This window comes from Streptomyces odontomachicola, from assembly GCF_039605595.1.
In the GTDB taxonomy this organism is placed as follows: domain Bacteria; phylum Actinomycetota; class Actinomycetes; order Streptomycetales; family Streptomycetaceae; genus Streptomyces.
In genome coordinates this window covers 1-57,671 of sequence record NZ_JBCFOK010000003.1, presented here as the reverse complement: position 1 = coordinate 57,671, position 57,671 = coordinate 1, and the positions used below count along the sequence as shown (strand labels likewise).

Annotated in this window: 45 protein-coding genes (1 of these 45 running past the window's edge); 16 read left to right on the top strand and 29 right to left on the bottom strand. The window is 73.0% G+C overall.

Annotation, left to right across the window (positions count from 1 at the left end):
- Positions 1-456, top strand: partial view of an acyl-CoA dehydrogenase family protein gene (locus ABEE00_RS05570; RefSeq protein WP_345744116.1) — the 3' portion only. Its footprint begins 720 nt before the window's first position; the window shows 456 of its 1,176 coding nt (coding positions 721-1,176); the start codon falls outside the window, past its left edge; it ends in the stop codon at positions 454-456.
- Between the two features lie 31 nt (positions 457-487).
- Here the strand turns inward: ABEE00_RS05570 and ABEE00_RS05565 are convergent, their stop codons facing one another.
- Positions 488-2,752, bottom strand: a complete 2,265-nt coding sequence (locus ABEE00_RS05565) for an MMPL family transporter (RefSeq protein WP_345744115.1) — start codon at positions 2,750-2,752, stop codon at positions 488-490.
- A 166-nt stretch (positions 2,753-2,918) separates the two neighbouring features.
- Entirely contained in the window at positions 2,919-3,605 is a 687-nt protein-coding gene (locus ABEE00_RS05560; RefSeq protein WP_345744114.1) for a TetR/AcrR family transcriptional regulator, read from the bottom strand.
- A 156-nt stretch (positions 3,606-3,761) separates the two neighbouring features.
- Between ABEE00_RS05560 and ABEE00_RS05555 the strand changes: the two genes are divergently transcribed.
- Both ABEE00_RS05555 and ABEE00_RS05550 read left to right on the top strand, forming a co-directional pair.
- On the top strand, positions 3,762-5,324 hold the full coding sequence (locus tag ABEE00_RS05555; RefSeq protein WP_345744113.1) for an MFS transporter: 1,563 nt from the start codon (positions 3,762-3,764) through the stop codon (positions 5,322-5,324).
- Between the two features lie 245 nt (positions 5,325-5,569).
- The gene (locus tag ABEE00_RS05550; RefSeq protein ID WP_345744112.1) at positions 5,570-6,532 is read left to right on the top strand and encodes an AfsR/SARP family transcriptional regulator; all 963 of its coding nucleotides are present in this window, start codon (positions 5,570-5,572) and stop codon (positions 6,530-6,532) included.
- A 98-nt stretch (positions 6,533-6,630) separates the two neighbouring features.
- Here ABEE00_RS05550 and ABEE00_RS05545 read toward each other — a convergent pair whose 3' ends face one another.
- On the bottom strand, positions 6,631-7,737 hold the full coding sequence (locus tag ABEE00_RS05545; protein ID WP_345744111.1) for a serine hydrolase domain-containing protein: 1,107 nt from the start codon (positions 7,735-7,737) through the stop codon (positions 6,631-6,633).
- Positions 7,738-7,958: 221 nt separating this feature from the next.
- On the opposite strand from ABEE00_RS05545, the gene ABEE00_RS05540 reads away from it, so the two are divergent.
- Together ABEE00_RS05540 and ABEE00_RS05535 are read left to right on the top strand one after the other, a co-directional pair.
- Positions 7,959-8,144, top strand: coding sequence for a tautomerase family protein (locus ABEE00_RS05540; RefSeq protein WP_345744110.1), 186 nt, complete (start codon positions 7,959-7,961; stop codon positions 8,142-8,144).
- 71 nt (positions 8,145-8,215) lie between these two features.
- The gene (locus ABEE00_RS05535; RefSeq protein ID WP_345744109.1) at positions 8,216-8,641 is read left to right on the top strand and encodes a cupin domain-containing protein; all 426 of its coding nucleotides are present in this window, start codon (positions 8,216-8,218) and stop codon (positions 8,639-8,641) included.
- Positions 8,642-8,679: 38 nt separating this feature from the next.
- Here ABEE00_RS05535 and ABEE00_RS05530 read toward each other — a convergent pair whose 3' ends face one another.
- Positions 8,680-9,465, bottom strand: coding sequence for an aldo/keto reductase (locus ABEE00_RS05530; RefSeq protein ID WP_451918513.1), 786 nt, complete (start codon positions 9,463-9,465; stop codon positions 8,680-8,682).
- Positions 9,466-9,724: 259 nt separating this feature from the next.
- Here ABEE00_RS05530 and ABEE00_RS05525 point away from each other — a divergent pair, with 259 nt between their 5' ends.
- Together ABEE00_RS05525 and ABEE00_RS05520 are read left to right on the top strand one after the other, a co-directional pair.
- Positions 9,725-10,471 (top strand): 4'-phosphopantetheinyl transferase family protein, encoded by a 747-nt coding sequence (locus ABEE00_RS05525; RefSeq protein ID WP_345744107.1) that lies wholly within the window; start codon positions 9,725-9,727, stop codon positions 10,469-10,471.
- A gap of 105 nt (positions 10,472-10,576) precedes the next feature.
- The gene (locus ABEE00_RS05520) at positions 10,577-10,795 is read left to right on the top strand and encodes a DUF5988 family protein (RefSeq protein ID WP_345744106.1); all 219 of its coding nucleotides are present in this window, start codon (positions 10,577-10,579) and stop codon (positions 10,793-10,795) included.
- Positions 10,796-10,819: 24 nt separating this feature from the next.
- Here the strand turns inward: ABEE00_RS05520 and ABEE00_RS05515 are convergent, their stop codons facing one another.
- Positions 10,820-11,827, bottom strand: coding sequence for a beta/alpha barrel domain-containing protein (locus tag ABEE00_RS05515; protein ID WP_345744105.1), 1,008 nt, complete (start codon positions 11,825-11,827; stop codon positions 10,820-10,822).
- Positions 11,828-12,076: 249 nt separating this feature from the next.
- Between ABEE00_RS05515 and ABEE00_RS05510 the strand changes: the two genes are divergently transcribed.
- Positions 12,077-12,949 (top strand): AfsR/SARP family transcriptional regulator, encoded by an 873-nt coding sequence (locus ABEE00_RS05510; protein ID WP_345744518.1) that lies wholly within the window; start codon positions 12,077-12,079, stop codon positions 12,947-12,949.
- Positions 12,950-13,029: 80 nt separating this feature from the next.
- On the opposite strand, the gene ABEE00_RS05505 is transcribed toward ABEE00_RS05510, so the two are convergent.
- From ABEE00_RS05505 to ABEE00_RS05415, 19 genes are all read right to left on the bottom strand, one after another.
- Complete coding sequence (locus tag ABEE00_RS05505; RefSeq protein ID WP_345744104.1) at positions 13,030-14,340, bottom strand: UDP-glucose dehydrogenase family protein; 1,311 nt, start codon at positions 14,338-14,340, stop codon at positions 13,030-13,032.
- Positions 14,341-14,421: 81 nt separating this feature from the next.
- The gene (locus ABEE00_RS05500; RefSeq protein WP_345744103.1) at positions 14,422-15,201 is read right to left on the bottom strand and encodes a ribulose-phosphate 3-epimerase; all 780 of its coding nucleotides are present in this window, start codon (positions 15,199-15,201) and stop codon (positions 14,422-14,424) included.
- 28 nt (positions 15,202-15,229) lie between these two features.
- Positions 15,230-16,537 (bottom strand): glycosyltransferase, encoded by a 1,308-nt coding sequence (locus ABEE00_RS05495; protein ID WP_345744102.1) that lies wholly within the window; start codon positions 16,535-16,537, stop codon positions 15,230-15,232.
- A gap of 2 nt (positions 16,538-16,539) precedes the next feature.
- Positions 16,540-17,241, bottom strand: coding sequence for a hypothetical protein (locus tag ABEE00_RS05490; RefSeq protein ID WP_345744101.1), 702 nt, complete (start codon positions 17,239-17,241; stop codon positions 16,540-16,542).
- A complete protein-coding gene (locus ABEE00_RS05485) occupies positions 17,238-19,058 on the bottom strand; it encodes a DegT/DnrJ/EryC1/StrS family aminotransferase (RefSeq protein WP_345744100.1) in 1,821 nt (606 codons plus the stop codon). The genes ABEE00_RS05490 and ABEE00_RS05485 overlap by 4 nt, the downstream gene beginning before the upstream one ends.
- The gene (locus tag ABEE00_RS05480) at positions 19,055-20,044 is read right to left on the bottom strand and encodes an NAD-dependent epimerase/dehydratase family protein (protein WP_345744099.1); all 990 of its coding nucleotides are present in this window, start codon (positions 20,042-20,044) and stop codon (positions 19,055-19,057) included. The genes ABEE00_RS05485 and ABEE00_RS05480 overlap by 4 nt, the downstream gene beginning before the upstream one ends.
- Positions 20,041-26,922 (bottom strand): SDR family NAD(P)-dependent oxidoreductase, encoded by a 6,882-nt coding sequence (locus tag ABEE00_RS05475; protein WP_345744098.1) that lies wholly within the window; start codon positions 26,920-26,922, stop codon positions 20,041-20,043. The genes ABEE00_RS05480 and ABEE00_RS05475 overlap by 4 nt, the downstream gene beginning before the upstream one ends.
- A 2-nt stretch (positions 26,923-26,924) precedes the next feature.
- On the bottom strand, positions 26,925-27,860 hold the full coding sequence (locus ABEE00_RS05470; protein WP_345744097.1) for an SDR family NAD(P)-dependent oxidoreductase: 936 nt from the start codon (positions 27,858-27,860) through the stop codon (positions 26,925-26,927).
- Positions 27,860-28,630, bottom strand: a complete 771-nt coding sequence (locus ABEE00_RS05465; RefSeq protein WP_345744096.1) for an acyl carrier protein — start codon at positions 28,628-28,630, stop codon at positions 27,860-27,862. Before ABEE00_RS05465 ends, ABEE00_RS05470 begins: the two co-directional genes overlap by 1 nt.
- A gap of 174 nt (positions 28,631-28,804) precedes the next feature.
- Positions 28,805-30,139: a UDP-glucose dehydrogenase family protein gene (locus ABEE00_RS05460; protein ID WP_345744095.1), complete on the bottom strand. Its 1,335-nt coding sequence runs from the start codon at positions 30,137-30,139 to the stop codon at positions 28,805-28,807.
- 72 nt (positions 30,140-30,211) lie between these two features.
- A complete protein-coding gene (gene rarD, locus ABEE00_RS05455) occupies positions 30,212-31,141 on the bottom strand; it encodes an EamA family transporter RarD (protein WP_345744094.1) in 930 nt (309 codons plus the stop codon).
- Positions 31,141-32,373, bottom strand: coding sequence for a pyridoxal phosphate-dependent aminotransferase (locus tag ABEE00_RS05450; protein ID WP_345744093.1), 1,233 nt, complete (start codon positions 32,371-32,373; stop codon positions 31,141-31,143). The genes rarD and ABEE00_RS05450 overlap by 1 nt, the downstream gene beginning before the upstream one ends.
- Positions 32,370-33,422, bottom strand: coding sequence for a UDP-glucuronic acid decarboxylase family protein (locus ABEE00_RS05445; protein ID WP_345744517.1), 1,053 nt, complete (start codon positions 33,420-33,422; stop codon positions 32,370-32,372). Before ABEE00_RS05445 ends, ABEE00_RS05450 begins: the two co-directional genes overlap by 4 nt.
- A 60-nt stretch (positions 33,423-33,482) precedes the next feature.
- Entirely contained in the window at positions 33,483-34,217 is a 735-nt protein-coding gene (locus ABEE00_RS05440) for an SDR family NAD(P)-dependent oxidoreductase (RefSeq protein ID WP_345744092.1), read from the bottom strand.
- A 4-nt stretch (positions 34,218-34,221) separates the two neighbouring features.
- A complete protein-coding gene (locus ABEE00_RS05435; protein ID WP_345744091.1) occupies positions 34,222-35,634 on the bottom strand; it encodes an FAD-dependent oxidoreductase in 1,413 nt (470 codons plus the stop codon).
- Positions 35,631-36,929, bottom strand: a complete 1,299-nt coding sequence (locus ABEE00_RS05430) for an aminotransferase class I/II-fold pyridoxal phosphate-dependent enzyme (RefSeq protein WP_345744090.1) — start codon at positions 36,927-36,929, stop codon at positions 35,631-35,633. Before ABEE00_RS05430 ends, ABEE00_RS05435 begins: the two co-directional genes overlap by 4 nt.
- Positions 36,930-37,523: 594 nt before the next feature.
- Positions 37,524-38,297 carry a meso-2,3-butanediol dehydrogenase gene (gene budC, locus ABEE00_RS05425; protein ID WP_345744089.1) on the bottom strand — a complete coding sequence of 258 codons (774 nt, stop codon included), beginning with the start codon at positions 38,295-38,297 and terminating at the stop codon, positions 37,524-37,526.
- Positions 38,298-38,519: 222 nt separating this feature from the next.
- Entirely contained in the window at positions 38,520-39,968 is a 1,449-nt protein-coding gene (locus ABEE00_RS05420; protein WP_345744088.1) for an amidase, read from the bottom strand.
- Positions 39,969-40,111: 143 nt separating this feature from the next.
- Positions 40,112-41,479 carry a cytochrome P450 gene (locus ABEE00_RS05415; protein WP_345744087.1) on the bottom strand — a complete coding sequence of 456 codons (1,368 nt, stop codon included), beginning with the start codon at positions 41,477-41,479 and terminating at the stop codon, positions 40,112-40,114.
- Between the two features lie 152 nt (positions 41,480-41,631).
- Between ABEE00_RS05415 and ABEE00_RS05410 the strand changes: the two genes are divergently transcribed.
- A complete protein-coding gene (locus ABEE00_RS05410; protein ID WP_345744086.1) occupies positions 41,632-42,198 on the top strand; it encodes a GNAT family N-acetyltransferase in 567 nt (188 codons plus the stop codon).
- Positions 42,199-42,375: 177 nt separating this feature from the next.
- Here the strand turns inward: ABEE00_RS05410 and ABEE00_RS05405 are convergent, their stop codons facing one another.
- Positions 42,376-43,020, bottom strand: coding sequence for a dihydrofolate reductase family protein (locus ABEE00_RS05405; RefSeq protein ID WP_345744085.1), 645 nt, complete (start codon positions 43,018-43,020; stop codon positions 42,376-42,378).
- Positions 43,021-43,165: 145 nt separating this feature from the next.
- On the opposite strand from ABEE00_RS05405, the gene ABEE00_RS05400 reads away from it, so the two are divergent.
- From ABEE00_RS05400 to ABEE00_RS05380, 5 genes are all read left to right on the top strand, one after another.
- A complete protein-coding gene (locus tag ABEE00_RS05400; protein ID WP_345744084.1) occupies positions 43,166-43,837 on the top strand; it encodes a GntR family transcriptional regulator in 672 nt (223 codons plus the stop codon).
- A 112-nt stretch (positions 43,838-43,949) separates the two neighbouring features.
- Positions 43,950-44,957, top strand: a complete 1,008-nt coding sequence (locus tag ABEE00_RS05395; protein WP_345744083.1) for a 1-aminocyclopropane-1-carboxylate deaminase — start codon at positions 43,950-43,952, stop codon at positions 44,955-44,957.
- Positions 44,958-44,997: 40 nt separating this feature from the next.
- Complete coding sequence (locus ABEE00_RS05390) at positions 44,998-45,849, top strand: hypothetical protein (protein WP_345744082.1); 852 nt, start codon at positions 44,998-45,000, stop codon at positions 45,847-45,849.
- A 10-nt stretch (positions 45,850-45,859) separates the two neighbouring features.
- The gene (locus ABEE00_RS05385) at positions 45,860-46,138 is read left to right on the top strand and encodes an SGNH/GDSL hydrolase family protein (protein ID WP_345744081.1); all 279 of its coding nucleotides are present in this window, start codon (positions 45,860-45,862) and stop codon (positions 46,136-46,138) included.
- Positions 46,139-46,438: 300 nt separating this feature from the next.
- The gene (locus tag ABEE00_RS05380; protein WP_345744080.1) at positions 46,439-47,257 is read left to right on the top strand and encodes a lipase family protein; all 819 of its coding nucleotides are present in this window, start codon (positions 46,439-46,441) and stop codon (positions 47,255-47,257) included.
- An 80-nt stretch (positions 47,258-47,337) separates the two neighbouring features.
- Here ABEE00_RS05380 and ABEE00_RS05375 read toward each other — a convergent pair whose 3' ends face one another.
- Positions 47,338-48,978: a sensor histidine kinase gene (locus tag ABEE00_RS05375; RefSeq protein ID WP_345744516.1), complete on the bottom strand. Its 1,641-nt coding sequence runs from the start codon at positions 48,976-48,978 to the stop codon at positions 47,338-47,340.
- 508 nt (positions 48,979-49,486) lie between these two features.
- Between ABEE00_RS05375 and ABEE00_RS05370 the strand changes: the two genes are divergently transcribed.
- On the top strand, positions 49,487-50,533 hold the full coding sequence (locus ABEE00_RS05370; RefSeq protein ID WP_345744079.1) for an Acg family FMN-binding oxidoreductase: 1,047 nt from the start codon (positions 49,487-49,489) through the stop codon (positions 50,531-50,533).
- A gap of 37 nt (positions 50,534-50,570) precedes the next feature.
- Here the strand turns inward: ABEE00_RS05370 and ABEE00_RS05365 are convergent, their stop codons facing one another.
- Genes ABEE00_RS05365 through ABEE00_RS05355 form a run of 3 tightly spaced genes read right to left on the bottom strand, consistent with a single transcriptional unit; the run spans position 50,571 to position 56,372 of the window.
- Positions 50,571-53,129, bottom strand: a complete 2,559-nt coding sequence (locus tag ABEE00_RS05365) for a glycoside hydrolase family 65 protein (protein WP_345744078.1) — start codon at positions 53,127-53,129, stop codon at positions 50,571-50,573.
- An 8-nt stretch (positions 53,130-53,137) separates the two neighbouring features.
- The gene (locus ABEE00_RS05360; RefSeq protein WP_451918499.1) at positions 53,138-53,950 is read right to left on the bottom strand and encodes an HAD family hydrolase; all 813 of its coding nucleotides are present in this window, start codon (positions 53,948-53,950) and stop codon (positions 53,138-53,140) included.
- 7 nt (positions 53,951-53,957) lie between these two features.
- Positions 53,958-56,372 carry a phosphoketolase family protein gene (locus ABEE00_RS05355; protein ID WP_345744076.1) on the bottom strand — a complete coding sequence of 805 codons (2,415 nt, stop codon included), beginning with the start codon at positions 56,370-56,372 and terminating at the stop codon, positions 53,958-53,960.
- A gap of 358 nt (positions 56,373-56,730) precedes the next feature.
- Here ABEE00_RS05355 and ABEE00_RS05350 point away from each other — a divergent pair.
- Positions 56,731-57,671: GNAT family N-acetyltransferase (locus ABEE00_RS05350; RefSeq protein WP_345744075.1), on the top strand; the 941-nt coding region annotated here is incomplete at its 3' end.

Below are 57,671 nucleotides of genomic sequence, written 5' to 3'. Positions count from 1 at the left end.
GCGGCCACGGCGCTCGGCATCGCGCGGCGCGTCCGGGACATCGTGCTGGAATACGCCGCGACGAAGTCACTCGGCGATTCGACGCTGCTGCGGCATCCGGTGTTCGCGCAGAAGGTCGGGCACATGGAGATGTGCATCGACGTGATGCGCAATCAATGCCTCGCGGCGGCGCGGGAATTCGACGCGGTGATGCGGGGCGAGGACGCCCCGGCCGCCTTTCTGCGGCGGGGCGCCCTCCGGTCCTCGCTGACCGCCAAGCTGTTCTGCGGGCAGACCGGATGGAGCGTCGCGAGCGCGGGCTCCGAGATGCTGGGCGGCCTCGGGTACACCCAGGAGGCCGAGCTCGGGAAGCTGCTGCGGGACATGCGGCACGCGGCCATCATCGAGGGCGGCGACGACGTACTCCGCGACCTCGTCTTCCGCCGCTATGCGACGCCCGCATTCAAGCGCCTGTGACGGCGGCGCCGGTGACCGGGGCCCCTGCCCTTCAGGCGCCTCTGACAGAGGAGCCCGTGACGGAGGAACGCGCCTGGTCGGAGGCCCTGTCGCCGGACTCGTCCGAGGCAGCGGACGAACCGCCCGGACCCCGCGCACCCGGCAGCCTCGCGCCCTCGATGTCCGTACGCGGCAGCACCCGGTCCAGCCACCCCGGCAGCCACCACGCGCGGCGGCCCAGCAGGGCGAGGACCGCGGGCACCAGTGTCATCCGCACCACGAAGGCGTCGGCGAACACTCCGGCCGCCATCGCCAGGGCCATCGGCTTCACGATCGCGTCCTCGCTCGCGGCGAAGCTGGCGAAGACCGCGAACATGATCAGCGCCGCCGCCGTGACCACCCGCGCGGCGTGCTGGAACCCGTTCACCACCGCCTCACGCGGCCCGCTCCCGTGCACGTACTCCTCCCTCATGCGGGAGACCAGGAACACCTCGTAGTCCATGGCGAGCCCGAACAGCACCGCGACCGCGATCACCGGCAGAAAGCTGACCACGGGCCCCGTGGTGTGCACCCCGAAGAGGCCGCTCAGCCACCCGTGTTGGAAGACCGCGGACACCACGCCCAGCGCCGCCGTGAGCGAGAGCAGGAATCCGGCGGCGGCCTTGACCGGTACCGCGAGCGAGCGGAAGACCAGCAGGAGCAGGAGGAGCGCGAGTCCCACGACGACGCAGCCGAAGGGCAGCAGGGCGCCGCCGAGCCGGTCCGACACGTCGATGCCGGCCGCCGTCGCGCCCGTCACCGCGATCGAGGTGGCGGTCTGCCGCTCCAGCCCGCCGGCCCGTTTCCGCAGGTCCTGTACGAGGTCGCCGGTGCGCTCGTCGGTCGGCCCCGTCGCCGGGGTCACGGTGAGGAGGGCGAGGTCGCCGCCCGGGTTCATGCGCGGTCCGACGGCCGCGCGTACGCCGTCCGTGCGCTGCACCTGGGCGCGTACGTGGGCCGCCGCCCGCTGGAGTTCCGGTCCGTGGGGCGGGCCGACGATCCCGCGCGCGTTCTTCTGCGGCTGGATCAGGAGGATCAGGGGGCCGTTGGCGCCGGGCCCGAAGTGCTCGGAGATCAGGTCGTACGCCTGCCGTGCCTCGGTGTGCGGGGCCGCGCTGCCGTTGTCGGGGAGGGCCAGTTGCAGGTCCTTCGCCGGTACGGCCACCGCGCCCAGGCCGAGGACGACCACGGCGACCGTCAACGCGGGGCGGTGGGTGACCAGGTGGGCCCAGCGGCGCGACCAGGGCTTCCTCGTACGCGCGGTGCGGGAGCGCGGACGTAACCGCTCCCCCGCGCAGCCCATCAGCGCGGGCATCAGGGTCACGGCGAGGGTGACGGCGACCGCGACGGTGAGGGAGGCGGCCAGGCCCATGACGGTGAGGAAGGGGATGCCCACGACGGAGAGCCCGGCGAGGGCGATGACGACCGTCAGCCCGGCGAACACGACGGCGCTGCCGGCGGTGCCCGTGGCGCGGCCGATGGACTCCCGCACCTCCTCGCCGTCCGCCAGTTGGGCGCGGTGGCGGGAGAGGATGAACAGCGCGTAGTCGATCCCCACGGCCAGGCCGATCATCAGCGACAGGGTCACGGCGGTCGAGGAGAGGGTGACCGCTCCGGTCAGGCCCAGCAGCGCGGAGAGCGCGACGGCCACGCCGAGCAGCGCGGGCAGCAGGGTCAGCCCCGTGGCCAGCAGCGAGCCGAACACGACCAGCAGGACGATCAACGCCGCGGCCACACCGGCCAGTTCCTTGGCGCTGACCTGCACATTCCTGGTCTTGAAGACATCGCCGCCGGTGAGGACGCGCAGCTCGCCGCCCCGCGTCGCTTCCGCCACCCGCTGCTTGAGCACGTCCGGGGCCTTCGCGTGGAGGGAGCCGCGGCCGGCTCCGAACTGGACCCGCGCGAGCGCGACCGTACGGTCGGGGCTGATGGTTCGCGCCGTGAACGGGTCGCTCACGGCGGCCACTTGGGGCGCGTGCCGCGCGGCGGACAGTGCGCGCTCGACGGCCGCGCGCGACCCGGGGTCGGCCAGGGTGCGGCCCGGCGGCGCCTGGAAGACGAGCTGCGCGGAAGTGCCCGTGGCGGCGGGTGCCTTGGCGGCGAGCGTGTCGAGTGCGCGCTGCGACTCCGTACCCGGCAGGCGGAATGCGTCGTCCGTGCCGTCCCCGGCCAACGCGGCCCCGGCGACGGCCACGGCCAGCAGCGACAGCCACACGCAGAGGGTCGCGATCCAGTGCCGGGCCGAGAAGCGCCCGAGCCGGTAGAGCAGCGTGGCCACGTGATCAGCCTTCCGTTGTCGTGGGTCTGAGGTGGTTGAGGAATGTCGGTCTGCGAGGGGGCGCGGCAGGAGGGGCGCGGCCTGCCTGGCTCCGTCGGTGCCGGGGCCTCCGTCGGTGCCGGGGCCTCCGTCGGTACCGGAGCCTCCGTCGGTACCGGAACCTCCGTCAGTGCCGGGGCCGTCGCGCCGGCTCCGCCGCGATTCCCGTGAGGACGAGGTCCACCACGTCCTCGACGAACTCCCGGGTGAGCGCGTCCCGGGTGAGCAGCAGGCGTACGTGGAGCGGACCGATGAGGGTTTCGAAGGCGAGCCGGTGGTTGACGCCGGGGCGCAGCTCGCCGCGCTCCTCCGCGCGTTGCAGGACCGCCATGCCCGCGGTCAGCCGCTCGGTCCTGAACTTCTCGCGCGCTGCCTGGTATTCGGGCATGTCCTGCCGGGAGGCCAGCTCGACCAGCAGCCTGCCGAGCGGAGTGGCCACGAATTCCGCGATGTTCAGCAGCAGGGCCACCAGATCGCCCCGCAGCGACCCCGCGTCCGGGTCGGGCAGCGCGATGTTCGTCCTGCTCACGACGGCGTCGACGGCGACGTTCGCCTTGGTCTTCCAGCGCCGGTAGATGGAGCTCTCGTGCACGCCGGAGCGGCGGGCGATCTCCCCGATGGACAGGCCGTCGAGCCCGGTGTCGAGCAGTCCCTCGACGGTCGCGGCGAGAACGGCGGCCCGCACCTGCGCGCTGCGCCCGCCGGGCCGCCGGGCCTTGCGCCGCGGAGCCGCCTGCTCGCCGGGAGCCCCCACCGCCCCCGGCCCCTCCGTCGCTCCCTCGCGGGACGCCTCCGCCGCTCGCTTGTCGCCCATCTCCGCTCCTGCTTCCCGTACGTCGCCGTGCGGGCCGACCGTGGCGGCGTGGCCCACAACCCCCCTTAACGCAAGAGGTCTTGTGATTAGCCTAGCGGCCTTGATAGCTTCGCGCAGGAACACTTGCGTTAACAGCCAGCAAGGGGGCGGCAGTTCATGAGCGGTCCGGCAGGCTTACTCCCGCCCGTCTCCTCCGGCCTCCCCTCCTCCCGGCGCTGGCCGGCCCTCGGCGTGCTGTGCCTGGCCCTGCTGGTCGTCACGCTCGACAACACGATCCTCAACGTCGTCCTGCCGACGCTGACCCGCCAGATGGACGCCACGTCCAGCCAGTTGCAGTGGGTGGTCGACGCGTATGTGCTCGTCTTCGCCGGGCTGCTGCTGGTGGCGGGCAGCCTGGCGGACCGGCTGGGGCGCAAGCGCACCTTCCTGACGGGGCTTCTCGTCTTCCTCGCCGGCTCGGCGTGGGCGGCGTTCGCCGGTTCGGTGGGCATGCTCATCGCCGCCCGCGCGTTCATGGGCATCGGCGCGGCGCTGATCAACCCCTCCACGCTCTCGATCGTCACCACGCTCTTCACCGACCACCGCGAGCGGCAGCGCGCGTTCGGGATCTGGGCCGCGACGTCCGGCGTGGGCATCGCGCTGGGCCCGATCGCCGGAGGGCTGCTGCTCGCCCATTTCTGGTGGGGCTCGGTGTTCCTGATCAACGTGCCGGTCATCGCGGTGGCCCTGGTCTGCGCGGTCCCGCTCGTGCCGGACTCCCGCGACCCGGCCGCCGGGCGGCCCGATCTGGTCGGCTCGGCCCTGTCCATCGCCGGGCTCAGCCTCACCCTGTGGGCGGTCATCGAGGCGCCGAACGACGGCTGGACCTCGGACCTCGTACTCCTCACCGGTCTCGGCGGCCTCGCGGTGCTGGCCGCCTTCGTGGTCTGGGAGCTGCGCACGCCGCACCCCATGCTCAAGCTGCGCTTCTTCCGCGACCGCGGCTTCTCCGCCGGGATCGGCACGCTGGCGTTCGTCATGCTCAGCGGGTCGGGAGCGCTGTTCATCCTGACCCAGTACCTCCAGTTCCACCTCGGCTACAGCGCCCTGGAGTGCGGGGTGCGGGTGCTGCCGGCCGCCGCCGCGATCGTGGTGGTGGCCCCCGCCGTCGCGCCGCTGGCCCGCGTCGTGGGCCGCAAGTGGCTGCTGGTCACGGGCCTGTCGGTGGTCGGCGCCGGCCTCTTCCAGCTCTCCCGCATCACGGTGGACACCTCCTACCTGAGCGAGCTGCCGTACATGACCCTGCTCGGCGTCGGCATGGGCCTGGTGCTGCCCGCCGCCACCGCCTCGATCATGGAATCCCTGCCGCGGGCCCACACCGGCGTCGGCTCCGCGACGAACAGCACCTTCATGCAGATGGGCACGGCGCTCGGCGTCGCGGTGCTCGGCAGCCTCCTGTCCACCCGCTACCGCGACCAGCTCGCCCCTGTGCTCTCCGGGCACCGCGTGCCGGAAGCCGTACGCGAGACGGTGCTCGGCTCGCTGGGCGGCGCGCACGCGGTGGCCGAGCGGATCGGGGCGCCGGCGCGGCCCCTGCTCGCCCTCGCCGAATCCGCCTTCGTCGACGGGCTCTCGCTCGCGCTGCGGACCGGCGCCCTCGTCGTCCTCGCCGCCGCGCTGCTGGTCTGGCTCGTCGCCCCGTCGGCCGCCGCGCGCGAGCGCGAGCGGAAAGGATCCTGAAGACCCGGGCTGCCGGAGAGCCCGCGGAAAGGGTCTTGGCCAGTTCTCGACGGTGAGTATTGCGGGACCTTTTTCCGGCGCTGGAAGATGCCTCACCCGATTCTCGTCCGCCCCAACTCGCCTACGGTGTACGGCATACGGCCGGAGCGCGTGAACGCCCGCCGCATTCCGCGGGAACCCTGTACGGCCACACCTGTGCCCGGAGATCCCGACCAGATTTCCGGTGCCTTCGCAAAGGGGGATCATTGCGTACGCGATTCCAGATACTCGGACCGGTCTCGATGTTCCACGAGGAGCAGGACGTCGGCATCGGTTTTCCCAAGCAGCGGTTCCTGCTGGCCGTGCTCCTCGCCGAGGCCGGGAGCCCGCTGCGCACCGCGCGGCTCATCGAACGGCTGTGGGGCGACGGGCCGCCGGCGAGCGCCCGCAACGCGCTCTACACCTACGTCGCGCAGTTGCGCGGCGCCCTCGCCCCGTACGGGACCGAGCTGGTCAGGCGGCACGGCGGCTACACGCTCGACGTGCCGCCCGACAGCGTCGACCTGCACCGTTTCCACGCGCTGATCTCGGCGGCCAAGCAGGCGCAGGACGGCGGTGAGGGCCGCGAGCACGCGGCCGAACGGAAGCTCGCCCTGCTCACCGAGGCGCTGGACCTGCACCGCGGCACCCCGCTGGAGGGGCTGACCACCCCGTGGAGCGAGGCGCTGCGGGTACGCGTCGCGGCCGACCGGCGCTGGGCCCTGCTCTCCCGCAACGGCATCCTCCTGCGGTGCGGGCGGCACGCGGAGATCGTCTCGGAGCTGACCGGGGCGACGGCGGCCGCGCCCCTGGACGAGCCGCTGGCCGCGCAGTTGATGCTCGCGCTGCACCGCTCGGGGAGGCGGGCGGCGGCGGTGCAGCACTACCACCGCGTACGGGAGGCGCTGGCGCGGGAGCTGGGGGTGCCGCCCGGGGCGCCGCTCCAGCGCGCCTACCAGCGGCTCCTGCACGACGACCCGCTGGTCCCGGCCCCGCAGGTACCGCTGCGCAAGATCCCGTACGCGGGGCAGGCTCCGCACGGGGCGGCTGGTCCGCACGGAGGGCCAAGTCCCTATGGAGCGTCGGGCCCGCACGGAGTGGCGAGTCCGCACGGAGCGCAGAGTGCGCATGGCGCGCGGGTGCCGTACGCGGTGCGCTCCACCGGTCCGGCGCCGGCGGTGGGCCGCTGAGCCGGTGGTGGTCCGTACGCCCGGAGGTGGCCGCCGTACGCGGTGCGCTCTCCGCGCGGACGCCTCACTCCGCGGAACGCCCCAGTCTGCGGAACGCCTCACTCCGTGCATGCCGCGAGGATCGCGTCGCTGACCGCGCTGTGGTGGTGCGCGCCCTCGCGGCCCGGGGTCAGCAGCCCGGTGAGGTGGACGAAGACCAGCCGGCGGCCCGGATCGGCCCAGGCCAGGCAGCAGTTGCTGCCGTTGTGGCCGAAGGTCTCCGTGCTGCTGAGCCGTCCCATGGGGCGTCTGCGCGCGGGGTCGGCGCCGGGGCCGCCGAGCTGGAAGCCCTGCGCCCAGCGGATCGGCAGCCCGACAGCACGGTCCACCTCGCCGTCGCGGGTGGAGGGCCGCCGCGCCTCGCGCACCGCGCGCTCGGGCAGTACGCGTACGCCGTCCAGCTCGCCCCCGTACAGCAGCGCCTGGTAGAAGCGCGCGAGGTCGCGGGCCGTGACCGAGACCCCGGCCGAGGGGATCACCGCGCGGCGCGTGGCGGGGCGGTTGACCACGCGCTCGGCGAGGCGCGCGGCCGGCCCCCGTCCGCGCACCGGCACATGGCGGGACCACAGCTCGTCGGGCAGCCCGAGGTGCGTGTCGTCCAGGCCCAGGGGTGCGAGGAAGGTCTCCCGCAGCAGCTCGGCGACGGGGCGCCCGGTCACCCTGCGCGCGACCTCGCCGAGGATGAACCCGAAGATCACGGCCTGGTACGCGGGGACCTCACCCGGCTGCCAGCGCGGCGCCGCGCGCTCGATGTTGCGTACCGAGCGCTCCCAGTCGGTCATGGCGTGGGCGTCTCCGAGCGCTCCTCGCGCATGGGACAGCCCGCTGCGGTGCCGGAGCACGTGCCGGAGGGTCACCGCCTCCTTGCCGTGCGCGGCGAATTGCGGCCAGAAACGGGACACCGGGTCGTCGAGGGAGAGCGCGCCGCCGACCGCCAAGTGGTGGACGAGCAGGGCCACATAGGGTTTGCCCGCGGAAAAAGTCCAGAACATCGCGTCGTGCGAGCAGCCGAACGCGCGGTCCACCAGGACCTTTCCGTCCCGCAGCACGCACAGCCGGGCCGCCGTGCCGCGTTCGCGTACGAGGGCCCATGCGCGTTCCACACCAGCCGGGTCGGCGCCCAGAAGGTGCGGTGAGGTCTCCGTCCAGCCGGCGGCTTCGCGCACGACTCCCCTTTCGGCGGCTTCTTTCGGCGACTTCGGCAACGGCTCCTGGTGCGGTGGCTCCTGATTCCCCGATCCCGTAAAAACGCTACCCGAGGAACTTCCCGTACTCCGGCGCCTTTTGGATTGGTTTTGGCTTTTCCTGAGCCACCCCTTCCACACTGGTGGCTCAGGTCCCGGGAACCGCCTGTGCGCGGGAACTCTCAGCGGAGGAAGGCGTACGCATGCCCAATATCACCGTGGAAATGCTGGCCGGGCGCAGCCTCGACCAGCGCAGGAAGTTCGCCGAGGCGGTCACGGCGGCGGCGGCCGACATCCTCGGGGTGCGGCCCGAGTCGGTGCGCATCCGCTACGACGAGCACGGCAAGGCCGACTACGCCAAGGGCGGCACGCTCGGCACCGATCTCTGACGACCCGCGACTCCGGCTCTGACGACCCGCGCGCTCCGACGGCACGCGCCGGAGCGCGGAAAGGACACGAAATGGCGGTCAAGGACTACGTGTCGGTGACCAGGCTCAGCGAGGACCGGGACCCCTCGGCCCTGGAGCGCGAGGGCAAGGGGTACATGGCGTGGAAGAACGGCGCGCTGGCCGCCCTCTTCCACAACGGGGCCCCGATGACCTTCATGGCGTACCTGGAATTCAAGAACGGCGTGACCCGCGGCAACCACTACCACGTCCGCCAGCACCAGAACATGGTCGTGCTCTCCGGCGAGCTGCGGGCGAAGTTCGTGCTCCCCGACGCGCCGGACGACGTGCTGGAGCTGACCCTGACCCCGGGCGACGTCCTCTCCTGCGCGCCGGGCTGCGTGCACAGCTACATGGCGCGGGACACCGCCGTCGCCGTGGAGTACGCGCCCACCCCGTACGAGGTCGACGATCTGGTGGCCTACCCCGTCGAGTGGTAGGCGGACGGTAACCGCCGCTCCCCGCCCCGGCCCCTGCCTCAGAAGGGGAAGGGCGGCGCGACCGGCCCCACCAGGCGGCCCTCGTCGAGGCGGGCGAGGGCCGCCAGGTCGTCGGCGTCGAGGGCGAAGTCGTCGATGTGCAGGTTCTCGCGCATCCTGCGCGGGTCGGTGGACTTGGGGTTCACCGCGTTGCCGAGCTGCGCGTGCCACCGGAGCACGATCTGCGCGCGCGACCGCCCGTGCCGCCGCGCCACCCGGTCGAGGTCCGGCACCTCCAGCAGCCCGCGGCCCCGGCCCAGCGGTCCCCATGCCTCGGTGACGATGCCGAGCTCCGCGTTCAGCTCGCGCTGGCGCCGCTGCGCGCACCACGGGTGCAGCTCGATCTGATCGACCGCCGGGACCAGGGAGGAGTGCGCGAGGAGGCGCCGCAGGTCGGCCTCGTAGAAGTTGGACACGCCGACGGCCCGTACGCGGCCGTCCTCCAGCAGTTCCCGCAGGGCGCTCCATGCACCGAGGGTCAACTCCGGGTCGGGCATGGGCCAGTGGACGAGGTAGAGGTCGAGGACGTCCATGCCGACGCGTGCCGTGCTGGCCTCGTACGCGCGCAGCGTGGCGTCGCGCCCCTTCGCGCGGTAGACCTTGCTGGTCACGAACACGTCCTCGCGGGGAACGCCGCTCTCCCGCAGGGCCCGTCCGAGCCCCGCCTCGTTGCCGTACGAGTCGCCGGTGTCGAACCGGCGGTAGCCGGCCGCGAGGGCCTCGGCGACCACAGGACGCACGCTCTCGTCGGTGAACCCCCAGAGGCCGAAGCCCACGCGGGGCATCGTCACGCCGTTGTTCAGGGTCACGTGCGAGGGCACCGCCGGGGCAGAGGCCGTCTCCGGGACGGAGGGCTCCGCCGGGACAACGGGATCGTTCATGCGCGGACCACCTTCGACCACCCTTCCTCCGGCCAATCTTCCGTCGGCACCCCGGGGCTCTCGCCCGGCTCGGCCGACAGCGTGGCGGGGCGATCTCCGGGAAACCCAAAGGGAAGCCAAAGGCCGTGCGGCGCGCGGCGGTTGGTGCGGGTAGCTTCCAGGGGTGCTCGAGGAGCTGCTGCCCGCGCCGGTCGCCGTACGGGAGACCTTCGACCCGCCCGTACGGAGCGAGGGCGCGCTGTATCCGGAGGAGGAGGCGCTGCTGGTCCGCGCCGTGGACAAGCGCCGCAGGGAGTTCCTGGGCTCCCGTACGTGCGCGCGGCGGGCGCTCGCCGCGCTCGGGCTCCCGCCGGCGCCGGTATTGCCGGGCGCGACGGGCGCGCCCTCGTGGCCCGCCGGGGTCGTCGGCAGCATGACCCACCGCGCGGGTTATTGCGCGGCGGCCGTCGCGCACGCCGCCCACGTGCTGTCACTCGGGATCGACGCGGAGGAGAACGCGCCGCTGCCCCGGCAGGTGCTGGAGACGGTGGCGGTGGAGGAGGAGCGCGGGTGGGCGGTGCACGGTGGCCGCGGCTCGGCGGTGCACGGTGACCGAGGTGACCACGGCGACTGGGATGGCCGGGGTGACTGGGGCGGCGCGAGCGACGTCTGCCTGGACCGGCTGCTGTTCAGCGCGAAGGAGTCCGTGTTCAAGGCGTGGTCGCCGCTGACCGGGGCGCCGCTGGGGTTCCGTGAGGTGGCGGTCGAGCTGTCGCCGCCGCGGGAGCCGGGCGGCGCCGGAGCGTTCCGCGCGCGGCTGCGCATCGCTCCCCCGCTGGTCGGGGGCCGCGAACTGCGGGAATTCTCCGGGCGCTGGCTGGCGCGGGACGGGCTGCTGCTGACGGCGGTGGCCGCGCCCCGGGCCGCGTGAGGGGGTTCGGGATTTCCCTTTGGGTTTCTTTGGCGGTGGTGCCCCTACGGTGAGCGGTCCCATTCCGATGCGGTCACATCCGGGCCGTGCAGGAAGGAGAGTGCCGTGTCCGCTGCTGACGCCAATGTGATTCTCCGCGGTGGCGCCGCGGAGGCGCTTCCGCCGTCCGAGCGCATACGACGCGTGGACGACGTACGCGACACCTTCAAGCTGTTCCTGGGCAACAGGTACGAGCATTTCCGTCCGACCAGTGAAACCCAGCACCACAATGGGCGCAGCCTCCGGGTGTTCGCCTGGCTCGACAGCACCTACGTCGCCGAATAACGGACCGCGCACGGGTCCTGCGCGTCATTCGCGTACGGGCTCTTCGCCTACGGGCTCGGCGTCGAGCATCGCGCATATCCGCGCCCAGTCGCGATTTCCGGCGGAGGCGGGGTCCTTGGGGTCCAGGTCGAGCATTCCGATCACTATGTGCGCGGCCTTCTCCAGCACCCCGTCTCCGAGCCACGGCGTCAGCATCCCGGCCGCCGCGCGGGCGAGCGGCGCGACCCGTACGTCCTCTCCCGCGTGCCGGCGCAGATACGCGGCCATCAGCTCCAGGTTGAGGTTCCCGCCGTCGGCGCCCATGCCGGACAGCGAGGCGTCGACGTACGTGAATCCGCCCCGCAACGCGGCGATGGCATTCGCGAACGCCATGCTGAGGCCGTCGTGCGCGTGCAGCCCGAGGGGGATTCCGCTCGCCTCGCGCAGCCGCCCCGCGAGCCGCGTGACGTCCTCGGGGAACATCCCGCCGTAGGAGTCCGCCACATAGAAGACCTCGGCGCCACATGCCGTGGCCTGCTCCGACGCGCGGAGCACCGCCTCCTCGGGCAGTCCGCCGAGCCGCATGAGCTTGACGGCGAGCCCCATGCCCGCGGCCCGCACGGCCTCCGCGTACGGCCGCAGCGCCGTCACATCGCCGGCCCGTACGGGCATGTTCACCATCGCGACGCCGTGCCGGGCCAGGGCGGCGAGGTCGCCGGGCTCCGCGTCCTTGCGCGAGGTCATCACCATCAGCCGCGCGCCGGCGGCCCGTTGGGCGAGCGCTTCGAGATAGCGGGGCGGGCAGGAGGCCGCCGGGCGGGTTTCCCCATCGGTCTTCTGCCGGGCGGGCCGGAAATACCCGACCTCGGTATTGCGGATGCCCGCCGCCGTGCAGGCGTCGACGACTTCCGCCGCCTGTGCGGGAGTCCAGCAATGCCCGTTGATTTTCCCGCCGTCGCGGAGTGTCACATCGACAAGGCGCGGACTCGCCCCGTTCCTGCTTACTCCGCCGTCCACTCCCCTCCCCACTCCCGTGTTCCCTCCCCTGTTCATGATTGCCCCCGCCGTGAACTCCCTCTCGGCACAGGGAGAATCGGCCACTCCGTTTCCCCGGGCAGCGCGTGGGCGCCGCGACGCGCCGTACCGCGCGATGCCGGACTCCGCCAAATCATCACCAGTGCCCGGAAATTTACCCCATGCTCACCTTCCGCCGGTATATTGGCCAGGACCGTCCCGGCCGTCTGGGGGGTTACCGTCATGCAGCAGGAATCCATACTGTTTCGGCTCCTCGGTCCGGTGGCGATGTTCTCCGGCCAGGAAGAAATCGCCGTCGGACATCCCAAGCAACGCAGCGTGCTGGCCGCCCTGCTGGTCAACGTCAACCAGTCGGTTTCCACGGCGGCCCTCATCGACCAGGTGTGGGGCGAGAATCCGCCGGCGACGGTCCGCAGCGCCCTCTACACCTACATCGCGCAGCTCCGGAAGGTGCTGCTGCGCGCCGGCATCCGCCTCTCGCGCAGGTCCCAGGGCTATGTGCTGGAGACCGACCCCGCGACCATCGACCTGCACCGCTTCCGGCGCCTCGCCGACAGCGCGGGGGACCGCCGCGACGCCCACGCGGCGCACGCGCTCAGCGCCGCGATCGAGCTGTGGCGCGGGGAGCCGTTCGAGGGGCTGAGCACGCCGTGGCTCGACGCGGCGCGCGCCACGGCCCTCGCGGAGTACAGGGCCGTCCTCGTACGCCGGAACGACATCCTGCTCGCCCGCGGCCAGCACTCCGACCTGCTGCCCGAACTCCTCAGCGCCACGGCCGAATCGCCGCTGGACGAGTCGCTGACCGCGCAGCTCATCGTCGCGCTCCTGCAGTCCGGGCAGCGGGCCAGCGCCCTGGAGCGCTATCACCGCCTCCGGCACGCCCTCGCGGAGGAGATGGGCATCGACCCGAGCGCCCCGCTCCAGGATCTGTACCGGCAGATGCTCGGCAGCCTCCCGCACACCGCGCTCCGCCCGCCGCACTCCCCCGCGCCCCCTTCCCCCGCACCGCAGGACCGCCAGGTCGCACCCCGGACGCCGGGCACACAGCCCGCCGGCCCCCATGCACCGGGCGCCGCTCCAGGCCCCCACGCCGTGGGCACCCGCGACAGCCTGTGCTGCAGCGGCGACGCACGCCCCTGACGATCTCCCCGAGAGCACCCCCGAGAACGCCCCTGAGCGCACCCCTGAGTACGCCCCTGACCGCGCGGGCACCGCGCCCCTCACGGCCGCCCCAGCGCGCGGTAACTCCAGCCCGCCGACCTCCATTTGGCCGGGTCCAGCGCGTTGCGGCCGTCGATGATGCGCTGGGCCGCGACCACCCGGGACAGCGCCGCGGGGTCGATGTCCTGGAACTCCCGCCACTCGGTCAGGTGCAGCACCAGGTCGGCGCCGGTGGCCGCCCCGGTCGCCGAGGAGGCGTAGCGCAGTCCCGGCGACTCGCGCCGCGCGTTGTGGTTCGCCTTCGGGTCGTACACGGTCACGCGCGCGCCGCGCCGCTGGACCGCTGAGGCCACGTACAGCGCGGGCGAGTCCCGTACGTCGTCCGAGTCGGGCTTGAAGGCGGCGCCGAACACCGCCACCCGGCGCCCGCGCAGCCCGCCGCACTGCTGCGCCGCCAGGTCGACCAGGCGGTGCCTGCGGCGCATGTTGATCGCGTCGACCTCGCGCAGGAAGGCCAGGGTGCGTCCCGTGCCCAGTTCCTCGGCGCGTGCGCGGAAGGCCCGGATGTCCTTGGGCAGGCAGCCGCCGCCGAAGCCGAGCCCGGGCCGCAGGTAGCGGTCGCCGATCCGGCTGTCGTAGCCCAGCGCGCGTGCCAGGTGGACCACGTCGGCGCCGGCGGTCTCGCAGATCTCGGCCATGGCGTTGATGAAGGAGACCTTGGTGGCGAGGAAGGCGTTCGCGGCCGTCTTGACGAGTTCGGCGGTGGCGAAATTGGTGCTGACCACCGGGGTGCCGGTGTCGATGAGCGGCGCGTAGACCTTGTGCAGGGTGGCCATGGCGGTGGCCGACTCCGCGCCGAACACCAGCCGGTCGGGCTTGAGCGTGTCGTCCACGGCCTTGCCCTCGCGCAGGAATTCCGGATTCCACGCGAGCTCCACGTCGGTACCGGCGGGAGCCGAACCGCTCAACCGCGCCGCGATACCGGCCGCCGTCCCCACCGGCACGGTGGACTTGCCCACCACCAGACACGGGTGCCGCAGCAGAGGCGCCAGCTCACCCACGGCCGCATGCACTTGGCGCAGGTCGGCCGCGCCTGAGCTCGCCTGCTGCGGGGTGCCCACGCACAGGAAGTGCACGTCGCCGAAGGCGCCCGCCTCCCGGTAGGAGGTGGTGAACCGCAGCCTGCCCTCGGCCACATGGCGCGCGGTCAGCTCGGCGAGCCCCGGCTCGTACAGGTCCACCTCGCCCCTGCCCAGTGCGGCGATCCGGGCCGCGTCCACGTCCACGCCCAGCACCTCGTAGCCGAGCTCCGCCATGCAGGCGGCGTGTGTCGCGCCCAGATAACCGGTCCCGAGCACCGTGATCCGCATTCCGCTCCTCCTTCTCGTGCAGTCGTGCTGTGCAGCCGTGCCCCGTGCAGCAGTGCCCTGTGCAGCCGCCTCGTGCGGCCGTCACTTCGCCCGCGTACGTACGGATTCGCCGCGGCCGCTCGCGAGGGACCCGCCCGCGCGGGAACCGCGCACGAGACCCCGCTCGGCGCGCTCGCGCAGTGCCGTCACCGCGGCGGCCGGGTCGGCTGCCGTGAACACCGACAGGCCGGGCGTGAACACGTCGGCCCCCGCCTCGGCGCACCGCTCGACGGTCTCCTCGCTCACCCCGCCGTCGATCTGCACGCGCAGCCGGGGGTGGTGGTCGTCGGCCCACTGCCGTGCCCTGCGCACCTGCGGCAGCACCAGGTCGATGAGGGGTTCGCTGCCGTACGCGGTGGGCTCGACCGCGAGCAGCAGCAGGGTGTCGGCCTCGCCGAGCAGGTGCGCGTAGGCATCCACCGGCGTCGAGGGGTTCAGTGCGAGCCCGGCCTCCGCGCCTGCCGCGCGCAGCGACCGCAGGGTGGTGACCGGTGTGCGGGACGCCTCGGCGTGGAAGCTCACGGCGCGCGCCCCGGCCTCGGCGTAGGCGGGCGCCCACCGGTCGGGGTCGGCGATCTGGAGGTGGCAGTCGAGGGGCAGCGCGCCGTGCCGGACCAGGGCTGCGGCCACCGCCAGGCCGCCGGTGATCCTCGGGACGAAGTGGTTGTCCATCACGTCGAGGTGGATGCGGTCGGAGGTGCCGACCGCGTCCACGGCCTCGGCGAGCCTGGCCTGGTCGGCCGACTGGATGCTGGTGGAGATCAGCACCTCGCGCGCGGAGCTCGTCTCCGGCCCGATCACGCCCGCCCCCACTCCGTGCATCCCCGCCTCCGCTCCGTTCACCGCCGCCTCAGCTCTCGCCCAGCCGGGCCCACACCCGGTCGAAGACGGCGTCCACCGAAGAGCCCGCCGCGTGCCGGGCGTTGGCGGCTCCGGCCCGCTCCCGCTTCCCCGCGTCGGCCAGTCCGCCGACCGCGGCCGCGCCTCGCCGTACCAGTTCCGCGCGGTCGGCGGGGTCGGCAGGGCGGAGGTTCCGCGCGTCGAATCCGTACGCGCGCAGGTTCTCCGGCGACAGGCTCTCGGCGACTCCCCCGGCCTCCGCCAGCGGGACGACGACCGGCTTGCCGTGGAAGGCGGCCGAGGTCACCGAGGAGGGGCGGGCGTCCACGAAGGTGTCGGAGGGGAGCGAGGTCTGCAGGTACGCGTCGCTGACCCGGAACAGCGCGTGGATCACCCGCGGCGGCGCCTCGATCACGCAGGCGCGGCCGTCCTCCACGAGCCGGGTGAGCGTGCCGCCGCCCGTCCCGTGCTCCTCCGCTCCGGTGCCGGCGAGCACGAGCTGCCAGCCGTCGAGTGCGGCTTGGGCGAAGAGGTCGGCGGCCAGGTCCAGGTTCTTGTCGGGGTGGATGCGGCCGGCGGAGAGCAGCCAGGCGCGTGCGGTGTCCGGGCGGCCGTGGCGCGGTACGACGCCGGGGTCGGCGAGGAACGCGCCCTTGTCCCAGGGGAGTCCGTCCCCGCCCGGCGCGTGCGCGGGCCCCATCGCGGCCGGCGACTCCACCACCGCGTCCCAGCGCCCGCCGAACTTCTCCACCACGGAGCCGAGCCACTGCGAGGCCGCGCCGACGAAGTCCGCCGCCTCCAGCGACTCGCGGTAGAGCGCGCACGCCTGCCGTGCCTGTTCGGCGCCGCCGTACGCGCGTACCGCGCCCTCCCAGTCCGGGTCGAGCCACTGGTAGCCGTCGCCGCCGCGCAGGAAGAGGGCCAGCTTGAAGCCGTACTTCTCCCTGAGCGAGACCAGCAGCGGGGCCAGCGGGAAGGCGTACGGGACGAAGACCCAGTCGAGCGCGCCGTTCTCCTCGACGGCCCGGCGCAGCGAGGCCTCCAGGGAGAGGTAGCCGATGTGCAGCGGGGCCTTGGCCGCCTCGACGTCGGTGAAGGGGACCTCCAGCACACCCTCGGGCAGCTCGTCGTACGGGTCGGTCATCAGGCACCCGGCGGGGCGCAGCGGGTAGGCGTAGGAGACCCGCATGCCGCGGGCGCGCGCCCAGGACAGGAGGGGGCGGGTGAACTGGGCGGTGTGCCCGGCCAGGGTGATCGGCACGGTGGTGTCACCGGACCTCAGGCTGTAGGCGGACTTTCCGGCGACGAGAAGGTGCACGGCTACCTCCGGTGGGGGCGCGGAGCGATCTGGCGGCGCTCGTAGCGGCTGGCCTCGGGGCTGAAGATCACGTACTCCTCCAGCAGCCGCGGGTCGATGTGCCCGAGGTCGGGCACGTACCACTCGACCTTCGCCTCCCGCTGGGACTCCTTGCGGGGTACGAGGTGGGCGAGGTCGTCGGGCTTGGCGTGCAGCAGCAGGTCGCCGGGCGGCAGTTGGATGCGCGTGAGGCCGATGGTGCGCTCGATGTCCTTGCGGAAGGTGTAGGCGCCGGGGATGAACTTGGTCTCCCACATGGTGAAGTCCAGCCAGAACGGCCCCTCGTCCAAGTCCAGTTCCAGCGCCATGTGCACGATCGGCGGGCCCGTCCCGGGAACGTGCCGCTCGTGCGCCACGAGCCGGTGCCCGACCCCGTTCAGGGAGAGCACGGCCGAGGCCACGACGGTCCGTTCGGGGCAGGGGCCCAGGCAGAAGGTGGTGCCCTCGGCGAGGATCTCCAGCACCGAGCGGCGCACGTACCGCTCCTTCAGCCACTGCTCGTCCGGCTCGACCTTCCGTACGTGGGCATGCACCCAGTCGATGAGGCCGAGGACCATGTCGGTGGACCGGCCCCACAGCGCGGGCATCCGCACGGGCGGCGCGTGACCGGGCGGCGCGAACACGCGGGCGCCCCACACGCGCGGGGAGCCGTTGGCCGTCGTCATCGCGCCCCCGCCTCGTCCAGGGCCCGGGCGAGCGTTTCGACCACCCGTTCCACGGCGGCCTCCGGCATGCCCGTGTAGAGCGGCAGCGTGACCACCTCGGAGGCGACCGCGTCGGTGACGGGCAGTGCGCCCGGCAGTACGGGGTAGCGCTCCCGGTAATAGGCGTGCCGGTGCACGGGCGGGTCGAAGTGGACCGAGGACTCCACCCCTCGCGCGCGCACCGCGGCGACCACCTCGTCCCGCACCGAGCCGTCCCGCAGCCTGACCACGTACATGTGGTAGACGTGCGCGAATCCGGGCAGTTCGCGGTGCGGGCGCACCCGCTCGGGCAGGCGCTCGGCGAGCAGCGCGTCGTAGTGCGCGGCCACCGCGCGGCGGCGCGCGTTCATGTCCTCAAGCCGTTCCAACTGGCGGCGGCCCACCGCTGCCAGGGGTTCGGGCATGCGGAAGTTGTAGCCGGGGACGACGGCCTCCTTCTTCCACGGGTACGCGGCTCCCGGCACCGGGCGCATGCCGTGCGCGCGCAGCGTCCTGAGCCGGGCGGCGAAGGCGGAGTCGCCGGTGGTGACCATGCCGCCCTCGCCGCCGGTCGTCATGTTCTTGGTGCCGTAGAAGCTGAAGCAGCCGACGCCGAAGCTGCCGACCGGGGCGCCGTTCTGGCGCGCCCCCGCGGCCTCGGCCGCGTCCTCGATCAGCAGCAGGCCGTTGCCCCGGCAGAGTTCGGCCAGCTCGGCGATCCGGCAGGGGTGGCCCGCGTAGTGCACCGGCAGGACCGCCTCCGTACGGGGGCCGACCGCGGCGGCGACGGCGTCGGGCCCGAGGCCGAGCGTGTCCTCGTCGACCTCCACCCACACCGGGGTCGCGCCGGCCGCCACCACGGCGTTGGCCGTGGCCGCCCAGGTGAAGGAGGGCACCAGGACCTCGCCGCGGATGTCCGCGCAGCGAAGGGAGGCGAAGAGCGCGGCGGCGGCGGAGTTCACGGCCACGGCGTGCTGCACCCCGTGCCACTCCGCGAACTCCCGCTCGAAGCCCTCGACATGGGGGCCGGCGCTCAGCTTCGCGGAGTACAGCGCGCCGGCCGCCGCGCCCGCTTCTGCGCCGGTCATGTCGGGGAGGGCCATGCGCACGGTCTCCTCCGGGCCCTCGCCCTCGCGGGGGGTGTGGCCTGCGGCGAGGGCGGTGTAGAGGGCGTGGTGGCGGTCGGGGCAGGTGCTGGTGGGGGCAGGAGCGTCGGTATCTGGGCCGGTATCCGCGCCGGTGTCCGGGCCGGTTTCCGCGTCGGGCATGACGTACACCGGGGTGCCGGGCGCCTCGGCGGCGAGCCGGTCGCGGGCCGCCGCGTCCGGCACGAGGAGCGCGAGGCCGAAGTCGGGCGCGGGCCCGGGGCGTTCACCCGCGTTCGCTTGGCCCGCTCCCGCCTCGTACGCCGTCGTGAGGAAGTCCGTGCCCGTGAGCGAGCGGGCGACCGCCGCCAGCTGCGGGCCGTAGAGGGGGTCGTGGGCGTGTACGAGGTCGTGCTCCGCGCCCTTGCCCAGCCGCTCCAGCAGCAGGCGCAGGGCCTCGGCCAGCCCCGGCCCCTCGCCCTCCCACGGGAAGGTGGTCACGGTGACGCCGGGAACGTTCCCCACACCCAGGTCGGCGAGGGGCTGTCCCGCGGGGTGGCCGAGCAGGAGCTCGCTGCGTACTCCCTCTGCGGCCAGGGCGGTGGCGAGCGCGGACACGCGCTCGGCCGTGGCGCGTTCGGCGCGCGGCAGGAGATGCAGGACGCGGATGTCGGACGGGGTTTCCGTCTCCGGGGTTTCCTTCTCCGGGCTCACGCGGCCTCCCCCGTACGCGAATTCTCCAGCTCGCGGTAGAAGGCCGCGTACGACTCGACCCCCGACTCCAGGTCCCATGCGGGCGCGTAGCCCAGCACCATCTGGGCGTGGCCGATGTCGAGGGTGCCGCGCCGGGGGCGGGTCGGGTCGGCCGGTGCCTCGTACGCGGTGTGGCCGGGGAAGTGCCTGCGCAGGATCTCCGTGAGCTCGCGCAGCGAACGGCCCTTGCCCGCCGTGAGGTTGAAGGTGCGGCCCGGCGCCTTGGGGTGGAAGGCGGCCAGTTCGAGACCGGCGGCGAGGTCGTCCACGTACGTGAAGTCCAGCGAGCCGTCGGCGCCGCGCAGGGTGCTCGGCGTGCCCTCGCGCGCCTCCTCCAGGAGCTTCTGCACGATCCTGCGGTTGGAGTCGTACGGCCCGTACACCGCGGAGGGGCGGATGACCACCGAGGGCATGCCGCCCAGCGCGCTCGCGTTGCGCACCATCTGCTCGCCCTGGAACTTCGTCACCCCGTACGGGCCGCGCGGCCGCAGCGGGTGGCGCTCGTCGATGACCGGCGTCTCGAAGTCGCCGTAGACGAAGCTGGAGGACACGAACACCAGCCGGGTGCCGCGGCCGGCGAGCGCGTCGAGGACGTTGCGGAGTCCGCCCACGTTGACGTCGGTGGTGAGCCGGTCGTCGCGCGCCGCGTCGTCGGCCACCGAGATGGCGGCCAGGTGCACGACGACGGTCGGGTCCACCTCCTGGACCAGCGCGGACACGGCCTCCGCCGCTCGAACGTCCACCGGTACGACGCGGGCGAACTCCGCCACCCGCTCCCGGCGCAGCCGCATGATCCGCTCGCTGAGCGGCCCGCCGCCGGAGGGCACCGGCGGCTCGGGTAAGTCGGCCGCCGTGACGGTGACATGCCCCGCCCGACCGGCCAGCCTGCGCGCCAGCGCGTGCCCGATGAGCCCGGTGCCACCGGTGATCAGTACGCGTTCGTTCACTGTTCAGCTCCTTGAAGCGTGGTGCGGGGGGTGGGTGGTGGCGTGGCGCCGTCGGAAGGTGAGGTGAGCCGCAGCCCCTCGATGGAGACCAGCGGGCTGCCCTGGCGGTCGGTCAGTACGACGTCGTATCCGCCTTGCCGGCGCGCCGAGGCGAAGGCGCGGCGCTCGGCGCCGTCCCCCGCGCGCTGCTCGCATCCGGGGTGCAGTACGACGCGCTCGAAGGCGCTGGGCAGCCCCTGTTCGGCGTCCGGGACGCGGACGGCGGCACCGGAGATGGTCCGGATGGCGATGTCCAGCGCGGCGGGGTCGGTGAGCGCGCGGCCGTGCCGGGACGGTGGCGGCGGGCAAGTGAAGCGGATGCCCGCGTCGAAGGCGGGGTGGTGGGTGACGCTGACTTCGGTGGTGAAGCGGCCGCCGTAGGTGATGCCTAGGTTGGCGGCCAGGGCGATGGGGTCGGGGTTGTCGGGTGGGTTGGGGAAGTCGGGCCCGCCGCCCGTACACGTGTCTGCTCCCTCCGCTGCGACGGGGCCGGGTGTGGGGCTGTCCTCGGCGAGCGGGGCGGCGGTCGCGGTGGCCAGCAGCACGGTGCCGGGGCCCGGGAAGTCGCCGGGCAGCAACGGGCTGGTCTCCAACCGGAGTTCCGCGCTCCCGTCGGGGCGGTGGTCCACGAGGACGGTGACCGGGCGACGCCCGCTGGTGGAGGTCACCAGCCCCTGCCGCAGCCGCACATCGCGCAGCTCCAGCCCCGCCGAGGCGCCCTGCCCCTCCGGGCGGGTCGCGGCGTACGCCTCGGCGAACTGCTCCACGATCTGCACGCCGGCCACGCGGATGTTGCCGCGCACCCGGTGGTCGCCCAGTTCCGCGTCGCGCGGGTCGGCGGTGTCGTACTGCCGCATCACCCGCGCGCTCGTACCGGCGTCGTCCCAGCTCACCGTGTCCACGAGCCACCAACGTGCGCCTTCGGCTGGACCGTTGGGGCTCGGGTCATGGGAACCCGGGCGGTTGGCGGCCGTGCCGCCGGAACCCACGCCGTCGGAACCCGAACGGTGCCGTGCCGCCCGCGCCGCCGCCAGCGGAGGCACCGGTACCGGCAAAACCGTGATGTGGGGCGGGAGGACGGCGGCTCCGGCCGCCAGGGCGAGGGCCAATTCGGCGCCGCGCTCGGGCGGCATGTAGTGCAGGCCCATGCCCTCCAGGCGCCGCTTAGTCTCGCGGTCGGCGGCCATGCCGACGCGGTCCCAGGCGGGCCAGCCGATGTACTGGGCGACCACGCCGGGGCGTTCGGCCCGCAGCCGTACGACCGCCTTGGCCAGGTACTCGTTCGCCGCCGAGTAGTCCGTCTGCCCCGGCAGGCCCAGCGAGCCCGACAGGGAACCGTGCGCGATCACCGTACGCAGCCCGTCCCCCGCCGCGGCGACCAGGTGGTGCAGGCCCAGTACCTTGACCGCGGCCGTGGCCTCCCACTCCTCGGCGGGCTTCTCCGTGATGCGGCTGGAACGTTCGATGCCGGCGCCGTGCACGAGGGTACGTATGTGCACGCCGTCCAGGCGCAGTTGCTCCCCGAGCGCGCGGACCGCGCGTCCGTCGCACACGTCCACCGCGGCGTGTTCGGCCCGCAGGCCGGCCGCGCGCAGCCGGGTCAGCGTCGCGCGTGCCTCGACGCCGTGCAGGGTGCGCCGCCATTCGCGCTCGAACGCGTGCAGCGAGCGCCCCGGGTTCTCCTTCCGCCAGGCCACGAGCCGCCGGCCCTTCTCGCCGCGCAGCCGGTCGAGTGCGGCGGCGAGGTCGGGTACGGGGTCGTCGGCCGGTGCGGTACGGCTGAGGAGGACGAGCCGGCCGGGGTACGAGGAGGTCGCCCCGGTGCCCCCGTCCCCCTGGAGACGTTCGGCGGCCGTGCAGAGGATGTGCGCGAGGATGCCGGTGGCCCCGCCGGAGACGAGGACCGCGGCGTCCGGCTCCCGCAAGGCGTCGAGCAACCCGTCGGTGCCCCCGGAGAGCGGTACGGGGGTCAGCTCGGGTGCCCAGAAGTCCGTGCTGCTGAGACCCAGTTCGTGGTGGCCGGACGGAGGGCGTCCCAGAGCGGCGAGCCGGTCGGCCGCGGCCGCGGGGCGCAGGTCGCGCCCCGCGTCGGCCAGCACGATGCCGGCCTCGGGGTGTTCGTGGCTGAGCGCCCGCGCGAAGCCGGCCAGCGCTCCCCCGGTCGGCTCCAGCGGCGAACGGGCGTGCCCGAACCTGCCGTCCGTCCCCGTCACCACCACGAGCCCGCCGGCCCCGTACCGCTCCCAGCCCTCGGCAAGCCCACTCACCACGGTCCGCATACAGGCGAGTTCAGCCATGGTGCGCGGAGCGTCAGCCCCCTCCCCCGCGGGCACGGCCTCCGGCGGCGAGGCCCACACGACCCACCGCTCCCCTGCCGCGCCCCGCACCCGCTCCGCGATCCCCGCGGCGCCCACGGCCTCTCCCGTACCGGCCAGTTCCGCGACATCGGCCGAGCCCACCCGGGCCCCCGCCGCCTCCAGGGCCCGCACCATCTCCCCGCCCAACGCTCCACCACGCGCCGTCACGACGAGCACGGACACACCGGTCCAGTCCCCGCCTTCGTACGGACGCACCGGAACGGGTACGGGGGTGAACGCCTCGAATCGGGGGGTGTGTTGGGACTCGGCGGCCGGGTTGTGCTCGGCGAGTGCCAGGTCGCGCACGGCGGCGGCCGGGCCGCCCTCGTTCAACCCCGCCACCCACAACCCCGCCCCCAACCGCCCGACCCCCTCCTCAGGGCTGGTCACCCCCGCGAGCGCCAGGTGCGGGAAGGCGGGGAGGACCGCGGCTACCGAGCGGCTGAGGGAGCGGCCCGCGCCGCACTCCACGAAACGGCGGGCGCCCGCGCGGCGGGCGTGGGTGAGGAGGTGGTCCAGGCGTACGGGCTCCGTGTAGAGCGCGGCGACCGCGGTGCGGACGGTGTCGGGGGTGACGTCCTCCAAGTACGGGCCCTCGTGGAGGGCGGAGTACACCGGGGTGCGCGGCGGGCGCAGGTCCAAGCCGTCGAGCAAGACCCGCAGGCGACCGGCCGCCTCCGCCAGCAGCGGGGTGTGGAAGGGCAGGCCGATGTCGAGCGGGGTGGAGGAGATGCCGAGGTCACGGCACCGTTCCAGGACGCCGCGTACCGGCTCCTCCCAACCCGACACCACGCAGAACTTCGAGCCGTTGACCGTACCGAGGAACGCCTCGGGCACGGGCGCGAGGAGCTCCCGCACCCTCTCGGGCCCGGCGAAGACCGCGGCCATCAGTCCCTTCCGGCCGGCGGCCGCCTCCTCGGCGTAGCGGCCGCGTTCCCAGCACACCCGCAGCCCGTCGGCCAGGCTCAGGCTGCCCGCCGCGACCAGCGCGGCGAACTCCCCCGCGCTGTGCCCGAGCGCGGCCACCGGCTGCTCCCCGGCCCGGTCCGCGAACCACCGCCAGACCAGGTACGAGGCGAGCAGCCCCAGCACCTGCGACGTACCGGAGCGCGAACGCAGCGCGCCCAGCCCCCCGATGTCCCCCTCGCGCAGCGCGCGGCCGATGGTCCGCCCTGGCGCGCCGAGCACGTCCTCCAACTCCCGCAGCGCAGCGGGCCCGTACGGGGCCAGGCCGGCCAGCCACGCGACCGAGTCGAAGTTCTGCGCACCGGCCTGACCGGGGAAGAGCGCGATCACGGGACCGCTACGCGCCGCCGGGCCCGACCAGGCGCCGAGGTCGGTCATCTCGCAGGGCACGTCCGCCGCGCGGGCCCCGATCCGCGCGGCCAGCCCGGCACGCCCGGCCCGCTCGGCCTTCCCGCCCCGTACGAAGAGGGCCGCACGCCATGCGCTCCCCTGCTCCTCCGCGGCATCGGCGCCCTCCTCCGTACGCGAGGGCGCCGACTCAGCGAGGCGCCGCGCCAGTTCCTCGGGGCTCGACGCGGCGAGCCGCAGCGGTACGGAGTCCTGCTCCGGCTCGTCCTGCTCCGCCTCCTCGGGCGGCGGGGCGGGCGCCTCGTCCACGATCGCGTGGAAGTTGGTGCCGCCGAGGCCGAAGGCGTTGACGGACGCGCGCCGCGGCTGCGAACCGTTCTCCGGCCACGGCACGCACCTGTCGAGCACGCGCACCAGCCGGTCGTCCACGCCGGGCAGTTCGCCCCTGCGCGCATAGCCGGCGGTCGGCACGAGCGTGCAGTGGTTCAGGCACAGCACCACCTTGAGCAGCCCGGCGAGCGCCGCGGGGCCCTTGAGGTGGCCGTAGTTGCCCTTGATGCTGCCGACCATGACGGGGCTGCTCGGGGTGCCCATCGCCGTGCCGACGGCCTCCAGTTCGGAGGAGTCGCCGAGTACGTTGGCCGCCCCGTGCCCCTCCACGTACTGCACCGTGCGCGGATCCAGCACCGCGCGCCGGAAGGTGCGGCTGATCACCTCGTGCCGCCCCTCGCGCGAGGGCGCCAGCAGGCTGCGGCCCTTGCCGTCGCTGCCGCCCGCGCACTCGCGCACGACGGCCAGCACGCGGTCGCCGTCGCGCCGGGCGTCGGAGAGTCGCTTGAGCGCGAACCACGCGGCGCCGCTGCCGACCACGAAGCCGTCGGCGCGCTCGTCGTAGGGCCGCCCGCAGCCGCCGGCGCTGAGGGCGCCGATGGCGGACAGCGCGACCTGGTTCACCTCGTCGACGCCGAGGCTGGCGCCGCCGACCAGGGCGAAGTCCAGTGTTCCGGCCCGCAGTTCCTGCATCGCCAGGGACAGCGCGGCCAAGCCCGAGGCGCAGGCGGAGTTCACGGCGACCGCGGCGCCGCCCAGTTCGAGCCCGGAGGCGACGCGGGCCGCGCCCTGCACGCCCTGCCCCGCCATCGCGTCGTCCTCGGTGACCGCGCGCAGCCCCAGGCCAGGGTCGTCGCGCAGCCCTGTTTCGAGCGCGTCCAGGTCGGCGAGGCTCGCGGTCCCCTCCAGGGCCGCGCGCAGCTCGGACCACCAGCGCGCGAAGTGGATGCCGGCGAGGAGGCGGTTGCTGCCGTCGGTGTCCATGGTGTCGGTGATGTAGACGCCCGAACGCCGCAGGGCCGCGGGAGAGGAGGGCAGCACGTCCTGCTCCACGAGCTGCGAGGCCGCGTTGAGCAGCAGGACGTGGTCGGGGAACAGCCGCTCGGCCCGCTTCGGCGGCACCCGCCAGCGCATCGGCTCCCGCAGCGGCCCGGGGTCCACGACGGAGCCGACCGGGCAGACGGTGCGGTCGCGCTGCGACACGTCGGGGTGGTGAAAGAGGGCGAAGTCCGGTATGTGATCGGCCAGTCGATCGCGTACCGCCGTCCCCGTACGCAGGTGCTCCCACACCCCCGCGCTGTCCGGCGCGCCGGGCATCACGGCGGACACGCCGACGACCGCGACCGGCTCGCGGGACGCGGGTGCGCGCCGGACGGTGGCGCCCGGCGCGAGGCCGGACTCCAGCAGCGCGTGGTAGTTGAGCCCTCCGACGCCGAAACTGCTGACGGCCACGCGGCGCAGGCGGTCCGCGCCCGAGGGGTCGTCCGGGAGGGGTTCCCCCTGCACGGCGAGCCGCAGGCGGTGGCTGTCGGCCGCCAGGAAGGGGGCGGGTTCGCGCACCCCGACGGTGGGCGGTACGCGACCGGTGCCGAACACGTACAGCGCGCGCAGCACTCCGGCCAGGCCCGCGCTCTCCACGGTGTGCCCGACCACGGACTTCACCGAGCCGAAGGGCACGGGGCCCTGGTCTGCGGCCTTCCCGTAGGTGGCGAGCATCGCGGCGTGCTCGGTGCGGTCGCCGTCAGGGGTGGCCGCGCCGTGCGCCTCGATGTAGTCGATGCGGCCCTCGGGGCCCTCGGGGCTGAACTCCCCCTCCTCCCACGCCCTGGTGATCGCGAGCCGCTCGGCGGCCTCCGAGGGCGACCACGGGGACTCGCCGCGGCCGTTCACGCTGGAGCCGATGGAGCGGATCACGCCGAGCGTGCGCAGTCCGTGCCGTTCGGCGTCCTCCGCGCGGACGCAGGCGAGCATCACGGCGCCCTCGCCCAGTACGGCGCCGTCCGCGTCCCGCGCGAAGGGGAAGGACGCGCCGGGCGAGAGCGCGCGCGCCGCGGAACCGAGGACGAGCTGCGCCGTGGTCTGCGTACCGATGGAGGCCACGAACGCCATGTCGGCCGAGCCGTCCTCCAGGGACAGGCACGCGTAGCGCAGCGCCGCCATGGACCCGGCGCAGGCGGCGTCCAGGGACATCTGCGGCCCGCGCAGGTCGAAGTAGTTCGCGATGCGGCCGCACACGATGTTCCCGTTGGCCGCGCCGTCCTCGCGCGGATGCGGATGTCGCCGGCGGTACGCGTCGCGGAACTCCGCGATGGTGTCGGCCAGTTGGGGGCTGTGCGCCGCGGCGCGGTGCGCCCAGCGCTCGTTGGTCAGCGAGCGGAGCATCTGGAACTGGGTCTCGGGCGCGCCGCAGGTGTTGGCCACCCACACGCCGGTGCGGTCGCGGGGCAGCCAGACGTCCTCCAGTTGCTCCACGATCCGCTGCCCGGTCTCCAGCGCCATGCGGTGCGTGGGGTCGAGCTGCGCGGCCTGCTTCGGGGGCAGCCGCGGCGGGCGGGAGAACTCCCACGGGTCCACGCGCGCGGCGGTGTCGGTGCGGGACGTGTTGGGGGATCCCTTGGCGGACCCACCGGGGGACCCGTTGCCGGCCTTGTCGCCGAAGCCCGAGCCCGGCACGCCGTCCGGCGCCCCGTACAGGTCGCGGTCGGGCCAGTCCTCGGGGAGGCGGCCGATCGCGGTCTCCTCCCGCTCGAAGAGCCCCCACAGGTCGTCCAGGGTGCGGGCGCCCGGCAGGACGCAGGTCGCCGCCACGATCGCGACGGGCTGGAACGGTCGGGGCATCGTCACTCCTCCCGCGGCGCGGCGGCACGCGGGCCGCTCTCGGCTCGGGTCTCGGCTCGGATCTCGGATGCGGCTTCCGGCACGGCCTCGGGCGCGGCCCGCCGGACTCCCGCCGGCGGGCGGTCGGGCGTGGTCAGCCCGTCGCGGCAGAAGGTCGTGGACCAGCCGCCGTCGACGTTGATGGACTGCCCGGTCACGTAGTCGGAGTCCGCGCTGCACAGCCACAGGGCGACGTCCACGAGCTGCCCGAGTTCCTCGCGGACGCCGAGCGGCGACTCCTCGTCGAGGAGCTTCCACAGGGTGTCGGCCCAGCTGAAGGAGCGCAGCGAGACGCTGGGGATGAGGTTCGGGCGGACGCTGTTGGCCTGGAAGCGCGGCGCCCACTCCAGCGCCAGCGACCTGACCACGGCCTCGCTCGCCGCCTTTGCAGCGCCGATCGCCCCGTACCCGGCGATGCCCATCCCCGCGCCGAGGCTGGAGACGTAGAGGAACTTGCCGCGGCCGGGGAAGAGCGGTCCGAAGTGCCGCGCCAGCGAGATCAGCGCGTACGTGTTGACCCGCATGGCCTGCTCGAACTCCGGCCACGTGGTCGCCTCGATCGACCGCTCGAAACCGCTGGCCGCGTTGTGCACGACGATGTCGACGCGGCCGAACTGCCGCTCCACCAGCGCCGCCAGCTCCCGTACGTTCGCCTCCTCGCCGATGTCGGTCGCCACGTACACCGCCTCGGCGCCCGTCTCGCGGAGCTCGGCCGCCAGCCGCTTCCCGTCCACCGGACTGCGGCGGGAGTTGAGCACGAGCGAGGCGCCCTCGGCGGCGAGCGCGCGGCTGAGGGCGCGGCCGTAGCCGCGGCTGCTGCCGGTGACGAGTGCGACCTGGCCCTCGAAGCGGCGCCGCCGCGCTCCGGGCTCCGCCCCGGCCTGCGGGTCGGGCGCCACTAGTTGCCCGCCGCGCTGACGCGCTCGCTGTTCAGGCGCTCCAGCATGTACGAGGACGCCTTGCGGATCGTGCGGTAGTCGCGGATGGCGAAGTCGTCCTCCAGCGTCAGCCCGTACCGCTCCCGCAGCGCGCCCAGCGCCTCGACCTGCTTCACGGAGTCGATGGCGAGGTCCGCCTCCAGGTCCGCGTCGTCGTCGAGGACCTCGGCCGGATAGCCGGTGGCCTCCTCCAGCAGCGCGACGAGCGCGTCCCGCACCTCCTCGTACGTCCACGGCTCGGCGCGCAGCGCGGGCGTCTGTACGGAGTCGAGCGCGGGGTCGAAGACCTCGAAGCGGCTGGTGGCGGTGTCAGCGCCGTTGCCGTTGCTGGTGCCGTTGGCGTTGTTGGTGCCGTTGCCGTTGGCTTCGGGAGCGGGCGCGGGAGCCGGCTGGGCGGGAGCCGGCTGGGCGGGAGCCGGCTGGGCGGGCGTTTCCGCAGGCGGGGCCGCCTGGACCGGTGCGGGATCGCGTACGGCGTCGACGCTCGCGGTGTGGAGGCCGGCCGGGCCGTGGGCGCCGGTCGTCACGTCCTGGACGCCCTGTCCTGCCGAGAGTTCCCACAGGGCCTTGAGCACCCGGCCCCAGGTGGGGCCGCGGGTCACGAACGACTCCAGAAAGGCCGGTTCGAGCCCTGCCACGAAGGCGTCGCCGAAGAGAACCTTGAGCGAGAGCGCGACCGCCGGGTCCGAGGCGTCCCGTCCAGCGGGAGCGGTGCCGTTGTCCGTCGTCATCCGGATTCTCCTTGCATCGGGCACGCGTACGGAGGACCGGCGCGGGCTCCGCACCGGCAGGCTCATCGTGGTCGGAGCCCACCCAGGAAAATCCAAAGAGAATCCAAGGCGCCCGCGGACGGCGGCGGCCGTCAGCGGGCGGTGAGGTGTTCAGGAGTTGCTACGCGGGTCTGCTCAGGCGCGCCCCGGCGCCCGGTAGTCCCAGCCCGCCGCGCGCCAGCGTGCGGCGTCCAGGGTGTTGCGGCCGTCGACGATCCGCCGCCGGGCCACCGCCTCGCCGAGCCCGTACGGGTCGATGCCCTGGAATTCCGGCCACTCGGTGAGGTGCAGCAGCACATCGCCCCCGGCCGCCGCCTCGGTGACCGACTCGGCGAAGGTCAGCGCGGGAAACGCCTTGCGCGCGTTGTCCATGGCCTTCGGGTCGTACACGGTGACCTCGGCCCCGAGCTGCTGGATCCGGTCGGCCACGGCGAGCGCCGGCGAGTCGCGGATGTCGTCCGAGTCGGGCTTGAACGCGGCGCCGAGCACCGCGACCCGCCGCCCGGGGAAGGCGCCCCCGAGCTCCCGGGCCAGGTCGACGACCGCCGTACGCCGCCGCTCATTGACCTCGTCCACCTCGCGCAGGAACCCCACGGCCCGGCCAGCGCCCAGCTCGTCGGCCCGCGCCATGAACGCGCGGATGTCCTTGGGCAGGCAGCCCCCGCCGAAGCCGACGCCGGAGCGCAGGAAGCGGGAGCCGATGCGGGAGTCGTAGGACAGCGCCTCGGCCAGCGGCAGGACGTCGGCGCCCGCCGCCTCGCACACCTCGGCCATGGCGTTGATGAAGGAGATCTTCGTGGCCAGGAAGGAGTTCGCCGCGACCTTGACCAGCTCGGCCGTTGCCGGGTCGGCGACCACCAGGGGCACAGGAGCCGCGCCGTCGGCCGGTGCCAGCAGCGGCGCGTACACCTCGCGCAGCAGCCGCTCGGCGCGCTCGGAGGCGACCCCGAAGACCAGCCGGTCGGGGCGCAGCGTGTCCTGCACGGCGAAGCCCTCGCGGAGGAACTCCGGGTTCCACGCGACCTCCGCCTCCCGCCCCGCGGGGGCCAGTTCGGCGATCCGCGAGCCCAGCCGCTCGGCCGTGCCGACCGGCACGGTGGACTTGCCCACCAGGAGGCAGGGGCGCGTCAGATGCGGGCCGAGCCCGTCCACGACCGCCTCCACGTAGCGCAGGTCGGCGCCGGGTCCGTCGGGGCGCTGCGGGGTTCCCACGCACGAGAAGTGCACGTCGGCGAAGGCGGCCACCTCTTCGTACGAGGTGGTGAACCGCAGCCGTCCCGAGGCCAGTTGGCCGCGCAGGAGCGGTTCGAGGCCCGGCTCGTAGAAGGGGAGGTGGCCCGCGGACAGGGCCTCGATCTTCTCGGGGTCCACGTCCATGCCCAGGGTCTCGAATCCGAGTGCCGCCATGCAGACCGCGTGGGTGGCGCCCAGATAGCCGGTGCCGATCACGGTGACGGCTTTGGTGTTCACAGTTTTCCCCCGTTTTTCCTTGAGCTCGGTGTTCTTTGAAGTCGGTGGCGGTCACGCGGAGCTCGGTGGCGGTCACGCGGCGGCCTGTTCCTCCTGCGGCCGTGGCTCCCGTGGCTTCCCCTCCTGGGCCCGCCCGCGCAGTCCGTCGGCGCTGAGCAGGGCCAGGGCGATCCAGATCAGGGCGAATCCGCCCCACCGCGAGGCGGGCATCGCCTCGTGGAACAGCAGGACCCCGATGAGCAGTTGCAGCACCGGGGTCAGATATTGCAGCAGTCCGATCGTGGTGAGCGGGATGCGCCGGGCCGACGCCGCGAACAGCAGCAGCGGACTGGCGACCGTCACCCCGCCCGCGGCGAGCAGCACGGCGTGCACGGGCCCGTCGACGGTGAACGTGCCGCGCCCGGTGGCCGCATAGACGACGAGCCCGCCCGCGGCCACCGGGGCGAGGGTGAGCGCCTCCGCCGTGAGCCCGACGATCGCCCCGACGCCGGCGCCCACCCGCTTCTTGATCAGTCCGTACGAGGCGAAGGAGCCGGCGAGGACCAGCGCGATCCACGGCGGCCGCCCGTAGTCGACGGTGAGGACGAGCACGGCCAGCACGCCCATGGAGACGGCGACCCATTGCAGGGGCCGCAGCCGCTCGCGCAGGACCAGCACCGCGAGCGCCACGGTGAGCAGCGGGTTGATGAAGTACCCGAGCGAAGCCTCGATCACATGGCCGGAGTTCACCGCGTACACGTACGTGCCCGAGTTGACCGCGAGGAAGCCGGCCGCGGCCGCCAGGCCCGCCATCCGCCGACGCTCGCCGACCACGGCGCGCAGTTGGCGGAGTGCGCCGGTGAGCGCCACCACCAGCAGGCAGACCGGCAGGGTCCACAGGAGGCGGTGCAGCAGGATCTCCAGCGCGCTGGAGCCCTCCAGGAGCCGGAAGTACAGCGGGAACAGGCCCCACAGTACGTAGGCGCCGATGCCGTAGAGGACCCCTTGCCGGGTGGCGTTCATTACGGGATCCGCCCCACCTGCGACGGCCGGCCCGCTCCCGGTCGGAAGCGGCGTATCCGCCGGCAGCCCTCCTCGATCGCCGCGTCCTCCTTGGCGAAGCAGAAGCGCAGCAGGCCCTCGCCCGCCGCGCCCTGGTAGAAGGCGCTCCCCGGCACGGCGGCCACTCCTCCCTCCTCCAGCAGCGCCATCGCCGCCGCGCGTGCGCTGCCGTACCCCCAGCCGGAGACGTCGGCGAGCACGTAGTAGGCACCGTCCGGTATGACGGGCGACATGCCCGCCGCGTCCAGGGCCCCGCACAACCGGTCGCGCTTGCGCTGGTATGCGGAGGCGAGCCCGGCGAAGTACGAGGGCGGCAGCGCGAATCCGGCGAGCACACCGCGCTGCAAGGGGTTCGGAGCGCACACGTAGTACAGGTCGTTGACCAGCGCGATCGCCCGGGCCAGCGGCTCGGGTGCCACCGCGTACCCGAGCCGCCAGCCGGTGATGCTGAAGGTCTTGGACAGGCCCATGATGGTCACCGCGCGGTGCCGCAGGTCCCCGACCGTGGCGGGCGAGAGGTGCGGGCGCCCGTCGTAGCGGATGTACTCGTAGATCTCGTCGCTGATCACCAGCAGATCCCGCTCGTGCGCGACCCGCGCGACCGCCTCCAGCTCCGCGCGGCCGAACATCTTGCCGCTCGGATTGGCCGGCGAACACACCACGACCGCGCGGGTGTTGGGCCGCAGCGCCGCGCGCAGCGCCTGCTCGGTGAGCGTGAACTCCGGGGGCGCGAGGGTCAGGAACTGCGGCTCCAACCCGGCGATGACCGCCCCGTTCACGTGGTAGCCGTAGTACGGCTCCATGATCAGGATGCCGTCGCCCGGGTTGAGCAGCCCGTTGACCGCCGCGGCGTACGCGCCGGTCGCGCCCACCGTGACCACGACCTCGCCCTCGGGGTCCGCCCGCAGGCCATTGTCCCGGGCCACCTTCTCGGCGATCGCGCGGCGCAGCGCGAGGTGCCCCTCGGGATAGGTGTAGATGCTCTCGTTCGCGTCGATCGCCGCCTTGGCCGCCTCGGCGACGGCCGGCGGGGTCGGCAGATCGCAGAGCCCCTGCCCGAGGTTGACCGCCCCGGCCCGGTCGCTCTCCTTGCTCATCCGCCGGATGTCGGACTGGGCGAGGCCGCGGAGGCGGTCGGCTATGAAGTGGGAGGCGGGCGCGGTCAGCGTGGGGCCGATCGGGGCGGCCGTCATCGTGCGGCCCCCTGCCACGCTGCGAACGGCTGCGCCTCGCCGTCCGTGACCTGCGGCGCCGCGCCGTTCGCTGCCCGCCCCGCCCCGCCGTTCGCCGCGCGCCGCGCGTCGGCCATGGCCAGCCGGGCGGAGAAGTCCGCGATCGTACGGCGCAGCCCCTCCTCCAGGTCGACCTTGGGCTCCCAGCCGAGCAGCGCGCCCACGCGCGAGATGTCGGGGCGGCGGCGGGTGGGGTCGTCCTCGGGAAGCGGCCGGAATGCGATCCCGGAGGGCGAGTTGGCGATGCGCTGGATGTCCCTCGCGATCTGCCCGACGGTCGTCTCGCGCGGATTGCCGAGATTCACCGGCTCGGGTCCTGTCTCGGACTCCATGAAGCGGACGATGGCCTCGACGAGATCGTCGACATAGCACAGGGAACGCGTCTGGCTCCCGTCGCCGTAGAGGGTGAGGGGTTCGCCGCGGAGTGCCTGCACGGTGAAATTGGAGACCACCCTGCCGTCGTTCTCGTGCATCCGCGGCCCGTACGTGTTGAAGATCCGACCCAGCCGCACCTGCACGCCGTACTGCCGCGCGAAACTCACCGAGAGCGCCTCGGCGCAGCGCTTCCCCTCGTCGTAACAGGCCCTCGGGCCAATGGGGTTGACGTGCCCCCAGTAGTTCTCCTCCTGGGGGTGCACCTCGGGGTCCCCGTACACCTCGGAGGTGGAGGAGACGAAGAGCCGGGCGCCTGTTTCGCGGGCCAGCTCCAGGGTGTTAAGTGTGCCCTGCACGCAGGTGCGGATGGTGCGTACGGGATTGCGCTGGTAGTGCACGGGCGAGGCCGGGCAGGCGAGGTGGTAGATCCGGTCCACCTCGATGTGGAACGGCTCGGCGACGTCGTGCCGCTCGAATTCGAAGTGGACGTTGCCGAGCAGATGGCCGATGTTGCGGCGGCGCCCGGTGAACAGGTTGTCCATGCAGACGACTTCATGGCCGTCATCGAGTAACCGCTCGCAGAGATGCGACCCGATGAATCCGGCGCCACCCGTGACAAGAATGCGCTGACGCATGGGCGGATTGCCTTTCTGGTAAGTCAAGCGACAGAGGTTTCCGAGGCGCCGCGGCAGCGGCTAGCGCATCGAGAGGCCGCCGTTGCAGTCGACGGTCTCTCCGGTGACGAAGGTGTTCCCGACGAGATACGCGACCGTGTGCGCGACATCGGCCACCGTTCCCGCGCGTTGGAGCGGGGTGTTCTGGATGAACTGCCGCATCTTCGCCTCGGGTGTCACGCGCTCGTGGAATCGCGTGTCGATGATTCCGGGCGCCACCGCGTTGACGCGGATGTCCGGGGCGAGTTCATTGGCCGCGCCCCGGGTGAAGGCGTCCAGCGCCGCCTTGGACGCGCCGTACGCGGTCGCGCTCGGCGCCCCGTGACGCATGGCGATCGAGGTCACGTTCACCACGCACGGACGGGTGCCGCGCCGCAGGAGCCCGGTGCACAGGCTGGTCATCCGCATCGCCGAGAAGGTGTTCAGCGCGAACGTCGCCGCCAGGTGCTCCCAGGTCAGCTCGTCCACCGCCTGCCGCTCCAGCATTCCGCCCGCGTTGTTCACGAGGACGTCCAGCGATTCGGTGCGCTTGCCGATCTCCTCGGACAGCGCCACGCAGCCCGCGTCCGTGGTCAGATCCGCCTCGACCACATCGGTGTCCTCGCTGATCCGCGCCAGCTCCTCCTGCAGGGCGAGGGCTCCGGCCTTCGAGGTGCGGTACTGCAGAATGAGCCTGTTCCCGGGGGCGAGCCGCCGGGCCGTCTCCGCGCCGATGCCCATTCCGGCACCGGTGATCACAATGGTCTGCCCTGGCATGCGCTCACTCCCCCTCGTCCGGACCCGGGCCGAACCTGTGCGCAAGCACCTCGGGCACCTGCATATCGGCCGCGTGCTTGGTCGCGCGGGCGGTCAGCGATTCCGGCTTCCGCGCCCAGTCGGGCTCCGTCTCCCAGCAGGTACGTGTCGCGCCCGCGAGAATCTCAGGGATCTCCTCGGCCGCCATGTTTCCGGCCATCCGGGAGTGCTCCAGAGCCAGCGCCAGTTCCTTCTTCGCGTTCACCGCGCACATCGTCCACTTGGGCAACACGGTCATCGTGGCCCCTGAACGCACGCCGAAGACGCCGATGTTCCGGCGCATCCGCGAGTCCGAGACCGTGTTGATGGCGACCTTGAGATAGGTCCCGAGGATCTCGGACCTGCTCAGCTCCGGATAGAAGTCCCGCAGCCTGTTCACCGTGCGCTCGGCCCGCTCCCGCATCTCCGGGTGGCCCTCGGCGAGATACCGCGCGTATTCGGCCGGGAATGCGCAGGAGGCCGGGTCCATGACGAGGTTCATCATGTGCGCGGCCGGCGGGTGGTAGATCATCGCCACGTGCTCGTTGAGCGGGCTGAGCATGCCCCCGTAGGAGTCCTCCAGCTTGAGGCAGGTGAAGTTCTTGTCCGTGCCCTCGGGGAGGTCCACATAGAGGATTTCCCGCAGGGCCATGAACAGCTTCGGGAACTCGATACCCGGGTTGAGCCGCTTCGCCATGCCGAACGCCGCCGTGGCGGAGCAGAGGCTGACCTGGTCCACCACCAGGGTGTGCCCGGTGCCGTCGGCCGCCGTGTAGGAGACCTCGTACCGTCCGTCCGCGCGGCGGTTCACCGCATCCACAGTGCTGCCCTCGCGGAAATCCACCCCGCACTGCCGGAGTTCCCACTCCAGCACCGTGGAGACGAGCACCGGATTCATGCCGCGCTGCGGGGTCAGGAATCCGGCGGCCACGTCGTGGACGCCCTTCACGTCAGGAATCTCGCGGCAGATGTCCGCGGGCTCTCCGAATACGGCGTTCGCCGGGTCCTCTTCGCACCGCTGGGCGTAGTGCGCGCGGATGACGTCCATGTTGGCGCGGCACTGGCCGACGATGTCGTGGCCGTCGTCCATCATGCTCTGCGAGGCGATGATGCGGCTGTAGGTCTTGCCGCCGTAGATCACCTCGGGGAAGAAGCGCTCGTTCTCGATGCGCCCGTCCAGGCAGTCCCGCGCGCTCTGCGGGTCGAAGGGATACTCGGCCCCGCTGTGGTTCTCACTCACGATGTTGCTGGTCTGCGTGCACACCGGGTAGGTGTCGGCGGAGAGCGACTGCTGCTTCTCCAGCACGATGACCTCGTACCCCGCGCGGCTGCGCGTGATGGCGGCGAGGCATCCGGCGACGCCGGCGCCGATCACCACATGGACTTCCCTGCGCTTCATTTGGCACCCTCCCCGTTCACGGCAGCTTTCCCGTTTCCGGCGGTTGTTCCGTTCGCACTGGTCGTCGCGTATTTCGCGTGTACGCGCTTGAGCGCGGCGGCGACGCCGTTGATGTCGTCCTCCGTGTGGTTGGCGGCGATGCACAGCCGCAGTTGCGCGGACTTGCGGCGCACGATGGGGAAGAAGACGACGGAGGCGTAGTAGCCGGCGTCGAGGAGTTCCTCGCCGGCCCGCAGCGCGCTCTCCTCGTCCCCGATCGGCACCATGCGAATGGGGCTGAACGGAAGCGACTGCCCCATGAGTTCGTCGAAGAGACCCACCCGCTCGCGCAAGGTCCGCTGCAAGGGGGAGATCGCTCCTTCGTGATGCAGCTCCACCACGGCGCGGCAGGCGTACACGGCCTGGAAGGTCTGCGCCGCGGAGAACGCGTACACCTGCCCGTAGGAACGGATCAGTTGCTCCCGCCATTCGCCCTGCACGAGCAGCCCGCCGCCGTACGCGCCGAATCCCTTGGACAGCGAATAGGTCAGGATGACGCGGTCGGGAACGGCGCCCTCGACCTGGCTGAGGAACTGCCCCTCGCCCCGCTCCCCGAAAATCCCCAGCCCGTGCGCGTCGTCCACATAGAGGAAGAAGTCCAATTCCTCGGCCATGTCCAGGAGTTCACGCGCCGGGCACAGGCCGCCCATCGAGTAGATGCCGTCGGCCACGTAGACGGGGATCTCTCCTCGCTTCTGCGCGGCCGTGACCTGCTGCCTCAGCTCGTCGAGCGCGTTGTGGCGCACCGTCTCCACGGTCGCCTCGGCGGCCAGCACCGGCTTGAGGTACTGCATGGACGAGTGCGCGAACTGGTCGAAGATCAGGCAGGTCTTGCGCGTCTCGCCCTCCTCGAAGAGCACGCCGCTCGCGAGGAGCGGCATGAGCGAGATGTGCGCGGTGGTGGTCGAGGGGAAGGTGATGGCGCGGCCCCCGTAAAGGGCGGACAGCTCCTCCTCCAGCAGCCGTTGCGGCTCGATGGAGAAGCGTGAGCGGGCGCAGCAGAAGTTCATGCCCCACTCCTCTTCCACCGACTTCGACGCCGCGATCACGCGCGGGTGCAGATCGAGCCCGAGATAGGAGCAGTTGACGAACTCGACCACGTCGCGCCCGTCGGGAAGAAAGACGCTCTTCCCTTTGCGCCCTGTGATGCTCACCTGCATCAGATCGCTGCCGATGGCGCGCGCGTACTGGGCGGATGATTCCTTGATGACGAAGGGCGTGTTCCTGAGCCGGGTGGACCCGGGTGTTGATGCCATGGAATGAGACCTCGAGAATGGGTCGGATACCGCTGGACATGGCTGACTTACGGCGCGTGCGCATGCGTTCGCGCACGTGCTTTCGTGTGCGCGTGCGCCGTGAATGCGGGGCGCGGAGGGTCAGTCCGCGTCAGCCCCGTAACCATGAGGAAGGAGTCGCAGGAAAACGGCACTGCCGACCCCGTAAGAGCATGCATGCATGCGTGAAGATGGCGTCATATGCGCGTTCCCCCGTGAACGCCAGAAAGTACACCGCACTGTTAGGCGGTTGAAGTGACAACTTAACCCGGCCGAATCCGCCGGAGCAATGACCGCAGAAAATATGGCCAGTTCGCCTTCCGACAGGCCGCACTGGCACCTTGCGCATCTCGCGTCCGGTCCGGACGTCAGGACATCTTCCCCCGCGAGAAATACCGCACAGCGTACGGTTTGAATGAGGCAGGACAATCCGCGCTCCCGCCAACAGCGCGTATTCAGCGAGCGGGCGGAGACCCCCGTTTCTCCACCCCTTCGATCACGCCGGCGAACGCGCAGGACCACACGGCGCATTCAGGCCAGGATCGGCAGCCCTGACCCGGATCAGCGGTCCACGGCTCAGAACATCCGCGGCTGCCCACTCGACGCGCTGAGCCCACCGTCGACCGGGATGTGGGCGCCGTTGACGAAGCTGGCGTCGGCGCTGGCCAGGAAGGCGATGACGGCGGCGACTTCGGACGGTTCGGCCGGGCGGCCCATAGGCAGGCGCTGCCGGAAGGCGGCCACGGCGTCCTCGTTCTCCAGCAGGGGCGCGGCAGTGGGCGTGCGGGTCAGGCTGGGGTGCACGGCGTTGACCCGTACGCCCTCGTGGCCGTGGTCCAGGGCCATGGCGTTGGTGAGGTTGACCAGCGCGCCCTTGGCGGCGTTGTAGGCGGCGAGGCCCCAGTCGGCGCCCAGGCCCGACACCGAGCCGACGTTGACGATGGAGCCGCCGACGCGGCGCAGGTGCGGGAGCGCGGCCCGGGAGGCGAAGAAGGGGCCGTCGATGTCGACCTCCATGATCTGGTGCCACGTCGCGGTGTCCATGTGCTCGACGGTCCCGGGAGCGGCGATGCCCGCGTTGTTGACCAGCACGTCCAGCCGGCCGTGCTCCTCGGCCACGTCCGCGATCAGCGCGCTGACCGCAGCCTCGTCGGACACGCTGAGGGCGCGCGTCACGACGACGGCGCCGTCGGGCGCGCCCTTCGCCGTCTCCTGCAGCTTGTCCTCACTGCGCCCGACGGCGACGACGGTGGCGCCTTCACCGGCGAAGCGGTGCACGGTGGCGGCGCCGATGCCCGACCCTCCGCCGGTGACCACGACGACCTTCCCGGCGAACCGGTTCTCCTCCACGACGGCACTCCTCATTCCTGGATTCCTGGGCGGTGTTCGCGCAGCGGTGTTCGCACAAGGGCCGCACACGCGCCACTGCCTCATGAGCCTCGGGAGCCTCGGGAGAGGGCGCGCACGCGAACGCACGCCAGCATGCCGCCCCGCGCCCGCCGCGCCTAGATCATCCTCCGGCCACAAACCGGCGTACGGGCGGGGCAGTTGAAGCGAAGGGAAGCAACCCGGTCAGAGGGGGCGGCGGCCCCGTACCGGGCTGGCGGACTCCAGGTCGCGGCCGAGATCGAGCAGCGCATCCTCGTCGTACCAGCGCGCCACCACCTGCACCCCGATGGGCAGCCCCGCACCGCTGCTCCCGAACGGCACCGACAGCGCGGGCAGCCCCGTGAGGTTGAAGGGCACGGTGGCGCGCATGATCCCCCGCGCCGGCACCGTCACGCCGTCGACCTCGTACGAGCTCAGGCCGTGCGGCGGCGCGGGGACCGGGCACACGGCACACAGCAGCGCGTCGTACCGCTCGAAGAATCCGGCGAACACCTCGGTCAGATCCTCGACTCGGCGCTGCGCCGCCAGATAGTCGCCCAGGGAGACGTCCGCGCCCGTGCCGCCGCCGCGCAGGGCACGCCGGGCAACGGGATGCAGCGTCACCTCCCCGCCCCCGCCCGCACGCTCGAGCGCCCGCCGGAGGTACGGCACGACCTCGGCCCCGTACAGGACCGCGCTGACCACGGTGCCGTCACAGGCGTCGAGGGCCGGCAGGCGCACGGGCTCCACCGCGTGTCCGGCCGCGCCCAGCGCCGCGGCCGCCGCCGCGACGGTCGCGCCCACCTCGGGATCGACCGGCCCGAACTCCGGCGCGGTGAGCCACCCGACCCGCCTCGTACGGTCGCCGCGTACGCCACCGTGGCGCGCCGGCCCGGTCGGCGCCTGTGCCGCGTAACCATCGCTGCCATCGGGCCCCGCCAGCACCGACAGCGCCGTGGCGATGTCCCGCACGCTGCGCGCCAGCGGGCCGACGTGCCAGTAGCGGCGCGGCACCTCGGGCCAGTGTCCTGTGGCCGGAATGCGGCCGCGGGTGGCCTTGAGGCCGAGGACGCCGGTGTCGTGCGCGGGACCGCGTACTGAGATCGCGATGTCGCTGCCGAGGCCCAGCGGGGACATGCCGGAGGCAACGGCGGCCGACTCGCCTCCGCTGGAACCGCCGGGCGTGCGGGCGGGGTCGTACGGATTCAGCGTGCGCCCCGTGACCAGGTTGTCGGTCTCGGTCCAGTAGGAGAACTCCGGAAGGTTGGTCTTGGCCAGCAGGATCGCCCCCGCCGCCCGGAGCCGTGCGACCGCGGTGGCGTCGGCCCGCGGAACGTGCCCCGCGAAGACCCGCGACCCGCGCTGCGTCACCACGCCTTCGGTGTCCAGCGAGTCCTTCGCGGTGAAGGGCACGCCGTGCAGCGGGCCCCACACCTCGCCGCGGGCCAGCGCGGCGTCCGCGGCGGCCGCGGCCTTCACCGCCTGCTCGTCCAGCAGCGTGACCACCGCGTTGACGCCGGGGTCCACGGCCGCGATCCGGTCGAGATGGGCCCGCACGACCTCGGCCGAGGACACCTGCCGCGTACGGATCAGCTCCGCCAGCCCCGTCGCGTCGGCGAAGACGATCCCGTCCTGCTCCTCCAGCTTCGTCATGCGGAGAGCCTCGACTGCCGCATGCACCGCGGACCATGGCACGATTGCCGACTTTCGATGGGATCGTGCCATGGGGCGGGGGCGCGGGTGCCGATGGGCGGTGTCCGGATGCCCGGCGTCCGGATGCCCAGCCCCCGGACGCGTTACGGAGGCGAGCCCGCCCCCGCCCCGCTCGGCCTGCGCGGGTGCACGGTCATGGGAATGTCCTCGGCCGCCCACAGCACGAACCGTTCAATGGGCGTCACCTCATGCCCAGGAACCGGCCGGAGACGGAAGCGCTTGAGCAGTATGGCCAGGATGAGTTCGGTCTCGACCATGGCCAGCGCTGCGCCCTCGCAGCTCCGCGGACCGAGCCCGAAGGGGATGTAGGCCAGCCTCGGCCGCTTGGCCGCCTCCTCCGGCGCGAACCGCTCGGGCACGAACTCGGTCGGCTTCGGCCAGTAATCGGGGTTCATGTGGACGGCCCAGAACGGATAGAACACCGTCGTCCCCGCCGGGATCTCGTACTCCCCCAGCACCAGATCCTCCGTCGCCTCGCGCGCGCCATATGGCCCCGGCGGATAGAGCCGCATCGACTCCTTCACCACCATGTCGAGGTACGTGAGCTCGCGCAGGTCGGCGTAGTCGGGTGCCGGGCGGTCGCCGAGCACGCGGTCCAGCTCGTCGGCGACGCGCGCGGCCGCCTCCGGGTGCCGGCCCAGCAGATGCAGCGTCCAGGAGACGGCGACGCCGGTGGTGTGGTGCGCCGCGAGCAGCGTCATCATGACCGTGTCGCGGATGCGCGCGGGGCTCTCACCCGCCTCGACCAGCGCCCCGATCAGATCGCTCCGGTCCGTGCGGCTGCCGGTGCCGCGCCCGGCGATCACCTCGTCCACGGTCGCGCGCAGATAGGCCAGCGCTTCCTCGGCCCGCGCGGCCCGCTCCTCCGCCGTGCCGGGCACGGGCGCCTGGTAGAGCCGCCCGAGATACTCGGTGAGCACGTCCTCGAAGGCGGCGACGACACGCTCCGGGTCCGGCGCATCGCCGCCCAACGCGAACTGGCAGATCATGCGCAGCGTCAGCGCGGTGAGGTCCTTCTGCAACGCGACGGGCTCACCGCCCGAGGCCGGCCCGCCGGGCTCCCGCGCCTCGGCCCACCGGTCGGCGAGCGCCGTGGCCAGCTCCGTGAACCGCGCGAAGTGCCGCTCGTGCGCCGGGCGTCCGGCCAGCACCGACAACAGCACCCGCCGCCAGGGACCGTGTTCCTCCGCGTCGAGCACCTGCAGATTGTCCGCCTCGCACAACGGGGCCAGGAACTCGAAGAGCTGCTCCGGCCGCTTGTCGAGATGCGCCGTGGCCTCCAGCAGCACGGGATCGGACACGGAAACGGCCGTCTCGGCGCCGGGAAGCTGGAACCGTACGACGGGTCCGTACTCGGCGTGCAGGCGCAACTGATAGGTGTGCAGACCCCCTGCCGCCGTGACGGCGCCGACCCCGCCGTCCGCGCGGGGCTCAGGACCGGGAATGCGCATGACCGCACCTCTTCCTCAGCGACGGATGCTCACCGGGGCAGGGTAGGCAGCCGGGGCACGGTCAGTCCCGGTCCGGTGACGGCCCAATTCGGTCGCGGGTTCGCGCAGTTGCGCGCTCACGCGGTTGCGGCCTAATGCAGTTGCGAGCCGACATGGCCAGCCGAACCATGGGCTCCATGGACGCCATGGGCAGCGACTACGTCATCCGGGAAGTGCGGGCTGACGACTGGGCCGCGGTGAAGGAATTCGGCCTGCACGCGCTCAGGGATCCGCTCGCTCCGGTCGCCTTCTTCGATACGTACGAACAGGCCCGGACCCGTCCCGACCAGTTCTGGAAGGACCGCGCGGCGAGGAGCTCCGCGGGCGGGCCGGCCCGGCAGTTCGTCGCCCAGGGGCCGCGGGGCGACTGGATCGGCACGGTGACCGTGCTGGTGGAGGAGCCCGGGACGGAGGACTTCACCGGCCGGCGTATCGAGCAGCGCCAGGCGCACATCGTGGGCTTCTTCGTACGCGAGGAGTGCCGGGGCGGCACCGTGGCGCGCGCGTTGTTCGACGCCGCGCTCGACTGGGGCCTGGCGCAGCGCGACGTACGCCGTGTGCGGCTGTACGTGCACGAACGCAACGGCCGCGCCCAGGCCTTCTACCGCAAGGCGGGATTCGCGCGCACGGGCGCCGCGGGGGACGAGTACGAGATGCAGTACCGGCCGGCGGCCGCGTGAGCCTCACCCATTTCCTGGCCGCCGTGTTCGGCGGGAACGACGACCGGGTGCTCGTCGGCCGCACGAGCGAGGCGTCCTGGTGGCGCGTCGTCCAGGACCGGCTCGGGGTCGGTCCCGAGCGGATCGGCGAGATCCGTTCCTGGGCCGGTCCCGAGTCCCGAGCGGGCCCCGGCTCCCTCACTTCCGCCAGAACACGTGGTGCGTCACCCCGCTCGGGCTCGGCACGACCTCCAGGTGGAACCGATCGCGCAATTCGTCGGGGCTCGTCCACAGGCGCACCCCGGAGCCGAGCTTCACGGGAGCGACGACGACGTGCAGCGTGTCCACGAGGTCCGCGGCCAGGAATTCGCGCACGGTGGTGGCGCCGCCGCCGAGCCGTACGTCCTTGCCCCGCGCGGCCTCACGGGCCTGGTCGAGCACCGCGGCCGGTTCGCCGCCGACGAAGTGGAACGTGGTGTCGGAGAGCGTGAACGAGGGCCGCTCATGGTGCGTCAGCACGAACACCGGGGTGTGGAACGGGGGCTCCTCACCCCACCAGCCGCGCCACTCGTGGTCCTGCCAGGGCCCGCGCTGGGGCCCGAACTTGTTGCGCCCCATGATCTCGGCGCCGATGTTGTGCGTGAAGTCGCGCGTGAAGTAGTCGTCCAGGCCGCGGGTCCCGCCGGGGTCCGTGCGGTTGGGCCAGCTCGCCGTGGCGCCCGCCCACGACATCAGCGCGCCGGGATCGGCGTGCCCGAAGGGGCGCTCCAGGGTCTGGTCCTCCCCGGCCGCGTACCCGTCCTGCGAGACGGCGAAGTTCTGGACCTTCAGCAGCTGCGGCACGCTTCCTCCTGCGACGGCGGTGTACGGCGGTGTCGATGACGGTGAGGGGACTCGCCGCAGCGCGAAAACTCATCGCCCCGCTCCCTCGTGCCAAGGCGCCGCACACCCCTTGACCCCGCCCCTCATGCAACGTGCAATATTTCGCATGCCAGTTCCGCAGAGCCGCGGGCTCGTCTCCAGGTCGCTCCTCCGCGAGCAGGCGTATCAGGCGATACGGGACGCGATCGTCGAGGGCACCCTCGCCCCCGGCGAACGCCTCAACGACGCCGACCTCGTGGAATGGCTGGGCGTGAGCCGCACTCCGGTCCGCGAGGCGCTGACGCGCCTGGAGCACGCGGGCCTCGTCCAGACGAAGCCCGGCCGCCACACCCGCGTCAGCCCGCTGGACGTACGGGCCGTGCGCGACGCCCAGTCCGTCGCCACTTCCCTGCACGAACTGGCCGTACGCGAGGCGGTGCCCCACCTCTCGGCCGCCGAGCTCGACCGCATGCGGGAGGCCAACGCGCGCTTCGCCGAGGCCCTGCGCGCCGAGGACGCCGACGCGGCGCTGGCCGCCGACGACGACTTCCACGGCGTGGCCGTGACGGCGTGCGCGAACGAGGCGGTGCGCGCCGTGCTGGAGCAGTTCACGCCGCTGCTGCGCCGGCTGGAACGCGCGCGCTTCGCCTCGCTGAGCGGCCGCGCCTCGGTCGCCCAGCACGAACGGATCATCGCCCTGTGCGAGGCCGGGGACACCGAGGGGGCCGTGGCCGCCACCCGCGCCAACTGGCAGACCCTGCGCCCTCTCCTCGACACCGCACTCTCCCAGGACGCGTGACCGGCGCGCCGCATGACCAGCGCGTCGTGTGGCTCCAGGACGCGTGACCAGCAAGCCGTGTAGCCAGCCCCGTCCGACTCCGCCCAACGCCCCCACCCCGCAAGGAGCCCCGGTGTCCCTCAACGACTTCGCTCGCCACCCCCTCCTCTTCGGCCCGAGCCCCGTGCACCCGCTGGACCGGCTCAGCGACCACCTCGGCGGCGCCCGCGTGTGGGCCAAGCGCGAGGACTGCAACGCCGGCCTGGCCTACGGCGGCAACAAGACGCGCAAGCTGGAGTACCTGGTCCCCGAAGCCCTCGCGCAGCACGCCGACACCCTGGTCAGCATCGGCGGAGTGCAGTCCAACCACACGCGGCAGGTCGCCGCGGTCGCCGCGAAGCTGGGCCTCAAGGCCGTCCTCGTACAGGAGAGCTGGGTCGACTGGCCCGACGCGGTCAACGACAAGGTCGGCAACATCCTGCTGTCCCGGATCATGGGCGCCGAAGTGCGCCTGGTCCAGGCCGGTTTCGGCATCGGGACCAAGGACAGCTGGCACCACGCGCTGGAGGACGTCCGCGCGTCCGGCGGCACCCCGTACGCGATCCCCGCCGGCGCCTCCGACCACCGCCTCGGCGGCCTCGGCTTCGCGAACTGGGCGTACGAGGTCGAGCAGCAGGAACGCGAACTCGGCGTCTTCTTCGACACGATCGTGGTCTGCAGCGTCACGGGCAGTACCCAGGCGGGCATGATCGCCGGGTTCGCTGGGCAGGACAGGCCGCGCCGCGTGATCGGCGTCGACGCCTCCGCGAAGATCTCCGAGACCCGCGCCCAGGTGGAGAAGATCGCCCGCAACACCGCCGACCTCATCGGCCTGGAGCGCCCGTTGCGCGAGGACGAGATCACCGTGCTGGAGGGGTGGGCCGGTGAGCGCTACGGCATCCCCGTCGCGTCCACCGTCGACGCGATCCGCCTGCTCGGCGAGCTGGAGGGCATGATCATCGACCCGGTGTACGAGGGCAAGTCCATGGCCGGGCTCATCGACCTCGTACGGGACGGCGACATCCCGCGCGACGCGAACGTCCTCTACGCCCACCTCGGCGGCCAGCCCGCCCTCAACGCGTACAGCGGCATCATCCGCTGACGTGCCGCACGGCCGAGGCTCACACTCAGGAAGGAGCACCGTGCCGCAACGCGACAGCACAGCGCGCCCCGGCCGGGCGCCCGGGTCGCGCCCCACCACGGGCACCCTGTTCGCCGCGCTCTACGGGGAGTTGGCGCCGCACCCCTGGCGCGGCCACGACTCGGAGCACGACGCGTATCAGCTCTTCCATCAGTACGCGCTCGCCATGGGCTGGCTCGACGACGGGGACGGCGGGGGCGGTGCACCCTCGGCGCCCGGGCTGTGGGGGATGAACGACGCCGGTTGGGATCACCCGCTGGGTCTCCACGACTCCGGGCTGGTCTCGTGGTTCCAGGTGGAGGCGGGTGCGGTGGCCCCGGATCGGCCGCTGCCCGTGCGGCCGTTCCTCCGCTGCTCCGAGGTCGCGACGGAGCGGGCCGGCGAGCTCGGCCTCTCCGCCGTCCAACTCCTGCTCCCCGTCCAGGGCCTCGACGCCTCGGTCCGGCCGGCGTACGCGCGGGTGCCGTCGATGCGCACGGTGCACTGGTTCGCCGAGCCCGATCCGCGTGCCCGTACGGCGGTGCGGGTCGGCGTCGACAGCGGCCAGGACCCCTCGGTTCCGGCCGTCGGTCAGCAACTCGCCGACGAGCTGGGCCGCTTGGAGCAGGCCGTGTTCACCTGCACCGGCCACCACCTCGCGGAAGGCGACCATGTCGGGAGCATCCCGCCTCCGTTCGGAGACGCCCTGTGGAACGGGCCGTCCGGCCGCGCGCTGGTGCTGGAGGGCGAGCTGTGCGAGTGGTCGACGGATGCGATCGGCTGGCTGGCCGAGGCCATCGCGGACTGCACCGCCCACCTCGGCGCCCGTACGCCGCTGTTGCTGACGATCACGCGGTCCGACGCCGACGCCTGATCCCGGTGCAGTGACCGCCCGACTGGTGGTGGGCCCGCCGCCGGTCATCGGCGCGGGCGAGGACCATCTGCGCCGCCTCGCGAAGACCGCCGACGAGATGGCCGCGCTCTGCCGTTCCCGAGGCGTGCCCTTCGTGGGTACGACGCGGGAGCTGGCCGGCGATGCGGTCTGGGCCGAGGAGGCCATGGCCGGTGACGGGGCGCACCCCGGCAGCGGCGGCTACCGGAGGCTGGCCGAGCTCGTACTCGAAGGGCCGTGGCACGAATGGATCGCCCGGCCGGGTAGGTGACGCCGCGTCAAGTGGCTGGGGGCGGCGGACTTCACAAATCGCCCGGCCTTCTACGTGACCCCGCGTCAGGTGGCTGGGGACGCCGGGCGTCACACCGCTCGCTCAGCAACACTGCGCCGCCGGAGTGACGCTTCCGTCAGCCTCTGACCAGCATCGTTCCCGTACGGGTGAGGCTGTCGCACCCGCCGCATGCCGCTGCCGCGCGCGGAAATCGTCTGGCCGAAAGCCAGCCGTCCTCCAGGGGGGCCGCTCGTGTCCTCGGACCGAGCGGCCCTCCTGCGCGCCTCAAGGAGCATGCGCATGACCCCTCCCGCTCTCGACCACCACACCACCGACTACCAACTGCCCCACGTCTACTGGCTCGCGAAGGCATCCGAGCTGGCCTACCAGGACGACGAACAGGTCCACGCGAAGATGCAGGAGTGGGGCTTCGACCGGGTGCGCTGTCTGTCGGGGCGCAATCCGGGGCCGCTGCCGATGGCCGACACCCAGGCGGTGGTCGCGGGAAGCGGCAACATGGTCATCGTGGCCTTCCGCGGCACCGAGCCCACCAAGGTGCGCGACTGGCTCAGCGACGTCAACGCCCCCGGCAGCGCGGGGCCCGGCGGCCACGGCATGGTGCACGTCGGCTTCAACCAGGCGCTGGACGCGGTGTTCACGCAGCTCAAGGACACGCTCGCGGAGTTCCGCGACCAGGGCCAGACGCTGTGGATCACCGGGCACAGCCTCGGCGGCGCCCTCGCCATGCTGGCCGCTGCCCGGCTGCACTTCGAGGACCCGCGACTGCTGGCCGACGGCGTCTACACCTTCGGCCAGCCGCGTACCTGCGACAGCGCACTGGCCGAGTCCTACGACAGCGCCTTCGCCACCCGCCACTACCGGTTCGTCAACAACAACGACATCGTCACGCAGCTTCCGACCGACCCGCCGTACCACCACGTCGACGCGGTCCGGTACTTCGATTCGGACGGCCGCCTGCACGAGTCGGTGTCGACCCTGGGCGGGCTCGGCGACCACGCGAAGGGCTTCGCCACCAACGCCTTCGCGCCGGGCACCGACGCCATCCAGGACCACTACATGAAGAACTACGTCTCCTGCCTGGAGAAGGCGGTGGGCTGAGCGACACGGCCCGCCCGGTTCGGGCCAGGCGGATGAGGGACGGGCGGGCCCCGGCTCGCCCGTCTCCGCACTCCACGGCGTCAGGCCCCCGCGGCCCCCTCCCCCACCGGCACCCTCCACCGCACCCGCGTGCCGCCGCCCGGCGGGCTGCTCAACTCCAGCTCGCCGCCCAGGCGTTCCGCGCGCTCGGCGAGGTTGCGGAGGCCGCTGCGGTGGGGTTCGGGCGGCAGGCCGCGGCCGTTGTCCTCGACGGTCAGGGTCAACCGCCCGCCCCTGAGGTCCAGTTGTACGTCCACGGCGCTCGCCCCCGCGTGCCGGGCCGTGTTGCTGAGCGCCTCCTTGAGCACGGCGACGATCTGTTCCCCCACGGCCGCGGGGACCTGGGTGTCCACCAGCCCCTCCACCCGGAGCGAGGGCGCGAAGCCGAGCAGCGTGGCCGCCTCGCCGATCTCCGAGGCGACCCGGGAGCGCAGCCCGGCGCTCTCGCCGGTCTCGTGGGTGCGCAGCCCGAAGATGGTCGAGCGGATGATCTTGATGGTGGTGTCCAGGTCGCTGACCGCGCGCTCCAGCCGTTCGGACAGCATCGGGTGCCCGGAGAGGCGCTGGGCGCTCTGGAGCGTCATGCCGGTGGCGAAGAGCCGCTGGATGGCCAGATCGTGCAGGTCGCGGGCGATGCGGTCGCGTTCTTCGAGGAGCGTCATCTGCTCGGCGTCGCGCCGCCGTTCGGCGACCTCCATGGCGAGGGCCGCCTGCCCGGCGAAGCCGAAGAGGTACGCGGCCTCGTTCTGCCCGAAGGGGCCGCGCCCGGCGGCGCGCGCCAGCATCAGCACCCCGCGCACGGCGGCCCCCGCGCCCATCGGCACCGCGACGGCCGGGCCCAGGGCCTCCCACTCCGGGATGTCGGCGCCCAGCGCGGGGCTGAACGCCGGTTCGGTCGTTCCGAGCGCCGTTCGCACGAACTCCTCGGCCGCCGGGGGCAGCGCACCGCGGCGCACGCCGTCCAGCGGGCCCGAGGCGACGGCCGTACGGAGCTGCTCGTCGCCCTCGACGGGCAGGACGACGAGGCCGAGTTCCGCGCCGGTGATCTCCCGCGCGCTGTCGACGATGAGTTCCAGGACGTCGCCGCGCGGAGCCCCCGACAACAGCGCGGCCGTCACCTCCCCGCCCGCCGCCGCCCAGCGTTCACGACGCCGCGCCTCCTCATACAACTGCGCATTCTCGATCGCCACCCCCGCCGCCACCGCCAGCGTCGACAGCACCGCCTCGTCCTCGGCGTCGAACTCCTTCGCCCCGCGCTTCTCCGTCAGATAGAAGTTGCCGAACACCTCATCGCGGACGCGAATGGGCACCCCGAGGAAGGAGTGCATCGGCGGATGGTTGGGCGGGAAACCGTACGAGGCCGGATGCTCCGACAGCTCCGAGAGACGCAACGGCTCCGGATGACGGATCAACTCCCCCAGAATCCCGTGCCCGCGCGGCAGATCCCCAATCACCGCCCGCTGCTCCTCACTCACCCCCACCGTCAAAAACTGCGCCAGCTCCTGCTCCTCCCCCACCACACCCAAAGCCCCGTACTCGGCATCCACCAGCACCACCGCGGCCTCCACGATCTGCCGCAACACCTGCGACACCTCAAGACCCCGGCCGATCGAGAGCACCGCCTCCAACAAACCGTGCAACCGATCCTGCGTCCCCCGCACCGAACGGATGCGCCGCTCCATCTCCTCCAGCAACTCATCCAGTTGCAGCCGGGGGATGCTGTCCTTGCCGCCGCCCCCGCCACCCGTGTTCGCCACTGCCCCACATCCTCATGCGTCGCCGCCCCCTGGCCGTCACCGTAACCGCGCTTCCCCCGCCTCGGCTGCGCGACGAACGGCCGCCCGCTGCCTTACCGTTCCCGGTCACGGGCCCCCGGTGCCCCGGCGATCATGCAACAGCACGGAGCCCTCGTACCTCGCCTCGCGGGAAACCGGCCGGATCGCGAGGGGTCGGCAGCGGGTCGGCAGGGGTCGGCGAGGAGTCGGTGACTCGCGGCGCATGGCCTCCGCAGGGGTCCATGCGGGCCCGCACGGGTCCGCTCGGCCCCCGCGCTCCGGCCTTCCGGCTCCGGGGGCGCGGCCTTCCGGCTCTATTCGCGCCCGTGCGCTCCACCGCACAGTGGGGGCGACCGGGCTCGGGGAGGCGCCGGCCGCGGGGTCAGGGCCCGGGGCCTTCGGGGAGGAGCGCGCCATGCCATCCACCACGTTCGACGCGGCGACCCTGGAACGGCTCATCTCCGCCGCCGTCGCCGCCCCTTCGATCCACAACACCCAGCCGTGGCGCTACCGCCTCGACCCCGACACGCTCACCCTGCTCGTGCGCGCCGAACCCGAACGCGGCCTGCGCCACACCGACCCCGCAGGGCGCGCCCTGCTCCTCTCGGTGGGCGCCTCCGTGCTCAACCTGCGGGTGGCGATCGCCCACTTCGGCTGGCGCCCCGTGGTCAGGCTGCTGCCCGAGCCGGCGGACCCCTCGCTGCTCGCGACCGTACGGCTGGCGGGGGCGCCGCGCACGGGGACGCTGCTGCGCGCGGATCTGTACGACGCGATCTGGCGGCGCCACAGCAGCCGCTTCCCCTTCAGCGGACGCCCGCTGCCGGCGCCCGTACGGGACGAGCTGGAGGAGGCGGCGCTCAGCGAGGGCGCGCTGCTGGAGTTCCCCGAGCGGCGGGAGCGGCAGCGGCTGCTCGGGCTCACCGCCGAGGCGGAGCGCCGCAACCGGGAGGACGCGGACCGGCGCGACGAGAGCCGCGGCTGGATCCACACCCCCGCGCACGGCGGGGTGGGCCTCGCGCCGGTGTCCCTGGGGCCGCAGGACGCGCGGGGCCGGCTGCCGCTGCGCGACTTCGGCGCCCACCGCCCGGCCGCGCCGCTGCCCAGCCAGGCCTTCGAACGCGACCCCGTCCTCGCCCTGTTGAGCACGGCGCACGACCGCCGCGCCGACTGGCTGCGCGCGGGGCAGGCGCTGCAGAACGTCCTCCTGGTGGCCACCGCGCACCGCCTGCGCTCCTCACTCCTGCACCAGGCGCTGGAGTGGGCCGACCTGCGCTGGGCGCTGGCCGGAGCGGTCACTCCCGTGCCCGGGCGGTACGCGCAGATGCTGCTCCGCCTCGGCGAGGGCCCGCAGGGCCCGGCGTCCCCGAGGCTGCGGCCGGGAGAGGTGCTGGACTTCGAGACCCCGGAGTCCGGGACACGGCCCGGGCCCGGGACACGGGAGGAGCCCCCTTCCGGAGGGTGACGCACCCGCGTCGGCACGCCTGGACGCGGCCCTCGCGTCACTGCGCTGAGCCACCCGTACCGGGCCCCAGGCTCAGCCGGCATGTCTCCCCCGGCGCGATCGTCGCGTACCGGTCGCGGCATCCCACGCGCAGCGGCTCGCGCGCGGTCGCGGGGAGGTGCACGCTCATCTCGCGCGCCGTGACGCGCACGTGGATGCCCCAGTGGCTGCGGAAGCGCACGGAGAAGCCGAAGCGCGAGAGCTGCGGCAGCGGTACGGGGTCCAGGCACAGGGTGCCCCGGCAGGTGTCCAGGCCGGAGAGCCCGCGCTGCACCAGGTCGAGCGTGCCGGCCATCGCGCCGAGGTGGATGCCCTCCTCCGTCGTGCCGCCCTGCACATCGGCCACGTCACCGAGCAGCGCCTCCTGCACGTACCGCCACGCCTCGGGCCGCCGCTCGCGGGCCAGGATCCAGCCGTGCACCACGCCGCTGAGGGTGGAGCCGTGGCTCGTGCGCGGCAGGTAGTAGTCGACGGTGCGGCGCCACAGGTCCTCGTCGAAGGGGTAGTCCAACTGCGCGAAGAGGGCGGCGAGTTCGGCGGGCGTGAAGAGGTAGCCGAGCATCAGCGCGTCGGCCTGCTTGGACGCCTGGTAGCGGTTCACGGTGTCGCCCTCGGCCTCCAGGATGCGGTCGAGCCGGCGGATGTCCCCGTACTGCTTCCGGTACGCCTCCCAGTCCAGCTCCGCCAGCTCGCCGTAGCCCTCGAACTGGCTGATCACGCCGCGGTGGAAGGGCACGCGCAGGCGGTGCGAGATCTCCGTCCAGCGTTCCAGTTCCGGCTTCCCCAGGGACAGTTGCTCCAGCAGCTCGGCCCGGCGCGGCGCGGGCAGCGAGCGGGTGAGCTCCAGGGCGCGGGCCAGCACCCAGGCGGCGGTGACGTTGGTGTACGCGTTGTCGTCCAGGCCCGGGCGGTCCGCGTCCGGGTAGCCCTCGTGGTATTCGTCGGGGCCGACCACGCCGCGGATGCGGTAGCGCCCCTCGCCCGGGTCGAACCGCGCGCAGGACGCCCAGAATCGGGCGATCTGCAGCAGCATCTCCGCGCCCCTGGTGTGCAGGAAGTCGCGGTCGCCCGCCGTCCGGCAGTAGCGCCAGACGTTGTACGCGATGGCCGAGCCCACGTGCAGCTGGAGCCGCGAGCTGTCCGGGAGCCAGCGCTGCGAACGGGGGTTGAGGTGCAGCGTCTGCGTCTCCTCCCGCCCGTCGCTGCCGCTCTGCCACGGGTACATCGCCCCGCTCAGCCCCGCCTCGGCCGCCGCCCTGCACGCGCGGCCCAGCCGCCGGTGTCGGTACTCCAGCAGCGCCCGTGACACCTCGGGGAAGTGCAGGTCGAGGTAGCGCAGCACGAAGAGTTCGTCCCAGAAGACGTGCCCGCGGTACGCCTCGCCGTGCAGCCCGCGCGCCGGCACGCCCGCGTCCAGCCCCGCGGTGTGCGGGGAGAGCGTCTGGAGTACGTGGAAGAGGTGCAGCCGCAGAATGCGCCCCGCCTCCCCCGGCACCTCCAGCTCGGCGTGCTGCCAGATGTGCTTCCAGGCGGTGCGGTGGGTGCGCAGCAGCTCCTCGTGTACGGGGGCTTCGCGCACCTCCTCCAGGGCGGCGGCGAGCGGTTCGCTGATGGCCCGGTCCCGCGAGGTGAACAGCGCGACGGTCTTCTCCACCGTCACGGGGACGCCCAGCCGCAGCGGGAGGGTCAAGCGCTGGGCGGCGCGGAGGGCGGAGAGCTCGGTGCGCGGGGTTGGCGTGTGCGCTTCTTGGTCGTGCGCTTCTTGGTCGTGCGCTTCTTGCTCGTGCGAGTCCGGCGCGTGTGGGTCCAGCACGTGCGGGCTCGGGTCGTGGGCGGCCAGGTCGTGCGCCGCCGGTGTCTGCGCGCCGGACGTGTGCGCGCCCTCGATCCGCGTACGGGCCGCCAGGGCGATGCCGATGCGGGAGGCGCTCGTGCGGCAGCGCAGCCACACGGTGTCCTCGCTCCGGTCGTCCCGCCCGGTCCGTACGGCGGTGAGGTGGCCGCCCTCCAGCAGGCGGTAGCGCTCCACGCCGGTGTTGGCGACGTCGCCGTCCAGCGCGGACTCGATCTCCAGGGTGACCGGGCGGTCCTCCGCCGTGAACGTCGTGTGCAGCAGCGCCAGATGGGGCCGCTCCATGTGCACCAGCCGCTGCTGGTCCACGCGGATGCGGACGCCGTCGGCGTCCTCAAAGCGCAGCCGCCGGGTGAGGGTGGCGTGCCGCAGGTCGAGGGCCTGCCGGTACTCCAGCAGGCCGGGCCCGTCGGGGGTGAGCCAGGGCCCCGGCGGGCCCTCGCCGCGCAGGGTGCGGAAGCGCAGCGGCAGCCAGTCGGGGAGGTTGACCAGGTCCTCGTTCTCCACCTGCCGCCCGGCGATGGTGGAGGTCAGCCGGTTGTAGCAGCCCGCAGCGTAGGTGCCCGGGTAGTGGTGCGGGCCCGCCGGGGTCTCGGGGGAGGCGCCGCGGGTGGCGAACAGGCCGTTGCCGAGGGTGCACAGGGCCTCCCGCAGGCGCTCATGCTCCGGCTCGTACCCCTCGTACCGCCACAGCCATTCATTCATCGCTCCCCCTACTCCTCGGAATTCCCCTCGGACTCCTCCTCAGGCGCCTCCTCAGGCGCGGACAGCAGTTGGGAGAGGTCGGTGACGGTCATGTCGGCGCCGTGCGCGAGGAGTTCGGCCGCCGTGCCCGGGTCCTCGGTGCGGTCGACGCCGATGACCAGGCCGAATCCGCCGCGGCGTCCGGCCTCCACGCCGGCCAGCGCGTCCTCGGCGACGGCCGCTGCCGCCGCCGGCACCCCCAGCCGCGCGGCGGCCGTCAGGAACAGCGCGGGGTCGGGCTTGCCCGGCAGTCCCAGCCGGGCCGCCTCCACGCCGTCGACCACCACGTGCAGCAGTCCCAACAGGCCCGCCTCCGCGAGGAGATCGCGCGCGTGGCGCGAGGCGGAGACGGCGGCGTGCGGTACCCCCTCGGCCTCCAGCGCGCGCAGCAGCCGTACGGTGCCGGGCCAGGTCTCCACGCCGCGCTCCCGCAGCAGGGCGGCGAAGAGCTGCTCCTTGCGTGCGGCGATCGCGCCCGCCGTGGCGGAGCCCGGGGGGTCCTCCGGGGTGCCCGCCGGTACGTGGATCTTGCGGGAGGCGAGGAAGGCGACCGCGCCGTCCAGGCGGGACTTGCCGTCCACGTGGCGCCGGTAGTCGCCGGTGTCGAACGGGCGGCGCTGCGCGGGATCGCGGGGCGGGTGCTCCCTCAGGTACGCGTCGAAGGTCTCCTTCCAGGCGGCGGCGTGCAGGCGCGCGGAGTCGATGAGCACCCCGTCGGTGTCGAACACCACGGCGTCCACCGCCCCCAGGCGCTCGATGAGAGGTCCGGCGCGCATGCCCATCGCCCCCTCACCCCTCCCCCGCCCAGCTCCACTCCGCGATCTCGGGCAGGTCCGTGCCGTGTTCGCGTATCCAGGCGCGGTGGCGGGTGCGGGTGTCCTCCATCGCCTGGCGCAGCGCGGCGGCGCGTACGGCCAGTCCGGGCACCCGGTCGATGACGTCCATGACCAGCCGGTAGCGGTCCATGTCGTTGCGCACGACCATGTCGAAGGGCGTGGTGGTGGTGCCCGACTCCTTGTAGCCGCGTACGTGCAGGTGCGGGTGGACGGCGCGGCGGTAGGCCAGCCGGTGGATGAGCCAGGGGTAGCCGTGGTACGCGAAGATCACCGGCCGGTCGCGGGTGAACAGCGCGTCGAACTCGGGGTCCGTCATGCCGTGCGGGTGCTCCCCGTAGGCCATCAGCCGCGCGATGTCCACGACGTTGACCACGCGTACGGCCAGTTGAGGCAGGTACCGGCGCAACAGCGCGGCGGCCGCCAGGACTTCCTGGGTCGGTACGTCGCCGGCGCAGGCCAGCACCGCGTCGGGCTCGCGGCCGCCGTCCTCGGTGCCGGCCCACTCCCACACGCCGGCGCCGCGCGCGCAGTGCGCCCGGGCCTCCGCCATGTCCAGCCAGTCGAAGCAGGGCTGCTTCCCGGCGACGATCACGTTGACGTAGTCGCGGCTGCGCAACGCGTGGTCGGCCGCCGAGAGCAGGGTGTTGGCGTCCGGCGGCAGGTAGACGCGCACGACGTCCGGGCTCTTGTTGAGCACATGGTCCACGAAGCCCGGGTCCTGGTGCGAGAAGCCGTTGTGGTCCTGGCGCCAGACGTGCGAGGTCAGCAGGTAGGTGAGGGAGGGGATGGGCCGGCGCCAGGGCAGGGCGCGGGAGACCTTCAGCCACTTGATGTGCTGGCTCGCCATGGAGGCCACGATCGGCGCGAACGCCTCGTAGCAGGAGAAGAGGCCGTGCCGTCCGGTGAGCAGATAGCCCTCGAGCCAGCCCTGGCACAGGTGCTCGGACAGCACCTCCATGACCCGGCCGTCCCGGCTCAAGTGGTCGTCCGACGTGGCCATTTCGGCCTGCCACGCCTTGCCGGTTGCGGTGAAGACCTCCTGGAGCCGGTTCGAGGCGGTCTCGTCCGGGCCGACGATGCGGAAGTCCCTGCGCTCCGCGGTGTCCCGCATGAGCCGCGCCAGGAATGAGCCCAGCACGCGGGTGGGCTCGTGCAGGGAGGCCCCGCGCTCCTTCACCTCGACCGCGTACTCCTCCAGCCGCGGCACCGGCAGCTCGCGCGTGAGGAGGCCGCCGTTGGCGTGCGGGGTCGCGCCGAGCCGCCGCTTCCCCTCGGGCACGCACTCCAGCACCTCGGCGCGCGGGCGGCCGCGCTCGTCGAAGAGCTCGCGCGGCCGGTAGGAGCGCATCCACTGCTCCAACTGCTGGAGGTGGCCTGGGTCTTCGCGTACGGAGGCGAGCGGGACCTGATGGGCGCGCCAGGTGCCCTCCACCTGCTGCCCGTCCACGGTGGCTGGGCCGGTCCAGCCCTTGGGCGTACGCAGCACGATCACGGGCCAGGGGGCCGCCCTGTACACGCCGTCCTCGCGTGCGGTCTGCTGGATGCGCCTGATGATGTCCAGCGCCGTGTCCATCGCGTGGGCCATGGCGCGGTGCACGGCCAGCGGGTCGTCGCCGGCTGCGCCCGTGACGTGCAGCGGCTCGTGGCCGAACCCCCGCAGTATGGCGTCGAGTTGGTCCTGCGGGAGCCGGGACAGCACGGTCGGGTTGGCGATCTTGTACCCGTTCAGGTGCAGGACCGGCAGCACGGCGCCGTCGTGCACGGGGTCGAGGAACGCGGTCGAGTTCCACGAGGCCGCCAGCGGTCCGGTCTCCGCCTCCCCGTCGCCGATCACGCAGGTCACCAGCAGGTCGGGATTGTCCAGCGCGGCTCCGTAGGCGTGCGCGAGGGAGTAGCCCAGCTCGCCGCCCTCGTGGATCGATCCCGGGGTCTCGGGTGCCACGTGCGAGGGCACGCCGCCGGGGAAGGAGAACTGCCGGAACAGCCGCTCCATGCCCGCCGCGTCCCGCCCCGCGTCAGGGTACGTCTCGCCGTAACTGCCCTCCAGCCAGGCGTTGGCCAGCACGGCGGGCCCGCCGTGTCCGGGGCCCCATACGCACAGGGCGTCCAGGTTCCTGGCCTTGATCAGGCGATTGAGGTGGGTGTGGACGAGGTTGAGCCCCGGCGTGGTGCCCCAGTGGCCCAGGAGGCGGGGCTTGATGTGCTCGGGGCGCAGCGGTTCGGTCAGCAGCGGGTTGGCGAGCAGGTAGATCTGCCCGGCGGCGAGGTAGTTGGCCGCACGCCAGTGGGCGTCCAGCGCGCGCAACTCCGCCTCCCCGCACCGGGACTCGGGCGGGGTTCCGGGCGCCGAATTGGGCGTGACCTGCACCGTTGCCTCCACGTGTTCGGGGGCGGCCCGGGACGCACGCGAGGTGCGCGGCGCTTGCGGCATGCGCGATGCGCACGGTGTGCGCGCCGCACTCGGCATGCGCAGCGCGCACGGCGTACGCGGTGGGGCGCCGGATACGCGGCACATGCTGCTCGCGCGCGACGGCGGGGGCCCAGGGCCGGACGGTGCCGCGGCGGGGGCCGGTCGGCCCTCGCGGGGCCTGCGTTGTGGGCTGATGCCCGTCCACCGGGACCTTCGGCCTCGTGGGGAGCCGTGCGGTCCTGGCCCGGGCACCGTGCGGCCCCTGCTGCGGGCCGTGCCGGCGCCGCACGCTGGCGGTGAGGGGAAGGGGATCGCGATGTCACTCCCGGCCGAGCACCGCGTACGCGATGTCCATGCGCTGCTGTCCGACGGCACCACGGCCCGCATCCGCGCCGCGGGGCCCGAGGACGCCGGACTCGTGGAGCGCTTCTACGCGCGGATGTCGCCGGACAATCTGCGACTGCGCTTCTTTTCCGTCGGCGGCAGTTCGGCGCAACAGGCCGCACGACGCCTGCGCGCCATGGACAGCGCATACTCTCGGACGCTGGTCGCCGAGGTGGCGGGACGGCTTGTGGGCATCGCCGAATACGTGCTGCCCCAGGCTCAGCGCTCGCAGGGCGCCTCCCCCAGCAACGTGGGCGCGGGCGCCGACTCCCGCGAGGACGGCCACGAAGGTGAGCGCAGCACCCCACCCGGCGACCGCGCCGCGGAGATCGCGCTGGCCGTCGCCGACGCCTGGCACCACCGCGGGATCGGCACACTCCTGCTGGAGCACCTGGTGGACGCGGCGCGCGCCGCCGGGATCACCGCGTTCCTCGCCGACGCGCTCTCGGAGAACCACGAGATGCTCAAGGTCTTCGCCGACCTGGGCCTGCGCACCACGCGCCGCTTCGACGGGCCCGAAGTGCACTGCACGGTGCGCCTGGAGCCGGACGAGCGCTATCTGGAGGCGGTCGACGCGCGGGCGAGCGCCGCCGACGTCGCCAGCATGCGGCCCCTGCTGGAGCCGCGCTCGGTCGCCGTGGTCGGCGCCGGGCGGGAACCGGGCACCCCCGGCCACGAAGTGCTCAAGAACCTCTGCGCCGGCGGCTTCACCGGCATCCTGCACGCCGTCAACCCCAAGGCCCGCGCCGTGGCGGGCGTCTCCTGCTACCCCTCGGTGATCGCGCTGCCGTCGCCCCCGGACCTCGCGGTCATCGCCGTACCCGCGCACGTGGTGCCCGACGTGGCGGAAGAGTGCGGCGAGAAGGGCGTACG

Excerpts from the sequence above, each read along its gene's own strand:
- ABEE00_RS05440 (WP_345744092.1), bottom strand. The coding sequence starts at position 34,217 with ATGCCAGGGCAGACCATTGTGATCACCGGTGCCGGAATGGGCATCGGC.
- ABEE00_RS05380 (WP_345744080.1), top strand. The coding sequence starts at position 46,439 with ATGACCCCTCCCGCTCTCGACCACCACACCACCGACTACCAACTGCCC.
- ABEE00_RS05375 (WP_345744516.1), bottom strand. The coding sequence starts at position 48,978 with ATGGAGCGGCGCATCCGTTCGGTGCGGGGGACGCAGGATCGGTTGCAC.
- ABEE00_RS05430 (WP_345744090.1), bottom strand. The coding sequence starts at position 36,929 with ATGGCATCAACACCCGGGTCCACCCGGCTCAGGAACACGCCCTTCGTC.
- rarD (WP_345744094.1), bottom strand. The coding sequence starts at position 31,141 with ATGAACGCCACCCGGCAAGGGGTCCTCTACGGCATCGGCGCCTACGTA.
- ABEE00_RS05500 (WP_345744103.1), bottom strand. The coding sequence starts at position 15,201 with ATGCACGGAGTGGGGGCGGGCGTGATCGGGCCGGAGACGAGCTCCGCG.
- ABEE00_RS05505 (WP_345744104.1), bottom strand. The coding sequence starts at position 14,340 with ATGCGGATCACGGTGCTCGGGACCGGTTATCTGGGCGCGACACACGCC.
- ABEE00_RS05560 (WP_345744114.1), bottom strand. The coding sequence starts at position 3,605 with ATGGGCGACAAGCGAGCGGCGGAGGCGTCCCGCGAGGGAGCGACGGAG.
- ABEE00_RS05365 (WP_345744078.1), bottom strand. The coding sequence starts at position 53,129 with ATGAATGAATGGCTGTGGCGGTACGAGGGGTACGAGCCGGAGCATGAG.
- ABEE00_RS05410 (WP_345744086.1), top strand. The coding sequence starts at position 41,632 with ATGGCCAGCCGAACCATGGGCTCCATGGACGCCATGGGCAGCGACTAC.
- ABEE00_RS05515 (WP_345744105.1), bottom strand. The coding sequence starts at position 11,827 with ATGAACAGGGGAGGGAACACGGGAGTGGGGAGGGGAGTGGACGGCGGA.
- ABEE00_RS05415 (WP_345744087.1), bottom strand. The coding sequence starts at position 41,479 with ATGCGCATTCCCGGTCCTGAGCCCCGCGCGGACGGCGGGGTCGGCGCC.
- ABEE00_RS05535 (WP_345744109.1), top strand. The coding sequence starts at position 8,216 with ATGGCGGTCAAGGACTACGTGTCGGTGACCAGGCTCAGCGAGGACCGG.
- ABEE00_RS05445 (WP_345744517.1), bottom strand. The coding sequence starts at position 33,422 with ATGCGTCAGCGCATTCTTGTCACGGGTGGCGCCGGATTCATCGGGTCG.
- ABEE00_RS05530 (WP_451918513.1), bottom strand. The coding sequence starts at position 9,465 with ATGCCCCGCGTGGGCTTCGGCCTCTGGGGGTTCACCGACGAGAGCGTG.
- ABEE00_RS05465 (WP_345744096.1), bottom strand. The coding sequence starts at position 28,630 with ATGACGACGGACAACGGCACCGCTCCCGCTGGACGGGACGCCTCGGAC.
- ABEE00_RS05540 (WP_345744110.1), top strand. The coding sequence starts at position 7,959 with ATGCCCAATATCACCGTGGAAATGCTGGCCGGGCGCAGCCTCGACCAG.
- ABEE00_RS05360 (WP_451918499.1), bottom strand. The coding sequence starts at position 53,950 with ATGGGCATGCGCGCCGGACCTCTCATCGAGCGCCTGGGGGCGGTGGAC.
- ABEE00_RS05400 (WP_345744084.1), top strand. The coding sequence starts at position 43,166 with ATGCCAGTTCCGCAGAGCCGCGGGCTCGTCTCCAGGTCGCTCCTCCGC.
- ABEE00_RS05555 (WP_345744113.1), top strand. The coding sequence starts at position 3,762 with ATGAGCGGTCCGGCAGGCTTACTCCCGCCCGTCTCCTCCGGCCTCCCC.
- ABEE00_RS05420 (WP_345744088.1), bottom strand. The coding sequence starts at position 39,968 with ATGACGAAGCTGGAGGAGCAGGACGGGATCGTCTTCGCCGACGCGACG.
- ABEE00_RS05435 (WP_345744091.1), bottom strand. The coding sequence starts at position 35,634 with ATGAAGCGCAGGGAAGTCCATGTGGTGATCGGCGCCGGCGTCGCCGGA.
- ABEE00_RS05370 (WP_345744079.1), top strand. The coding sequence starts at position 49,487 with ATGCCATCCACCACGTTCGACGCGGCGACCCTGGAACGGCTCATCTCC.
- ABEE00_RS05510 (WP_345744518.1), top strand. The coding sequence starts at position 12,077 with ATGTTCTCCGGCCAGGAAGAAATCGCCGTCGGACATCCCAAGCAACGC.
- ABEE00_RS05490 (WP_345744101.1), bottom strand. The coding sequence starts at position 17,241 with ATGACGACGGCCAACGGCTCCCCGCGCGTGTGGGGCGCCCGCGTGTTC.
- ABEE00_RS05450 (WP_345744093.1), bottom strand. The coding sequence starts at position 32,373 with ATGACGGCCGCCCCGATCGGCCCCACGCTGACCGCGCCCGCCTCCCAC.
- ABEE00_RS05475 (WP_345744098.1), bottom strand. The coding sequence starts at position 26,922 with ATGCCCCGACCGTTCCAGCCCGTCGCGATCGTGGCGGCGACCTGCGTC.